At 50.3% G+C, this 42,293-nt stretch carries 42 protein-coding genes; 17 read left to right on the top strand and 25 right to left on the bottom strand.

Going from position 1 to position 42,293, the window contains the following annotated elements:
- Window positions 1–111: 111 nt before the first annotated feature.
- The 6 genes from rplT to JZI27_RS19895 all read right to left on the bottom strand — a co-directional run bounded on the left by rplT (window position 112) and on the right by JZI27_RS19895 (window position 5,791).
- Window positions 112–471, bottom strand: a complete 360-nt coding sequence (gene rplT / locus JZI27_RS19920; protein ID WP_049737672.1) for a 50S ribosomal protein L20 — start codon at window positions 469–471, stop codon at window positions 112–114.
- Between the two features lie 90 nt (window positions 472–561).
- The gene (gene rpmI / locus JZI27_RS19915; RefSeq protein ID WP_251244932.1) at window positions 562–759 is read right to left on the bottom strand and encodes a 50S ribosomal protein L35; all 198 of its coding nucleotides are present in this window, start codon (window positions 757–759) and stop codon (window positions 562–564) included.
- 30 nt (window positions 760–789) lie between these two features.
- A complete protein-coding gene (gene infC, locus JZI27_RS19910) occupies window positions 790–1,293 on the bottom strand; it encodes a translation initiation factor IF-3 (RefSeq protein WP_122909898.1) in 504 nt (167 codons plus the stop codon).
- Between the two features lie 263 nt (window positions 1,294–1,556).
- Complete coding sequence (gene moaA / locus JZI27_RS19905) at window positions 1,557–2,576, bottom strand: GTP 3',8-cyclase MoaA (protein ID WP_122909804.1); 1,020 nt, start codon at window positions 2,574–2,576, stop codon at window positions 1,557–1,559.
- Window positions 2,577–2,605: 29 nt separating this feature from the next.
- Window positions 2,606–4,516: a molybdopterin biosynthesis protein gene (locus JZI27_RS19900; protein ID WP_280208902.1), complete on the bottom strand. Its 1,911-nt coding sequence runs from the start codon at window positions 4,514–4,516 to the stop codon at window positions 2,606–2,608.
- Window positions 4,517–4,558: 42 nt separating this feature from the next.
- A complete protein-coding gene (locus tag JZI27_RS19895; RefSeq protein ID WP_280208900.1) occupies window positions 4,559–5,791 on the bottom strand; it encodes a molybdopterin molybdotransferase MoeA in 1,233 nt (410 codons plus the stop codon).
- Window positions 5,792–5,893: 102 nt separating this feature from the next.
- Between JZI27_RS19895 and JZI27_RS19890 the strand changes: the two genes are divergently transcribed.
- Window positions 5,894–6,169 (top strand): ubiquitin-like small modifier protein 1, encoded by a 276-nt coding sequence (locus JZI27_RS19890; protein WP_122909801.1) that lies wholly within the window; start codon window positions 5,894–5,896, stop codon window positions 6,167–6,169.
- Between the two features lies 1 nt (window position 6,170).
- Window positions 6,171–6,467 carry a MoaD-like domain-containing protein gene (locus JZI27_RS19885; RefSeq protein ID WP_122909800.1) on the top strand — a complete coding sequence of 99 codons (297 nt, stop codon included), beginning with the start codon at window positions 6,171–6,173 and terminating at the stop codon, window positions 6,465–6,467.
- A 50-nt stretch (window positions 6,468–6,517) separates the two neighbouring features.
- Here the strand turns inward: JZI27_RS19885 and JZI27_RS19880 are convergent, their stop codons facing one another.
- On the bottom strand, window positions 6,518–8,326 hold the full coding sequence (locus JZI27_RS19880; protein WP_122909799.1) for an aldehyde ferredoxin oxidoreductase family protein: 1,809 nt from the start codon (window positions 8,324–8,326) through the stop codon (window positions 6,518–6,520).
- 242 nt (window positions 8,327–8,568) lie between these two features.
- Between JZI27_RS19880 and JZI27_RS19875 the strand changes: the two genes are divergently transcribed.
- From JZI27_RS19875 to JZI27_RS19855, 5 genes are all read left to right on the top strand, one after another.
- A complete protein-coding gene (locus JZI27_RS19875) occupies window positions 8,569–9,495 on the top strand; it encodes a helix-turn-helix transcriptional regulator (protein WP_122909798.1) in 927 nt (308 codons plus the stop codon).
- Window positions 9,496–9,526: 31 nt separating this feature from the next.
- Window positions 9,527–10,441 carry an ABC transporter substrate-binding protein gene (locus JZI27_RS19870; RefSeq protein WP_280208896.1) on the top strand — a complete coding sequence of 305 codons (915 nt, stop codon included), beginning with the start codon at window positions 9,527–9,529 and terminating at the stop codon, window positions 10,439–10,441.
- A gap of 12 nt (window positions 10,442–10,453) precedes the next feature.
- Entirely contained in the window at window positions 10,454–11,113 is a 660-nt protein-coding gene (locus JZI27_RS19865; RefSeq protein WP_122909796.1) for an ABC transporter permease, read from the top strand.
- Window positions 11,114–11,117: 4 nt separating this feature from the next.
- The gene (locus JZI27_RS19860; protein WP_280208895.1) at window positions 11,118–11,858 is read left to right on the top strand and encodes an ABC transporter ATP-binding protein; all 741 of its coding nucleotides are present in this window, start codon (window positions 11,118–11,120) and stop codon (window positions 11,856–11,858) included.
- A gap of 388 nt (window positions 11,859–12,246) precedes the next feature.
- Window positions 12,247–13,284, top strand: a complete 1,038-nt coding sequence (locus JZI27_RS19855) for a ThiF family adenylyltransferase (RefSeq protein ID WP_280208893.1) — start codon at window positions 12,247–12,249, stop codon at window positions 13,282–13,284.
- A gap of 82 nt (window positions 13,285–13,366) precedes the next feature.
- On the opposite strand, the gene JZI27_RS19850 is transcribed toward JZI27_RS19855, so the two are convergent.
- Window positions 13,367–14,626, bottom strand: coding sequence for an MDR family MFS transporter (locus tag JZI27_RS19850; RefSeq protein ID WP_280208891.1), 1,260 nt, complete (start codon window positions 14,624–14,626; stop codon window positions 13,367–13,369).
- Window positions 14,627–14,767: 141 nt separating this feature from the next.
- On the opposite strand from JZI27_RS19850, the gene JZI27_RS19845 reads away from it, so the two are divergent.
- Window positions 14,768–16,588: an ABC transporter substrate-binding protein gene (locus tag JZI27_RS19845; protein WP_280208889.1), complete on the top strand. Its 1,821-nt coding sequence runs from the start codon at window positions 14,768–14,770 to the stop codon at window positions 16,586–16,588.
- Window positions 16,589–16,646: 58 nt separating this feature from the next.
- On the opposite strand, the gene thrS is transcribed toward JZI27_RS19845, so the two are convergent.
- The 5 genes from thrS to JZI27_RS19820 all read right to left on the bottom strand — a co-directional run bounded on the left by thrS (window position 16,647) and on the right by JZI27_RS19820 (window position 22,542).
- On the bottom strand, window positions 16,647–18,560 hold the full coding sequence (gene thrS, locus JZI27_RS19840; RefSeq protein ID WP_280208887.1) for a threonine--tRNA ligase: 1,914 nt from the start codon (window positions 18,558–18,560) through the stop codon (window positions 16,647–16,649).
- Window positions 18,561–18,872: 312 nt separating this feature from the next.
- Window positions 18,873–19,793: a putative sporulation protein YtxC gene (gene ytxC, locus JZI27_RS19835; protein WP_122909790.1), complete on the bottom strand. Its 921-nt coding sequence runs from the start codon at window positions 19,791–19,793 to the stop codon at window positions 18,873–18,875.
- A gap of 306 nt (window positions 19,794–20,099) precedes the next feature.
- Window positions 20,100–21,206 carry a cyclic dehypoxanthinyl futalosine synthase gene (gene mqnC, locus JZI27_RS19830; protein WP_280208885.1) on the bottom strand — a complete coding sequence of 369 codons (1,107 nt, stop codon included), beginning with the start codon at window positions 21,204–21,206 and terminating at the stop codon, window positions 20,100–20,102.
- Window positions 21,207–21,358: 152 nt separating this feature from the next.
- Window positions 21,359–21,577, bottom strand: a complete 219-nt coding sequence (locus JZI27_RS19825) for a hypothetical protein (protein WP_122909788.1) — start codon at window positions 21,575–21,577, stop codon at window positions 21,359–21,361.
- Window positions 21,578–21,657: 80 nt separating this feature from the next.
- A complete protein-coding gene (locus JZI27_RS19820) occupies window positions 21,658–22,542 on the bottom strand; it encodes a spore coat protein (protein ID WP_280208883.1) in 885 nt (294 codons plus the stop codon).
- Between the two features lie 251 nt (window positions 22,543–22,793).
- On the opposite strand from JZI27_RS19820, the gene JZI27_RS19815 reads away from it, so the two are divergent.
- The 3 genes from JZI27_RS19815 to gerQ all read left to right on the top strand — a co-directional run bounded on the left by JZI27_RS19815 (window position 22,794) and on the right by gerQ (window position 24,389).
- Complete coding sequence (locus JZI27_RS19815) at window positions 22,794–23,366, top strand: YqaA family protein (protein WP_280208882.1); 573 nt, start codon at window positions 22,794–22,796, stop codon at window positions 23,364–23,366.
- 134 nt (window positions 23,367–23,500) lie between these two features.
- Window positions 23,501–23,923, top strand: a complete 423-nt coding sequence (locus JZI27_RS19810) for a cell wall hydrolase (RefSeq protein WP_251244941.1) — start codon at window positions 23,501–23,503, stop codon at window positions 23,921–23,923.
- Window positions 23,924–23,951: 28 nt separating this feature from the next.
- Window positions 23,952–24,389: a spore coat protein GerQ gene (gene gerQ / locus JZI27_RS19805; RefSeq protein ID WP_122909784.1), complete on the top strand. Its 438-nt coding sequence runs from the start codon at window positions 23,952–23,954 to the stop codon at window positions 24,387–24,389.
- Window positions 24,390–24,451: 62 nt separating this feature from the next.
- Here the strand turns inward: gerQ and JZI27_RS19800 are convergent, their stop codons facing one another.
- The 6 genes from JZI27_RS19800 to JZI27_RS19775 form a co-directional block, all read right to left on the bottom strand.
- The gene (locus JZI27_RS19800) at window positions 24,452–25,591 is read right to left on the bottom strand and encodes a DUF2087 domain-containing protein (protein WP_280208881.1); all 1,140 of its coding nucleotides are present in this window, start codon (window positions 25,589–25,591) and stop codon (window positions 24,452–24,454) included.
- A 123-nt stretch (window positions 25,592–25,714) separates the two neighbouring features.
- Window positions 25,715–26,173: a PilZ domain-containing protein gene (locus JZI27_RS19795; protein WP_280208879.1), complete on the bottom strand. Its 459-nt coding sequence runs from the start codon at window positions 26,171–26,173 to the stop codon at window positions 25,715–25,717.
- A gap of 53 nt (window positions 26,174–26,226) precedes the next feature.
- Window positions 26,227–26,397, bottom strand: a complete 171-nt coding sequence (locus tag JZI27_RS19790; RefSeq protein ID WP_183185121.1) for a hypothetical protein — start codon at window positions 26,395–26,397, stop codon at window positions 26,227–26,229.
- A gap of 91 nt (window positions 26,398–26,488) precedes the next feature.
- Entirely contained in the window at window positions 26,489–27,745 is a 1,257-nt protein-coding gene (locus JZI27_RS19785; RefSeq protein ID WP_245996947.1) for a GNAT family N-acetyltransferase, read from the bottom strand.
- 86 nt (window positions 27,746–27,831) lie between these two features.
- Complete coding sequence (locus JZI27_RS19780) at window positions 27,832–29,274, bottom strand: MDR family MFS transporter (protein ID WP_280208878.1); 1,443 nt, start codon at window positions 29,272–29,274, stop codon at window positions 27,832–27,834.
- A gap of 87 nt (window positions 29,275–29,361) precedes the next feature.
- Window positions 29,362–29,982, bottom strand: coding sequence for an NUDIX hydrolase (locus JZI27_RS19775; protein ID WP_122909780.1), 621 nt, complete (start codon window positions 29,980–29,982; stop codon window positions 29,362–29,364).
- Between the two features lie 96 nt (window positions 29,983–30,078).
- Between JZI27_RS19775 and JZI27_RS19770 the strand changes: the two genes are divergently transcribed.
- Window positions 30,079–30,525 (top strand): YciI family protein, encoded by a 447-nt coding sequence (locus JZI27_RS19770; RefSeq protein ID WP_280208876.1) that lies wholly within the window; start codon window positions 30,079–30,081, stop codon window positions 30,523–30,525.
- Here the strand turns inward: JZI27_RS19770 and JZI27_RS19765 are convergent.
- On the bottom strand, window positions 30,471–31,544 hold the full coding sequence (locus JZI27_RS19765) for a branched-chain amino acid aminotransferase (protein WP_122909779.1): 1,074 nt from the start codon (window positions 31,542–31,544) through the stop codon (window positions 30,471–30,473). The two genes, JZI27_RS19770 and JZI27_RS19765, sit on opposite strands and share 55 nt — an antisense overlap.
- Window positions 31,545–31,628: 84 nt before the next feature.
- On the bottom strand, window positions 31,629–32,408 hold the full coding sequence (locus JZI27_RS19760; protein WP_280208873.1) for an alpha/beta hydrolase: 780 nt from the start codon (window positions 32,406–32,408) through the stop codon (window positions 31,629–31,631).
- 142 nt (window positions 32,409–32,550) lie between these two features.
- On the opposite strand from JZI27_RS19760, the gene JZI27_RS19755 reads away from it, so the two are divergent.
- Window positions 32,551–33,000, top strand: a complete 450-nt coding sequence (locus JZI27_RS19755) for a hypothetical protein (protein WP_280208872.1) — start codon at window positions 32,551–32,553, stop codon at window positions 32,998–33,000.
- A 25-nt stretch (window positions 33,001–33,025) separates the two neighbouring features.
- The gene (locus JZI27_RS19750; protein WP_280208870.1) at window positions 33,026–33,907 is read left to right on the top strand and encodes a phosphotransferase family protein; all 882 of its coding nucleotides are present in this window, start codon (window positions 33,026–33,028) and stop codon (window positions 33,905–33,907) included.
- 22 nt (window positions 33,908–33,929) lie between these two features.
- Here JZI27_RS19750 and JZI27_RS19745 read toward each other — a convergent pair whose 3' ends face one another.
- A complete protein-coding gene (locus JZI27_RS19745) occupies window positions 33,930–34,994 on the bottom strand; it encodes a DmpA family aminopeptidase (RefSeq protein ID WP_280208868.1) in 1,065 nt (354 codons plus the stop codon).
- Between the two features lie 42 nt (window positions 34,995–35,036).
- Window positions 35,037–35,963, bottom strand: coding sequence for a dipeptidase (locus JZI27_RS19740; RefSeq protein ID WP_280208867.1), 927 nt, complete (start codon window positions 35,961–35,963; stop codon window positions 35,037–35,039).
- A 136-nt stretch (window positions 35,964–36,099) separates the two neighbouring features.
- Here JZI27_RS19740 and JZI27_RS19735 point away from each other — a divergent pair, with 136 nt between their 5' ends.
- On the top strand, window positions 36,100–36,990 hold the full coding sequence (locus tag JZI27_RS19735; protein ID WP_280208864.1) for a LysR family transcriptional regulator: 891 nt from the start codon (window positions 36,100–36,102) through the stop codon (window positions 36,988–36,990).
- Window positions 36,991–37,111: 121 nt separating this feature from the next.
- On the opposite strand, the gene JZI27_RS19730 is transcribed toward JZI27_RS19735, so the two are convergent.
- Window positions 37,112–38,068, bottom strand: coding sequence for a Gfo/Idh/MocA family protein (locus JZI27_RS19730; RefSeq protein ID WP_280208862.1), 957 nt, complete (start codon window positions 38,066–38,068; stop codon window positions 37,112–37,114).
- 254 nt (window positions 38,069–38,322) lie between these two features.
- Here JZI27_RS19730 and JZI27_RS19725 point away from each other — a divergent pair, with 254 nt between their 5' ends.
- Both JZI27_RS19725 and JZI27_RS19720 read left to right on the top strand, forming a co-directional pair.
- Window positions 38,323–39,681 carry an aspartate aminotransferase family protein gene (locus tag JZI27_RS19725; RefSeq protein WP_280208860.1) on the top strand — a complete coding sequence of 453 codons (1,359 nt, stop codon included), beginning with the start codon at window positions 38,323–38,325 and terminating at the stop codon, window positions 39,679–39,681.
- An 82-nt stretch (window positions 39,682–39,763) separates the two neighbouring features.
- On the top strand, window positions 39,764–40,630 hold the full coding sequence (locus JZI27_RS19720) for a MurR/RpiR family transcriptional regulator (protein WP_122909770.1): 867 nt from the start codon (window positions 39,764–39,766) through the stop codon (window positions 40,628–40,630).
- Window positions 40,631–40,802: 172 nt separating this feature from the next.
- Here the strand turns inward: JZI27_RS19720 and JZI27_RS19715 are convergent, their stop codons facing one another.
- Window positions 40,803–42,071 (bottom strand): cation:dicarboxylate symporter family transporter, encoded by a 1,269-nt coding sequence (locus JZI27_RS19715; RefSeq protein WP_280208857.1) that lies wholly within the window; start codon window positions 42,069–42,071, stop codon window positions 40,803–40,805.
- Between the last annotated feature and the right edge of the window lie 222 nt (window positions 42,072–42,293).

Below are 42,293 nucleotides of genomic sequence, written 5' to 3'. Positions count from 1 at the left end.
TGCACTTATACTATCTTCCGCTAATCTTTTTAGCGCTTTAGCGCACTTAAACTTTCCGATAGTATAAAAAAACCGATCTTTCCCTAAAGGGAAGATCGGTTTCTTGTTTCCTTACGCGTTCAGTTTGCCTTTAGCGACAGTTGCCAGCTCGTTGAAAGCAGCTTTGTCGTTAACAGCCAGGTCAGCCAGCATTTTGCGGTTTACTTCGATGCCAGCGACTTTCAAACCGTGCATGAGGCGGCTGTAGGACAGGCCATTCATGCGAGCTTGCGCGTTGATACGTGTAATCCACAGTTTGCGGAAGTCACGTTTCTTTTGACGACGGTCGCGGTATGCATACATCAGGGATTTCATTACCTGAGCATTCGCGGATTTAAACAGGCGATGTTTGGAACCGAAGTAACCTTTCGCCAGCTTCAAGATTTTCTTATGACGACGGCGTGTAACAATGCCACCTTTTACTCTTGGCATACTAACTCCTCCTGGTCTTTCCAGCATGGCGGCCGACTTCTAGGCGCTTAGGGAGCTCATGCTGTGTGATGGTGTGTAATCGTATGAAACCTACAGGTATGTGAGCATTTGCTCAATACGTTTTTGATCGCCTTTGGATACCAACGCAGCTTTACGCAGGTGGCGTTTTGCTTTTGTTGTCTTGTTTGCAAACAAGTGGCTACCATATGCGCGGTCACGCTTCAGCTGGCCGGTACCGGTCTTTTTGAAACGCTTTGCTGCGCCTTTATGAGTTTTCATTTTAGGCATCTGAAAAATCCTCCTGTCTAAACTACTAGCTTACTTTTCCGCTTTCGGAGCCAAAATCATGATCATGCTACGTCCCTCGATCTTCGGTTTGCGCTCTGGCGCTGCGAGATCTTCACACTGGGCCGCTACACGCTCCATTACACCAAGCCCGATTTCGGAGTGGGTGATTTCACGTCCGCGGAAACGGATCGAACACTTCACCTTGTGATGATCCTCCAAGAACTTGCGGACGTTGCGAAGCTTCGTTTGAAAATCGTGTTCCTCGATGTTGGAAGAAAAACGCACTTCTTTGAGCTCGATAATCTTCTGGTTTTTGCGTGCTTCCTTTTCCTTCTTCGCCTGCTCGTATTTGAACTTTCCGTAGTCCATGATACGGCATACAGGCGGCTTGGCTGTAGGAGCAACATTTACCAGATCCAATTCGGCTTCTTGGGCAATGCGCAACGCTTCCCTAAAGGGTACGACTCCCAATTGACTCCCGTCGGCTCCGATCAAACGAACCTCACGGGCACGGATCGCTTCGTTAACTAACATTTGATCCTTGCTAATACTTGCCACCCCCGTCAATTTCGAGAAAGGAACAAAAATGTGCGAACGCATTTTGCGCCCGCACATATCTCACCTTGCAAATAAACAGATCCAAAGATCTTTGCATAAGAGTTACCTGTCAACAGTCGTTATAGACGTCGACCCAGGTGAGAAGCTGGGCGCCTCTGCTTGTTCTCGAAGTATGAAGTGTTAATTATACGACCTTTATAATACAGGTTGAAATTTACTTTGTCAAGGCTTGCTCTTTGCTATCCGCCGATGTGAGACATCTCTACCTTGTCGCGTGGCTCAAGGCCAGGCGTTTGCAGAAGTCGCACCTCGGAATAGCGGTCGTCACGCTGCCCCCAGTAGGCATGAATCAACTGACGGATCTGCTCGTCGCTTTGGCCCTCGCGCAATGGTTCGCGCAGGTCAAAACCAGTCGAGGCGAACAGGCAATTGTACATCTTGCCTTCCGCAGAGAGGCGTGCCCGTGTACAGGTGGAGCAGAATGCCTGCGTGACGGACGAAATCAATCCGATCTCGCCATCCCCGTCGACGTAGCGATAGCGCGAGGCGACTTCTCCATAGTAGTTCGGATTGATCGGTTCAAGCGGCATCTCTTGACTGATCATGTCTACAATTTCTTGCGACGGCACCACCTGATCGAGCTTCCAGCCATTCGTGTTGCCCACATCCATAAACTCGATGAAGCGCAGAATATGTCCTTGTTCACGGAAGAAACGTGCCATCGGAAGGATATCATCCACGTTGACGTCACGCTGGACGACCATGTTGATTTTGATGCCAAGCCCGGCCTGCTCGGCTGCCTCAATGCCATTCAGCACATCGGCTACCTTATAGCCACGGCCATTGATTTTACCAAATCGCTCATCGTCCAGGCTGTCCAGACTGACCGTCACCCGATCCAAGCCAGCAGCCTTTAATGCTTCGGCGTGCTTCGCCAAGAGCGACCCGTTCGTCGTCATCGCGATATCCTGTACCCCATCCACCTGGCGAAGCATGCGGATCAACTCAGGCAAATCGCGTCGCATCAACGGTTCCCCGCCCGTAATCCGAATCTTCCCTACTCCGAGCGCGGTAAAAATGCCCGTCAGTCTGGTAATCTCCTCAAAGGTCAGCAGCTTGTTTTGGGGTAAAAAGGGGTAATCAGGTCCAAATATTTCAGCAGGCATGCAGTACTGACAGCGAAAATTACATTTATCTGTGACAGATATGCGGATATCTCGGAGAGGACGTTTGTGTAAATCAAGCATTTGTTCTGACATCGATGACCACTCTCCTTTTCCTATGATCATTATGATAAAGAGGAATAGAGGATTTTTCCGGAATCACGGCAGCTGTAACCGCCCAATGCCTCCACTTCCTGAGCAAACGCCTCCGAGCGAATGCAGGCGAGCAATTCCTCTCCCTCTACACTGCGGTAAAAAGAGCCACTAAGCAACAAGTCGTATCGCTCTTCTGCGACAGGGATAAAATCAAGTTCCATCGCGGATGCTGCCGAATAGATTCCCAGACCGGTATCTGCTGTTCCTCCGGCCACTGCAGCAGCAACGCTCAAATGAGAGACCGCCTCGCGAGAATAGCCGTAGATTTGATCTCTGTCAAGCCCTTCTTGTCCGAGCAGGTAGTCGAACAGCAGTCTTGTACCTGCTCCTCTCTGACGATTCATATAGGTAATCCCCGGCTGAAGCAGATCGTGTACGGAATGGATTCCCCGCGGATTTCCTGGCTTTACCATCCATCCTTGCTGGCGATAGACCAGCTGGATGAGCACGACATCCTGATCGCGGAGGTACTTTTCAATATAGGGCAAATTGTATGTCCCTGTAGCCTCGTCAAACAAATGGACCCCTGCTGCGTGCGCCTCTCCTTTTTGAATGGCTAGGATCCCGCCCATGCTCCCGACATGAGAAGAGACGAGAAAGCGATCCGGATTGGTCTTTCGCAACAAGGAGTGCAGCACGTCCATCGACAGGTCGTGGCTGCCTGTTGCTACAATCGTATTTTCAATCTGCTCCAATGGGCGGTACAGCTCGATGTCCACATTCTCTCCCTGTTCGTAGCCCAGATGTCCAGGGGGGATTCGCAGCAAGCCGTCTGCTCTTACCATCGACATGGTGACACCAGCTGAGCGGGTCAAGGGGTTCGCAATAAATTGACCGTCGATGCAGCCTATCGTCACGCGGATAAAATCTTCAGCGCCCATCACGGACACGATGCGGCGTCCCATCGTTGCCTTGACGCGCGGACGCTCAGGCTCCAGCAGTCCGTAATAGTGATGGACCAGCGTGCGAGCAAACCACTCCAGATTCAGATAAGCCGATACAGGATAGCCCGGCAGCCCGATGATCGGCTTGCCTTCCACCATTCCAACCACCACTGGTTTGCCTGGTCGGGTGGCTACACCATGCGTCAACACTTCCCCCAGCTCTTCCACCACATGAACCGTGAAATCCTCGCGTCCGGCTGACGAGCCTGCATTCAAGAGTACCATATCTGCATCCTGCACCGCTGCTTTTACAGCATCTCGAATGAGCGCGTAGTCGTCCTTGACGATCCCGTGGTAGATCGGCTCAGCGCCCCATTCCTGCAAATAAGCGGAGAAAACCGTACCGTTAAATTCGATGATCTCTCCTTCCGCTACCTGATCAGAAGGTTCGATCAGCTCCGTTCCGGTCGGGATAATCACCACGCGCGGTTTGCGCAGTACAGGTACCGTGACATTGCCGCCTGCCAAAAGCGCACCCAGATCAACTGGTCGCAGCTTGTGCCGATCGGCAATGATCACCTCGCCTACGACAACATCCTCTCCGATGGGGCGAATGTGCTGCCAAGGAGCGACGGATTCCAAAATCTCAATCGTGTCATCATCGATTTGATGGATGTGTTCGATCATGATCACCGCATCATAGCCTTCCGGAATCGGATCTCCGGTATCGACCTCGACATACGCTTCTCCCCGTTTGAGACAGACAGGGTGCTGCTCATCAGCACCATAGGTCATCTCCGCCTTGACGGCTACACCGTCCATCGCGGCGGCGTGAAAATTGGGCATCGATACCTTCGCGTAGATCGGTTCGGCTGTCACCCTTCCCAATGCTTCCCGGGTCGGGATGATCTCCACTTGCGGCGAGAAGCGAACACTTTCTACGATTCTCTGCTGCGCTTCCTGCAGTGGCGTGTCTTCCAAGTAGATTTTGCGCATCGTTCTCCTCCTGCTTACACTTCTACATTCCAATGTACCAGACTAGTGAAATAGATGTACACGGACAAATTCGCCTTCCATGATTCCTTCCTTGTTCGCAGCTATCTCTACCATACCGTCGCTCTTTACCAAAGTCGAGATCAAGCCTGATTTGCCAAAAACGGGCTGTGCCCACCACTCCTCGCCCCGTTTTTCCAGCTTGACGCGCACGTAATCAGAGCGCCCTACTGCTGAAGGGATATTGCGAGAAATTCGAGCCATGATTCGCTTGTCCAAATGACTGGGTAGAACTCCCTCCAGCTGGGCAATCAACGGAGCAGTGAAGAGGTGGAAAATGATCAAAGCAGATGCCGGATGCCCTGGCAGACCCATGATCGGCTTCTCCCCTGCCTTGGCCAATATCGTCGGCTTGCCAGGCTTGATCGAAACACCGTGCACCAGCACTCCAGGATCGCCCAAAGACTGCATCACCCGTTCCGTATAATCGCGTGTACCTACTGAGCTGCCTCCAGACAATAGCAGCAGATCTGCCTGCTGGAACAGCTCCTGTGCTCTCGAAAAAAAGGCGTCGAAATCATCCTGGACGATGCCTCCTTCTATCACCTCTGCTCCACACGCACGTGCCGCTGCTCCTATCGTCATGCTGTTGATATCGCGGATCTCGCCAGGAGCCAGCTCTTGCTTGTCGGAAGGCACAATCTCATCTCCCGTAGACAAGATGGCGACGATTGGGCGGGGATACACGGACACGCTTGTTTTCCCGATCGCTGCCAGCACTCCCAGATCCTGCGGACGAAGACGCTGACCCGCAGCCATAACCAGCTCCCCTGTCTGTACATCGTCTCCTGCCCGAATCATATTTTCACCTGGTGCAACCTGCCGAAAGACATTGAGCAAATCGCCAACTTCCTCGACATGCTCGATCATCACTACGCTATCCGCCCCATCCGGGATCATGCCGCCGGTCGGTATGGCTTGAGCCTGTCCTTCACGCAGAAGAAGCCCAGCTATCTTTCCCATCTCAATTTTCCCTTGTATATCCAAAAAAGCAGGCAACGAATCAGAAGCTCCGTACGTGTCTTTCGCCCGTACTGCGTAACCATCCACCGTTGAACGCGAAAAGTGCGGAACCTGCTCGGCAGAAATCACGTCTTCTGCCAGGACCAAGCCAAGCGCTTCTCCCAGTGGAAGAGTGACCGGCTGACGTACTGGTGCGAATTGCCTAGCAATCACTTCCAACGTCTCGGCGACTGTTTTTACATTGAAGAATTTCATCATCGTCCTCCATTATCTGCAAGCGTGTGCGCGTATGCTCAAAGCTCTAACTTTTTCAACATTCTGATAGTATAATAAAAAGAAAAAGGAGATTTTTCCAATATGAAAGTAAAAGTTTTTGCCAACTTTCGAGAGATCTGTCAGGGAAAATCGGTGGAAGTCCCCTTGGATAACGGTGATCGCGTCATCGACATCATGGAGACTCTGATCCAGATGTATCCTGCACTGGAAGACGAGGTCTTCACACCGGAGCGAACATTCAAACCTTTTGTACATGTATTTATCAACGGTCAAAATATCATCCACGCCCATGGCCTGGAGACTCGTGTCAAGGAAGACGATCAATTTGCGCTGTTCCCGCCGGTAGCAGGAGGCTGATATGGTCGAACATACGATGGAGCTGCGCGGGATTCGAATCGCTCACCTGATGACGTATCTCATCGAATGCGGAGGTCACGTCGTCGGACAAGTAGGAGATGCTCCTGACAAGGATGCTCTCCCCCTGCTGGTCAGATCAGATCAATGGAGTGCGCAAATCATGCGGGAGGAAACGGTCACCATCACCTCCCGCTTTCACGTCAACGCTGTCTTTATCCATTTTACTTCTGAGGAAGAAGCCGTGCTGTCACGGCTCTTGGAGCGCTTCCGACTCAAGGTAATCCGCGTAGGAGGGTGATATAGTAAGGAAAAAGGCGGAGAATAACTTCCACCTTTTTCCATTTTTGATTATACGATGTTCAATTCCTTCAGCTTGCCTTCTGGAACAACGCCGTCTACCCAGCCGCGCACCTGGTAGTACTCATTCAGCATGAGATCCAGCTGGCTCACATGGCCTGCACTGTTACCAGTAGCTGGCTCTTCCGTAAAGCGCTTCGGCAAATGGTCATCCTCGCGCTTGTTGAAGCCTGCCAGATTGTTGTAGTGGCGCTCCAGGTTGTAGATGCGCTCGCCGATCTTCATGACATCGTCAGCAGTGACCGGAACCCCTGTCATCGCCGAATACTGTTCAGCGTAGTTCTCTGCGTTTTCCGAGAAGGAAGAGAACTTGCAGATGTTCATGGAGTCAGAGAAGGCCAGCATATCCTGGAAGATCATCAAAAGCTCGCCTTTTCCTTCTGGCTTCAGACGATCTGTCGGCATCGGAATGCCTGCGATCTCGCTTGCAACCGTATAACCGCGCAGGTGGCAAGCACCGCGGTTGCTCGTCGCATAGCCTAGACCGATGCCTTGGATTCCGCGTGGATCGTAGGCCGGAATCGCCTGGCCTTTGACGCACATCGCCAGATTCTGATCGCCGAAGTGCTTCGCCGCACGTACGGTACCTTCGGCCAGTACGTCTCCGATGCCTTTGCGGAAGACCATCATCTCAGTCAGCTCGATCATGCGGTCAGCGTCGCCCCAGTCGACTTTTTCCTCTGTCAACCCACGCTCATAAGCCTCCATCATGCAGGAGAGGGTGTTGCCGAGCTCGATCGTATCCATGCCGTGCTCATTGCAGAGGTTGATCAGGTAGGAGATCGGTGCAGCATCGCTGACTCCGCAGTTGGCGCCAAGTGCCCAGCCAGACTCGTACTCGAAGCTCTCCACCCGCGTCTTGTATTTGCCTTCCTTAACCTCTACTTCTTTTTTGCAGGCGACCGGACAGGCGTGGCAGGTGTTGTCCGCGACCAAGAGTGTTGCATTCACGGTCTCCCCGCTGTGTCCCTCTGCACCTTCCCAATGCGTGAACTTGGAGTTCATCGACGGCAGGGCTCCAACTTCATTGATGATATTCGTCAAAACGTTGGTTCCGTATACAGACAGGCCGCCTTTTTTGGGAGCGGTCAAACCGCCTTCCATGATCGCCTTGAGCGCCTTCTGGTTGGCTTTTTTGTACTCCTCGTCCTGTGCTGGCTGCGGCATGTTTCCTTTCTGTGCCGCCTTGATCACGATCGCCTTCAGCTTTTTGTAGCCCGCTACTGCTCCCGTACCGCCACGGCCGGCAGAACGGTCATGCTCGTTCATAAAGCCCGCATAACGCACCAGGTTTTCTCCCGCTTGTCCGATACAGATCACACTCAGGTCTTCTTTGCCATAGCGGTCTTGCATCGCTTTGACGGTCCCTCTCGTTCCCAGACCCCACACGTCACTGGCATCACGCAGCTCTCCCTGGCCATTCTCGATGTACAGATAGACAGGCTTGTCGCTTGCGCCCCTGAAGATGACGTTGTCAATTCCAGCCCATTTGAGGCGTGCGGCAGACCATCCGCCCATGTGGGAATCCGTCACGGTACCCGTCAACGGCGATTTGGTCACCATGCAGAGTCGTCCGCTCATCGACGAGCGCGAACCTGTGACCGGCCCTGTCATCAGACAGAGCATGTTGTCCTCTGAGAACGGTTCGACTTGCGGTCCGTTGTCGTAGACGTATTTGACACCCAGCCCTCGCCCACCGATAAACTTGCGCGCCAGCTCTTCGTTGATCTCCCGATAATCCACAGCGCCTTTAGACAAATCAACCAGTATTTCGCGATTCTTGAAACCACCCATTTTCACGGCTAGATTCCTCCATTTCTTCATCTACATTAAAAACGCTGACAATGCTTACCAAGTTCGACTTTTTTCTGGGTTTTCCTTCCTATATATCCTGAAAAAACGTGAATATACCTAATTTTACGATAATTTTGTTGCGTCTTGACAAATGGTAAAGTATGTTAATATTAAGCCCAAATCACGTTAAACCAACTTAACCAAACTAGACCGAATTCAACCAAACTATAAAATGGGGAGGTGGCTTTTTGGAAGATGAGTACTTAACACCAGACGAGGTGGCTGTCGAGCTCAAGCTGACTCGCTATACAGTCTATGAAATGATCAAGCGAGGAGAGCTGCCCGCCTCCAAGATAGGACGAGCCTTGCGTATTTTGCGAAGTGACTTGGGCGTGTTCATGCATCGCAACAAATCAAGAGATGAGCTGTATCTTCCTGCTCAGCCTGAGCTTGTCCGGCCCGCCGAGCAGACCTACGAGATCCTTTTTGCTGGGAGTCACGATCTGACGATTGATCTGCTCACCCGTATGCTGGCGAGGCGCGGAACAACCCTGTTGCCGGCATTCTCAGGCAGTCTGGACGGGCTGATTGAGTTGTACAAGGGACGCGTCGAGATGGCTGGCTGTCACTTGCTCGATACCGCCACAGGCGAATACAACCTGCCCCATGTTCGGTGTCTGCTGTCTTTTGACCAGGTGAAGGTCATCAATCTCGTCAACCGCTGGCAGGGCTTGATGGTTCCGAAGGGGAATCCGCGGATGATCACCAGCTGGGAGGAATTGCTGAGCGGGCACCATCGCATCGCAAACAGACAGCGTGGCTCGGGTACTCGGCTGTTATTGGACTACAAAATGCGTCAAATGGAGATCACTCCAGATCGACTGCCTGGCTATGAACAGGAATGCACGACCCATTACGCGACAGCATCCCAGGTCTTGCAGGGAAAAGCTGACGTCGCATTGGGGATTGAAAGCGTTGCCAGAGGACTTGGTCTTGATTTTTTCCCGATTCAGGAGGAGCGTTACGATTTGGTCATTCCGACTCGACTGTTGAGGCAGGAACGCTTTCAAAGCCTCCTGGCCGTATTGCGAGATCCGTCATTCAGACAAGCCGTCGTCGCACAAGGCGGGTACAACGTTTCGCTGACCGGCAAAGAGCTTGCCAGCATTCCTTAGATATTTCGATCTTATTTTGGGAGATGAGAAGATGAAAGTTGCACGCACCGTTTCTTCCTTTTTCTTATTGTCACTAGTCCTGTTGCTCGCTGCCTGTAGCTCCACGCCATCGCTTTCGACCGCCACCCAGCAGGTAGCCACCCAGCAGGTACCCGCGCCTGAAGCAAGTCCCCCAGCGTCACAGCCGGCTCCCGCTCCTGCACCATCGGCTGAAAACAAAGAAATTGTTCTTGCTACCACGACCAGTACACAGGATTCAGGATTGCTCGACGCCCTCTTGCCGGAATTTCAAAAACAGTCGGGCATTACCGTCAAAGTCATTGCTGTCGGGACGGGACAAGCTATCAAGCTAGGAGAAGAAGGCAACGCAGATGTCCTCCTCGTCCATTCTCGAAAGGCCGAGGAGGAATTCGTGACCAAGGGCTTCGGCATCAACGCCTACGATGTCATGTACAACCAGTTCTATATCGTGGGTCCAGCTGATGACCCCGCCGGAATCAAAGACGTGCAAAGCGCCAAGGACGCCATGAGCAGGATCGCAGAAAAACAGGCATCTTTTGTCTCGCGCGGCGATGACTCCGGCACAGATAAAAAAGAGAAGAGCATCTGGAGCGAAGCACAGATCAAACCAGAGGGCAGCTGGTACATCTCCTCCGGTCAAGGCATGGGCGAAACCCTGCAGATGGCGGATGAAAAGCGAGCCTATACCTTGACAGATGAAGCCACCTTCCTCTCCCGGAAGCTAAACCTCGAGGTACTGGTTCAAGGAGACAAATCACTCTTGAATCCGTACGGGATCATCCAGGTAAAGTCGTCCACCAAGCCAGAAGAAGGCATGCAGCTGATACAATTTTTCACGGGTGAAATCGGACAGAAGCTGATTGGCGAATTTGGCAAGGAAACGTATGGCAAAGGGCTGTTCGTTCCGGATGCCAAGAAGCGCTAGGAGCTTTTTCTCATGATGACCCAGGATGTCTGGGAGGTCATTTGGCTCTCCCTGCAAGTCACGACTGTATCGGTTCTGATCGGGATGCTGCTCGGCATTCCGACCGGCACCTTTCTAGGACTATACACGTTTCGCGGCAAGAGACTGGTCGTCGCCCTTATCTACACCTGTATGGGACTGCCTCCCGTGCTGGTCGGTGTCGTCGTCTATATGCTCCTCTCCCGCTACGGACCGCTTGGCGCCTTGGGACTGCTGTTCACTCCGGAAGCGATGATCATCGCACAAATCGTACTGGTGACACCGATTCTCGCGGGGCTGACCATGTCCGCTGTGCAAGCGAAGGAACGCGCCTATTGGGAGACGGCGAAAAGTCTCGGAGCCAGTCCTGTCCAAATGATGCTGACAATCGTCAAGGAGGCTCGGGGGGGGATCTGGTCGGGTGTGGCAGCCGCTTACGGCAGAGCCATCTCGGAAGTCGGAGCGGTGATGCTGGTCGGTGGCAATATCGAACATCATACCCGGGTCATGACGACGGCGATTATTCTGGAGACGCGCACCGGCAACTTTACCGCTGGTCTGCAATTGGGACTCGTGCTCCTGGCCATCAGCTTCCTCTTTAACAGCTTTCTGATGGCCGGTGTTTTGAACCAGATGAGAAACGGGAGGAGGTAAGGGAATGAACCGTATAGAAGTGCGCAATCTGCAGGTCAGCTACGGAAATAAAACAGTATTGGCTGTGGAGCATGCTTCGTTTGAGCGAGGGAGATTTTACGGAATCGTCGGCCCTAGCGGTGCTGGAAAAAGCACGCTGCTTCGCGTCATCAATCTGTTGGAAAAGCCCGCCTCTGGCTCTCTTCAGCTGTTTGGCGATGAGACAGATTTGACTTCCCTCTCCTACTCGAAAGGTTTGCCTCTCCAGCGGAAAATGGGGTTTGTGGCGCAAAAGCCGTCAATGTTTCACGCTTCTGTCTACGAGAATGTCTCACTAGGGCTGCGCTATCGCAAACGTGAAAAAGCGGAAATTCAAATGCTGGTACAAGAAGCCCTCGATCTGGTCGAGCTGTCACACCTCGCCGACCAACGCGCAAATACGCTGTCTGGCGGCGAGGCCCAACGGATTGCTCTCGCCCGTGCTCTCGTCATCAAGCCCAAGCTGCTCTTGCTCGATGAACCAACAGCCAGTCTCGACCCGTACAATATCTCCATCTTTGAGCGAGTGATCCAGACGTTTCACCGGCAGACGAACACGACGGTACTCATGATTACGCACAATCTGCCTCAAGCCAGACGGCTGGCGCAGACCTGTCTGTTTGTAAATAAAGGACGAATCGTAGAGTGGGCCGATACGGATGCGTTTTTTAACCGCCCCGCTTGCATCGAGCTGCAGGATTTTGTCTCGGGACGCATGATCTGCTGATCTGAGGAAGGAATAGACGATGGATACGGCTGGTATTCCACTCAAATCCTAAGTCGGTGGACATCATGGGAAACCCAGTGAATCGTAGACTCTTCAACGTGCAAAACCCGTCTCTTCAAAAGGGACGGGTCTGTTATTTCTAGGATAACGCAGGCCATCATATAGTCATGTCCATTATGCTATGATCTAATCAGGAATTGAAAAAAGGCTGAAAAGGTGGAGGGTTATAATAGAAATAGATAAAATGCAATTTCTGCCCATTCTCCCCATAGCCCTTTTTCTATCTGCTACCATGATTTATTTTGATGTTTTGGGTCGGATATTTGGTGGAATGAACGGTGTGTTGTAGGGCCAGATTATTCTGCTGACCTGAGGAAAGGAGTAGACGATGGATACAACTGCACGGTATTCACGCCAGATCCTGTTCTCCCCTATCGGAGCAAAGGGACAAGAGCAGCTGAAGCAAAAGAAGGTGGTAATTGTCGGGATGGGCGCACTCGGAACCGTTCTCGCCAACCACATGGTACGGGCAGGAGTGGGTCAGGTTCGATTTATTGACCGTGATTTTGTCGAAGCCAGCAATCTGCAACGTCAAATGCTCTACGACGAGCAGGATGCCAAGGAGCATCTGCCAAAAGCAATTGCTGCTGAGGCCAAGCTGCGAGCGATCAATTCCGGCGTCCGTATAAACGGAATTATTGCGGACCTGCATGCCGGCAATGCTGAAACGCTGCTTCAGGATGCCGATGTAATCCTCGACGGGACGGACAATTTTCAGGTGCGTTACCTGATCAACGATGTCGCGGTCAAGCACCGGATCCCCTGGGTGTACGGCGGTGCTGTCAGCTCTCGCGGGATGTTCGCAGTGATTCGCCCCGGGATCACCCCTTGCTTTCGCTGTCTGTTTCCACACGCTCCTGTCGGCAGAGGTGAAACCTGCGATACCGTGGGCGTGATCGGTCCGATCATCCATATTATCGCCTCCTATCAGGCGACGGAAGCCTTAAAGATATTGATCGAAGCACCCGGTACAATCAACTCCACTCTGGAGCAGTTTGATCTATGGGACAACGACAGGATGGCGATGGACATTTCTCAGGGCAAAAATCCCGCATGTCCAGCCTGCGCACAGCGAAGGTTTGACTATTTGGAGCTGCATGGAGCGGGAGGAGAAACAGAGGAATTCGTCTCCCTGTGCGGCAGAGACATGATCCAGATCAGTCCCCTTCACCACCGCGCTGTCGATCTTGGATTGCTTGCCGAGCGCTTCGCCCCGCTCGGAAGCGTAGAGCAGAATCGCTTCTTGCTGCGCTTTCACGTCGACAATCACACCTTGGTTTTCTTCGCGGACGGTCGTGTCCTCGTGCAAGGGACTTCGGAAATAGCAGTCGCGAGGTCGCTGTACGCGAAATATGTCGGGCATTGAGGGAGACTTCATGACAGGCAAACAGAAAAAGAGGCTGATCCTTTCGTCCGAAGACGTCGGAATCAGCCTATTCTTTTCCCTTTTACTGTCCTGCTATTGCAGAAGGAAGCGAGTCATGCTTCGCCTGTTCTGCCTGTTGTCGCTTCTCCCACATGCGTTGACCCTGATGGAAGAATGGGAAGGCAATGAAGGTGAGCAGCATGAGGATGCCAAAAATAAGCGGTCCTTGTCCAAAGCCTAATGTACCGAGCAGGATTCCTCCGAGCCAAGCGCACAAGCTCTGCCCGATAAATGCAAATCCCCCTGCACCGTAATAAGCTCCTCTCAAATGATCGGGAGCAATTTCCCCAATCAGCACATCGCCAATGACGAAGCACAGAATTTCTCCTATTGTAAACAGCACCATGGACAAGGCAAGCAGGTATAAGCTCTCAAAGATGCCAAAGCCAAAAAGACCGATCCCAAACAACAAGCAACCCGCTTTTAAAGATGTCAACGCAGAAAAACGCTTCATCAGCTTTCCTAATGGATACTGGAACACCAGCACAGACAAGGTGTTGACTACGAAAAGAAACGAATACGCCTCCACCCGGTCGTGACCAATGTATTGGGACAGTGTCGTATCCAAGTGGGAATAGGCCCCTGCCACGAAAACATTGCCCAGCAGAAAATACAGAAATACTTTATCCGTAAAAACGATTTGCACCATTTGCTTCATTGGAACATTCGTCGTTTTTTCCGGAATACCGTGCGTAAAGATGAGCATGAAAATGATCAATAGCACGGTATACAAAACGAAAATGCTCGCACTCACCATAAACGGCAAAAACGATGACGATCCGCCAACACCAAGCTTTAGCCCTACGAGCGGTCCTATGGCTCCGCCGATGTTAATCGCGAAGTAGCGTGCGTTAAAAGCGTCTGAACGCCGCTCAGCCGGTGTGACATCTGCAAGCAATGCACATGACGTCGGTTCGAATACGCTTCGGCAAAGACCGTTGCAAGCACTGAGCACGAAGAACATCCAGGTAGCGTCCGCTATCGCAAAGCCTGCAAAAACGAGACTCCAAACCCCCATCGAAACGATCATCACCGGGTATCTGCCGAAGCGATCTGACAGTGCCCCCCCGAAAAAGCTGCTGATTGTTCCTGCCAGCAGGCTCACCGCTAAAATGGCGCCGATCGTGGCAGGGTCTATTCCCTTTACCTTCCCCAAGTAAATACCCAAAAACGGGATGGTCATGAAAAAGCCTGTGCGGGATAAAAAGGTACCCACGATGATTCCCCAGGCAACCGGATGGAAGGAGCCGCGCTTCCCTGTTATTTTTCGATCCGTTCGCATTTGTGTCATCCTCTTCTTTCTCTCCACATCCCATGTGCAGGTTTGGTCTTGATGCTTTCATTATCCTCTATCCAAAAAGGGACAAAAAGTGTATGATTCCACCAAAACCGTTCACCTTTTACGAAGAAATGGGGAATTGACGTGCAAATTGTGCTGCATTATTTGGAGCTCTCTCTCTTCTTCCGGGACCAATCTTCTTCTGTTCAGACTCCCCTCCCCGTAACGGTCGAGAAGCTGTCAGGCGTGTGGCATTGCACGCCGCGCTACGTCAAACTGATCGTCCGCAAGCTCTGTGATCTGAATTGGATTGACTGGCAGGCCGGAAAAGGGCGTGGGCACTCATCCGTTTTGACGATGCAAAAGGATGCAGATGAACTGCTCCAGGAAGTGGCCAGAAGCAAAGTCGAGCAAGGGGAAGTAAAGGAAGCGATGAATTTGATGAGCCGTTTTGGCACGGCTGTGGTCAAAAAGCGATTTATGGAATGGTTATCCCAAGGAATGGGCTTTTCTACAAAAACGGTGTCTGATCGGCTTCAGGATACGCTACGATTGCCTGTTTACCGGGCCATCTACACACTGGACCCCGCAAACGTATATTACGCTTTCGATTGTCACATGACGAGCCAGATATTCAACACACTTGTGGAATACGATCATGCGAGCAAAACGATCGTCCCATGCATGGCTCATTCCTGGGAAGTCAGTCAGGATGCCCGCGAATGGATCTTTCACTTGAAAAAAGGGATTTTGTTTCACCATGAGCGAGAGTTGACGGCTCATGACGTCGTATACTCGCTCAATCGGTTTCGATTGAATCCAAAGCGCTATCCAGCCAGCTGGATGTTTCAGGATGTCGAGCAACTAGAAGCCATCGACCCTAAAACTGTCCGCATTCATTTGCAAAAGCCGAATTATTTCTTTTTGCGTTTTTTGTGTGCGGTCTATGCCAGTATCGTTCCTGAAGAAATTGCGCAGAAGGAAGGAACGGATTTTTCCAAGCAACCGATTGGAACAGGGTCCTTTCGCTTGGTGCAACGCGATGACGGGATCTGTATTCTCGAGGCCTTCTCCTCCCATTTCCGCGGCAGACCGCTTCTGGACCGGGTCGAAGTGTTGATCCTGCCAGAAATGGATGAGGGCTGCCTGAAGGAACCAGACTGGACCTCCGTCAGAACATCACATGGCGATACTTCCATCCATTCCGCGGAACTTGCAGACGATTGGTGCGGAAGTGAAACCGTCGAATCGTGCTCCACTTTGCTCGTCTTCAACCAGTGGAAATCCGGGCCGCAGAACCATCGTGGTTTCCGGGAAGCTCTTCATCACATTCTGGATCGCAGACAAATGATTGAAGATTTGCAAGACAACCTGATGCTGCCATATCCAGCGAAGGGCTCTCGCACCCCGCTTTCGGAATCCGAACCCGTGACGGAAGACGGTTTACCCGATATCGATGCCCTCCTTGCTTCCAGCGGGTACCAAGGAGAGCCCTTTCACTTGACGACAAACACCCAATGCCAGCCAGAGGCTGAGTGGATCCAGCGACGCTGTCAGTCGTTTGGGATCCATGTGGTCATTCAAGTCGATAACGCCATTCACGCCCCGATCCATTCCGCCTATGACGCTCGATTGTTTGGATTTGTCAGCAATATGGATGACGAGAGCCTGCTGGAGGCGTATCAGCAAGAAAACTACTTGCTGCCTGCCTTTGATGATAAGATGAAGACAACCGTGAACGAGCTGGTGCAGTCCATCATGCGCGATCCGAATGAAAGGGAGCAAAAACGAAAGCTTGCTGATTTGGAAGAACACATCAGAGAAACGCATTCCATCCTGTTTCTGGTCTGCAAGAAAAGCAGCGCTTCTTATCATAAATCCGTTCGTGGTGTAACGATCAACTCCTATGGCTGGATCGACTTCCACAAGATTTGGTTTCAGCCGCAAGCATTGCGCAGCACCTAGTACAAAAAGGGCCATCCCTTCTTACGAAGGAACAGCCCTGTTTTCTATACGTCGAGATTTACTTCATATCGTTGATTTCAGTACGAATTTTTTCGATAAAGGCTTCAACTGACATCGCGCCTTCATCACCTACACCGCGACGGCGTACAGACAATGTGCCTTCCGCCATTTCTTTTTCCCCGATTACCAAGCTGTACGGGATTTTTTGCACCTGTGCTTCACGGATTTTGTAGCCGATTTTTTCGTTGCGTGCATCCAGCTCAACGCGGATACCAGCTTGCAGCATTTTTTCCTTCGCTTGTTCTGCGTACGACACATGAACTTCGTTGATGGTCATGATGCGAGCTTGAATCGGTGTCAGCCAGGTTGGGAATGCGCCTGCATAGTGCTCGATCAGGATACCGATAAAGCGCTCCATCGATCCGTACATGGCACGGTGCAGAACGACTGGGCGATGCTTTTCGTTGTCCTGGCCAATGTAGGACAGATCGAATTTCTCAGGCATCTGGAAGTCGAGCTGGATGGTACCGCATTGGTGGCGGCGTTTGAGCGCATCTGTGATCTGGAAGTCAATCTTCGGACCGTAGAATGCTCCATCGCCTTCTTTCACTTCATACGGCATGCCGGCATCTTCCAGCACTTTTTTCAGGGAGCTTTCTGCTGCTTCCCACAGCTCGTCGGAGCCCATCGAATCCTCTGGACGAGTGGAGAGGGCTACGCTGTATTCGAAACCGAACACTTTGTATATAGAATCGATCAGCTTGATCATGCTTTTGATTTCGCTTTCGATCTGGTCAGGGCGCACGAATACGTGGGCGTCATCCTGGCAGAAGGTGCGAACCCGCAGCATTCCGTTCAATGCACCAGAAAACTCGTGGCGGTGAACCTGACCGAACTCTGAGTAGCGAATTGGCAGATCGCGGTAGGAATGCATGGTGTTTTTATAGATCATCATATGACCTGGGCAGTTCATTGGCTTGAGCGCGTAGGTCGTATCATCTACCTCAGAGAAGTACATGTTCTCATGGTAGTGATCCCAGTGACCGGAATTCTGCCAGAGGCGTTGGTTCATGATGAACGGCGTGCGTACCTCTGTGTATTGTGCCAGCTGCTGCAGACGGCGGGAGAATTGCTCCAGCTCATTGCGTACAGTAAAGCCGTTTGGCAGGTAGAAAGGCATGCCTGGCGCTTCCTCGGAGAACATGAACAGCTCCAGCTCTTTCCCCAGCTTGCGGTGGTCGCGTTTTTTCGCTTCCTCGATGAAATGGAGGTACTCATCCAGCTCTGCTTTTTTCGGCCAAGCTGTTCCATATACGCGCTGGAGTACCTGGTTATCCGAATTTCCGCGCCAGTAAGCACCTGCTACGCTCATCAGCTTGAACGCTTTGATAAAGCCAGTGGATGGCAAGTGAGGACCACGACAAAGGTCGAAGAATTCACCTTGCTCATACAGGGTAATGGTCGAGTCTTCCGGCAGATCACGGATCAGCTCCAGCTTCAGGTGATCATTCAGTCCTTGGAAGATTTCAGTCGCTTCGTCACGGCTTACTACCTTGCGACGGATCGGCAGGTCTTCCTTCACGATTTTCTCCATCTCTGCTTCGATCTTGCTCAGATCTTCTGGAGAGAGGGAAACCGGGATGTCCATATCGTAGTAAAAACCATCCTCGATCACCGGACCGATACCGAATTTCACTTCTTTGCCGTAAATGCGTTTGACAGCTTGAGCCAACAAGTGAGCTGTACTGTGACGATATACTTCCAATCCGTCTGCAGAATCAAGAGTGACGATCTCGATAGCCGCATCTTCATCCAGAGCGGTATACAGGTCTACTACTTTGCCGTCTTTTTTTCCGGCTACTGCTTTCTTTTTCAGGCTTGCACTGATGGAGCCTGCGATTTCTTCGATTGTAATTCCAGCGTCATACTGACGGACTGCACCGTCTGGAAAAGTAACATTGATCTGAGCCACGATTCATTCTTCCTTCCTCATTGAAAATAAAAAAACACCCATCCCAAAAAGGGACGAGTGTTGACTCGCGGTACCACCCTACTTCGAGCTTGTTCGAGATATGGCAAACAAACTCCTTCGTTCCAATAACGGCTTTTCACCGGCTTGCCGTTAATAGAAGACCAAGCTTCGTTCCCGGCAGCTACTTGAAGGGGGTAGATCAATACGCGTTCGCAGCGAGCTTCCAGCCAATGTCTCGCCTCTCTAGAGCGCCCTGCATACCGTCCATGTCCTTCTCATCGTATTTGCATTCATGTGAACTTATAGTTGTTATTATAGTTTAGACGGATTATGCACGTCAAGTACGCGTCTCCCCGCCAAACAAAGCTGGCACGAGTGACAGGTGCTCAGGCGGTTATCAAAAATGCTGCGAATGGTCTGGGTCAGCCCAGGTTTGTCCGACGCCATATGAAGGACGATCCGCTGCGGAGCCAGTGTAACGAGCGCACTCACCAGATAATCCTCATCGCGGCAATTTTGTTCCTCCATGTTGAGCACCGAATCCAGTTGATCCATCCATAGTCGATTTCCTTTTTCGTCATAAAGATGGAAGGGTTTGTCCACACTAGGAACGATGTGTACCACTTCCTGCTTGATATCCTGTACGGCAATAAAATAGCGCAGCAGTTCTACGAATTCCTCGTACTGCTTTTCTTCAAGGTATTCATCAATTCCCGTCTCGACTAGTTCAAACAGTTCATTCCAGTGATCTTGAAGACGGAAGCGGACAAATCCGAGCATATTTATCGATCTCTCCGTTTCCAGATAGTCAAACGCCTTCCGATACACTTTGGCTTTTCGCGTCGTCGGGGTAAACCAATTGCCGTCATCCTTGTCCGACTCCTGGCAAAGGCGCATGATATAGGGAAGCATCTCATCCCAAGCCATTTCCAGCTGTTCAGCTTGCAAGAGATCTGTCGCCATTTCTTCGATGACTTCCGGTTCTTTAATCTGCATGACCCACTCCGCCATCGTCAATGCGACAAAGGCTCTGGCCCAGTCGATGGTTTGCGCGTCGTATTCCTGCTCGCACCAGCTCTGGAAGTGGAACAGATGTAGACCATCCTGCTCCTGTTCCTTGTATGTGATGCGCACAGGTGCAGTATTTACCCGTTCGGTCATCTCTTTGACAATATCCCGATACGTGTCACTAATCGCAGGGATATTTTCCAGCCATACACGGAATGTCTGCATAACCATCCCCCCAACCGCAATTGTAGTTACAGTATATGTCCCGTGAGGAGCGATATACTTTTAAACGGTTGGAAACAGGTTCAAGGTTGCAGTATGGTCTGCCATATTAGGGATGCAATTTATGGAAGGGATACAAACACTGCGCTTGGGAAGAACGCAAAAGCTCAAGCTTTGTGCTCCAGCTTGCCCGGCTAGTGACTGATGGCCAGATCCACCTAAACGATAGCAAAAATGAAAAGCCTCTGCAGGATACCGGGAGCTTCCGGTTCTTTGCAAAGGCTTTTATCATGAATCCTGCTCAATTTGCTAGTTCTGCATGACGAAATCTTTCTCCGCCATTTCCCCATCCTTGAATACGCGCAAAATGTCGTATTGCGTGTTGCGCTGAGCCGGAATTTTACCTGCCCCGCGGATCAAGTCCAGGATTTGGTTGGTGTTGACCTTGTAGGTACAAGCAGCGGCGGATACGACGTTTTCTTCCATCATGGTCTGTCCGAAATCATTGGCTCCATAAGACAAGGACAGTTGGCCATATTCAGGTCCCATCGTCACCCAGGAGGCTTGCAGATTCTCTACATTATCCAGCATCAATCGGGCAATCGCCAGCGATTTCAGATACTCCTCAGGCGTGTTGTTGACCGCCTTCATGTTGGTGTTGTCCGGTTGGAAGGTCCAGACGATGAAGGCTTTGAAACCGCCTGTCTCATCCTGTGCATCACGAATGCGCATCAAGGAAAGGACGCGCTCCTCCATCTCTTCTCCAAAGCCGATCACCATTGTTGCTGTACCAGGCAGACCTGCGCGATGCGCTGCTTTTTGCGTGTCGATCCATTCTGTCCAGGAACCTTTCAATCTGGAAATCTTGCGGCGTGTGCGGTCGTCCAAAATCTCACCGCCAGCACCTGGCAAGGAGTCGAGACCCGCTGCTTTCAGCTCTCTGAGCACATCCTCCACAGTCATCTTGGAGACTTCCGCGATTTTCAGAACCTCCGCTACAGACAGCGAGTGCATGGTAATTTGCGGAAAGCGCATTTTGATGTCTCGCAGCAGATCTGTGTAGTACTCCAGTTTCAGATCAGGGTTGGTACCGCCTTGCATCAGGATTTCGGTACCGCCTACATCAACGGTCTCCTGAATTTTTTGGAAAATGGTTTCTTTCGGAAGAACATAGCCTTCTGCTGAGCCTGGCGCACGATAAAATGCACAAAAACGGCAGTACGTGTCACAGACGTTGGTATAGTTGACGTTGCGGCTGATGACAAAAGTAGCGATAGGATCTGGATGCCATTTTTGCATGATCAGGTTGGCATAATGGCCCATTTTTTCGATCTGATCGCTCTCAAACAAAGCCAATCCATCTTCAAGACCCAGGCGTTCTCCTGCGAGGGCCCGTTCCAATATGTTGTCGATCATCAGGATCACTCCTTGATTACTACGTTCATTGTCCACAGCACATCATATCATATCTCATGGTACCCGGCTATAGCTGAGGGGTAGTCGGAAACACCTGCAAACAAAAACAACCCTGCCACAGGCAAGGTTGTGCGATGTATCCACGCAATCTCTTATTCAAATCCGATCTGTTCATACACTTCAGCATCCCAATAAATAACAGACTGTGCGAGTGGCAAATTGGTTTCGCGCGCTCCATTAGGTTGACCGTTGAAATAAATAATCTCAGTCACGGAAACACGTTCTCCCCGAACGTCAATTTCCCCGGACAGTTGCAGACTTTTTCCATCTGGCGAATAGAAGATCACTTTCCCCGATCCTAGTGTTTTCATGGTTCCTCCCAAGAACGTTTGTCTTTCTCTTTATAGTAGTGGATATTCTTTCCTAACGTCAATGGGATACACGTGACTTATTAACCAAGATCCAGATCAGACGATACAGATTTCTTACGACCCCGAGGCTGTTTCGTCTCTGCTTGATGGGTCAAAGTTCCCAACGGATCCGTGCCTTCTGTATGTAACCCATCTGCGATCATACTCGTATTTTCAAGTGAAGGATTTAATTGCTCGCGATAGGCTGGAGAAGAAAAGAGATGACTAGCATTCACAGGCGTTGGCTCTGAGACGGGTTGCTGAGCCGGATAATTCTGTGTTCCTCTCGCCAATTGCTCGGAAATACTGCCTGTCTCCATCGGACGAGATGGTGCTGGTGTGGATGGTGGAACGGAGTCAGGGACAGTCGGTGTTAAGGGTTGGTAGGCTCGCATCAGCTGCGCATTGGTGCCCTCAGAAAGAACAGCAAGCGGATAATACCCCTTGCGCTCCATGTACTTCCATACTTCATAAGCCTGGTGCGAACAATTTACTGCTCCTTGCAGCAGCATGTCGCGAATCTGAGGATGGCTCGCCTCCAAAGCAGCACTCATTTTCGTTTTGGCACTAGTCTTATGAATCCCTAGCAGTGCAGCAGCTACATCCGAATCGTCTACTTGAGCGGCGTGTGCATAGGCGTGCTGGGAAATGGAAGCATGCGGTTGAGGCACACCATAGCTGGCTGTTTGCTGACGACGAGGACGGTACGGCAAGCTTTCACCTGCACCCAGCCCTTGCACGGTATGAACCATGCTGTTGTACGCTTGCTGCATGAAGCTCATCTGATGGTTAAGGAGCTGCCTCAGCTCATCGTCGGCTACGTGGGCAGCGTATAGCTGCATGGTATGGATCGCGTTCAAAGCTCCGTTCAATACCTCGTGAAGTTCGATGATCTCATGGGCACCGTAAGGATGTGTGTACTTCACCTGTATTTCCTCCTTCATTCCTGGCTCTCGCCTATATCGCGCTGGGATCTAACCTGCGAGCGAATGGCGGGGATGGACATGCTGATGGACAATCTCTATCAGTATGTCCGAAAGCTTTCTGTCCTAGAAGTAAGACGAAAGGTGAAATCAGTACCTTGACTGTGCTATCATTAGTAGAGATATTTGGACGGTCTTTGTTAGGGACGTAAATCATAGTACTATAACAGAGGAACCCCCTTAAGGAGATGCCCATGTTTGAACAGTTGACACAATTTTTTATGGATTATGGAATTTGGGGATTATTTATTGTCTCCTTCTTAGACTCGTTCATTCTCCCGATCCCGCCTTTCTTCATTCAGATCGGCTTGAGCCTGATTGAACCGGAATCAGCCCTGCGTATTGCCACACTTGCATTCATTGGCTCTGTGCTGGGTGCGCCAGTTGGATACATATTGGGAAAATGGCTGGGAAAGCCGATCCTCCAAAAAATCCTGCCGGAAAAATGGACGGCCTTGGCGACCGAGCAATTTGCCAAAAACGGGGATGCCGCTGTACTCATCGGTTCATTTACCCCTATCCCCTTCAAAATGTTTACCGTGCTTAGCGGCGTATTCAACTACTCCATCGTCAAGCTGATGCTGTTTGCCATTTTAGGCCGAGGATTGAAGTTTTATCTGATCGGTACCTTGTTCTACCTCTATGGGCGCCATGCAAAAGTCCTCCTCGACGAATACCTGGAGATCACCCTTCTTGGCATCGCTGTCGTGGTCGCGATCATCTGGTTTATCTGGAATAGACGAAGAAAAAAACGCAACCAAACATAGAGTACTTTTAGCGTCCGCTGGCCTATGGCTTTCGGACGCTTCATTTTTCCAAATAGAAAATTTATCAGGAGCAATCACCTATCCGGCAATGGCCCATATATTGGTATTGTGATTTTTTATGGGGAGGTGAAGCAATGGCTGTAATTAAAGCGAACAGTAGTGACACCGATTTGCTGGCACGTTTGATGCGCGCGGAGGCTGAAGGAGAAGGGGAGCTGGGCATGCTCATGGTAGGAAACGTGGGCGTGAACCGGATTTTAGGTAATTGTCTGGACTTTAAAAACATCCGAAACATACGAGACATGGTGTATCAATCTCCAGGTGGATTTGAAGCCCCACAGAAGTCGTATTTTTATCAGCGTACTCGTGAGAAGGATAGACGGCTAGCCAAGCGCAGCATCAATGGCGAACGACAGCATCCAGCTTCCAATGCACTGTGGTTTTACCGCCCGGAAGGAAACTGTCCGCCAACCTGGTGGAATCAGACGAATTCTGGTCGTTACAAGGCGCACTGCTTCTTCATACCCACACGAGAAGATTGTCCGAGAGTGTACTAGAGAATAGACATAAAGGAGCGAGTTCATCATGAGTCAACAAATGCCGTACAATCCTTATTCCTCCTACGGCTTCGACATGTATCCCTCTGCCCAGTATCCATACGGCTTTCAGCAGCAACCACAACAGCAGCAGCCGCAAATGGTTCCCATGCAGCCTAGCGGAACCATGATCCCCGGTATTCCCTTCGCACCAGGTCAACAATTTGTTGAGGAATCCTATATTGAAAATATCTTGCGCCTGAATCGCGGCAAAGTACTGACGGTGTACCAAACGTTTGAAAACAACAGCCAATGGAATGCAAAAATTTTCCGCGGTGTACTGGAAAACGCAGGCCGCGACCATATCATTCTGAGTGATCCACAAACAGGCAAGCGTTATCTGCTGCTCATGGTCAACACAGATTACATTACCGCGGATGAAGAGTTGAACTACATTCCCCCACAACTCCCCGGTGGCATTCGCTAGCTATACAAGATAGAGGCTCCCCCATCGTCTGATTGACAAACGCAAAGGGCGCCTCTTCCTTATTACTTCCTCTTTTTCTCCTGATTGTATCCGCGCTCTCCATATGGTTGCACTTGTTCCAGCCATTTGTTTTCCAATTTCTCCAATGCATCAGCCAAATCAAAGTACGGCTCGTCTTTTGGCTCCAACACCTCCAGCACTTCAAAGCGGAAGGCATCCACGCCGTATTCCTTCAGCTCTTTTTGCAGCAGAGGATTCGGGTGGTTTCCTTGCTGCATCATGAATTTCTTCCCGTTCATCGTCTTCAAGTTTCGGGTGCTTTCAACCAGCACTTTTCCGTTTTGGACGTTCTTGACCTGGTAGACACCAGCTTGCGTCTTCGTTTCCTTGTATAGCATTTTCAATTCTTGTTTACGATTCATGAGAGTATCCTCCTTTCCTTGTGGCTGTGGTTTTGCCAGCCAGTAACGGCTTCCATCTGCCTCCCGCTCCAAGAGCGAAAAGTCGATCAAATATCGACGCAGTGTCACATGGTCTTCATAGACGTCTTTCAGTACTTCATTCACTTCTTTTTCGGTGTAAAAACGATTGGGCTCAAAGCGCTTTACGATTTCCTGCAGCACGATCCGCTTATGAGATTGCTTACGCGGAAGCTTTTCCAGTCTCCCCTGCACACTCCCTTGTGGAAAGTGCTTCACGATGATCTGTTCAGCCTCGTCCACCTTAAGAGGGGACTGTTCGTTCACCCGAGCGCGAGCAGGTGAAGCCGTACGAGCCCCTAGTCGCTGATCCTTTTCTTTTAGCAAATCCATCATGACCAGAAAAACTCTCGCCTGCCGTTCTTTTTCCTTCAGGACAAAACGGTGGTTGCGAATGGTCGAGGTACTGCCAATGCCGGTCTCTCGCTGCACCTGTGCATCGCTCAACCCCTGATAAAACAGGCGAAGCAATGCAACCTGGTGATCGGATAAGCCCGTCAGTTTTTTGTCCAGATGACTGAGGTAATCAAACACAGAGCCGTGCTCCTGCTCAATATGAAAACGCATATAGCGCTTCGCATCGTAGAACAAACCCTCCACCGGGTAAATAAGCCCTTGCTCGACCTCTTGGCCGCAGAGTAGACATTGAAGCTGATCTTCGTGTTCGACAAATCCCTGCTTTTGTTCTTCCGTAGATGCATTCCAAAATTCTTCCATTACCATTTACAAACACAACCTTTATTTGTTTGTTTTTGTATAGATAATGTATCATTTCGTTTAATTCTATTCAAGCACAAAAAAACCTGCGCTTGTAAAAAACGCAGGGTAGTCCATTTCCGAGGTCTCTTATTCAGTCTGGGCTGCAGCCAATTCCATGAGAAATTGACGGCGATCCCCTTTCCAGAAACGTCCTTCATTAGAAACTCTCTTGTTCCGATATCGAAGCGCCAGTTGATTGACTAAGCGATTGATTTCCAAATGTTGTGACTCATCCATGGTAAAGCGAACAGCATATTCGAAGAAATCCTCTTCCCACGGAACGGTGCGAACCACATGACCGTACATTTTCAGGGGTTGTGAACAAATCTCTGTTTCGAATTGAAGGACGAGTTGATCACTGGCAGGCATTTTCAAATGGGAAAGAAAACGCAAGCCACCGGCACCCAGGTCTTCAATCAGTACCTTGGTGCTGCCTATCTCCATCATCTTCCTTTTGATCAGGACAATGGTCATATCTGCACAGAGCGGATGCTCCAGCACGAGTCGGAAATATTCCCGCTGATGTCCTACCTTCACGCCATTCACATGGATCACCTCACTTCAACAGAACAAAGCGCCCTTTATTAGGCGCGTCTCTATTACTTCTTCTTGGGGTAATGCATATCCTTTTTGTTTTTCTTGAAATTTTCCCACAAATATTGGGAATCAAATTCATACGTATCCTTCTCTTGTAAACGGAAGAGGAGCTTGACCAAAAACCAGACCAGCAGCAAAAATCCAAAAAAGATCACTAAGGTTAGATAGATCATAAAGAACCTTCCCCCTTTTTACTATCGTATGGGGGAAGGTTATGAAAGATACATAAAAGCGCTATCATTGTGTCAATTTTGTGAGCATTGATTAAAATGCTGTTGTGCAACGAGGCTTTTGACGGACTTGAAACAGACTCTCCAGCATTGTCAGTGAATCTTCGTGATCGATTTCGGCCAATCCGTACATATACAGCTTTTGAAAGCTGACTGCTCCCATCATAAGGGAAGAGAATTCCGAGATGTCCATCGATACCTCTACCTCAGCTTGTCCCTCGTCCACCACCTGTGGCAGCCCCTCTGTAAATCGAATTAGCCAAGAGCCATCCTGCTCGGGAAGAAAAGTGTCGCGAATCGTCATGCGCACCAGTGCATTCTCGCGTCCAAAGCGGTGCTGGGACAGCTGCTTGAAGAACAGTGGTACGTCTATAATTCGATGCATCAACCCGACTCCCGCTACGCTGCTCTCATGATACACGCTCGGCAGCAGGTTGGCCGTGCCATTACTAGGATCGGACAGCAGAAAGTGAAAATCGTCGTCCTGGATCGTCAGTATGATGCGATGAACCTGATCCCCCTGACTGTTCAAAAAGGAAGTGAGCTGGGCGAGTGCTTCCCTCGTTTCATAATGGAATTCCTTGACGATCAGATTATTGTGCATCCGATTGTTTACGTGAACATTTTGGAACGAAAAAGCAAGATAGCCGTTAATGCGACCATTATTCCTGCAGCCCACCACAATCTGCTCCGGCTGTCCCAGGAAAGCCGTCATCTCCCGGTCCGTCTTCGTGATCATCCCGTGTGTCTGTCTGACGATTCTGTGGTAGCAAGCCAGAATCTCTTCCTTGTCCTCCATGCCCAGATAGTCGATTTGCTCCTTGCCGGTAAAGCGCAGACTGGAAGGCTTGATCGAATACTGATTCATTTTGGTGCTCGTGCCAAAGCCCATTTGCTTGTAAAAATCGACTCGGAACGGATACAAGGACACCAGGCTGATTCCCCGATCACGATAGGTATTCAGAAAGTGCAGAAGCATTTCCTTGGCTACCTTCTCTTTTTTGTGCAGCAGATCGACCGCAACCAAACCGATTCCACCTGTCAACAACTTCGTTCCATGTACATTCATATAGTAATCGTGCCATCTCATGATCCCGACCAGCTTTTCATCCCGAAAGCATCCATGAAAGCTCACATAAGGATCGTTCTGAAGCGTATCCTTCACTCGTTCGGCAAAGCGCTGCCTGCTCTCTGGAGCCAGAAAATTGCTGCCTGGATATGCCATCGCAGCAATTCTGACTACCTCATCGAGCTCTTCCAACGTTACCGGTCGAATTCCTTCATTCATCATGACACTCCTGCCCCCTGGTAAAAGATGTATGATCGATTCACAAAAAATGGTAGCGGATACGAGGGCGATTCGGCAAGCACAATTCTTTATTTTTTGGCACGGACACTTTTTTTCTCAGCCTGATTCAATACGATGGAAAGACACAGGCTGCACAGCGCAAGGGCCACAGCTCCTGTGAAGACGACATGAACACCAGAAGCCAGAATCTCCCGTACCTGTACCAACTGGTCCGAGGAGACCAATCCGGATTCAAAGGACGAGCCCAGATTGCTATGCCCACTCGCTACCGTAACCAGATTAAACATCATGCCAAACACGGCTGCTCCAAACGTCTGACTAAAGGTTCCCGTAAACGTGTTCAGCGCAACGGCTGTGCCTCGTTGATCGACGGGTACAGCAGCCTGGATTTTTACCATGACCAGTGGCGTAATCAGACCCATCCCCAGCCCGATCAGTCCAACCGACACGTAGATCAGATACCCAGGTGAATCTGGTGCCAAAAGCATGAGCAAAAATGAAGCGATCGTCAAAATCGATGTTCCCGCAATAATCAATTGCTCTGCCCGAAGTCGACCGAGCAAATTGCCTGAAAGAACCGCTCCGAGCGTCCAGCTTACCGACATGGGGGTCAAGACAAAGCCGGCTACCGTCGCACTTTCTCCCAGCACGCCTTGGGTCCAGATCGGCAAATACACGACAAGGCCAATCACAATGCCATTGATCAGAAGCGTCAACAAATTGATCATCGAGACACTCCGATTGGTGAACAGCGTGAGCGGAATCATAGGCTCTGGCGACCTTTTTTCCACGAAGTAAAACACCAGGAACGATAACAAGCTAAAGGCAATCAAGGAAATAATGGTCGGATTCAGCCAGCTTTGCTCCTGGCTTCCCGTCAGCAGCGCATACAAGAGAGCAATCGTACTGACCGAAAAAATCAGCGCTCCAGCGTAATCAATATGACGCTTGGTTGCCGCCTTGCTTTGTTCTTTGTAAAACAACACCAGCATGAAGAAAGAAATCAATCCAAACGGCAGGTTAAGGAAAAAAATATAACGCCAGGACAAGGTATCGACCAGGAAACCGCCCACCAAAGGACCAGCCACTCCGGAAAGCCCCCAGACTGCACTGATCCAGCCTTGTGACTTGGCTCGTGCCGACTGGTCTGTATACAAATCCCCGATAATGGTCATCGTGATCGGCATGACAGCCCCCGCACCCAGTCCCTGGATGGCCCGGTAGATGATGAGCTGCGTCATGGACATGGCCACACCGCAAAGCGTAGAGCCGATCAGAAAAATCCCGATTCCGATCAGAAAAATCTTTTTTCGTCCAAATAGGTCTGCCAGCTTTCCATAGATCGGCGCGGACACGGCCGTCACCAGCATGTAGATGGCATAAACCCAGCTCACCTGCTCAAAGCCGGACAAATCACTCGTAATCCGGGGGACTGCCGTACTTACAATGGTCCCTTCCATCGCGGCAAGAAAAGTGGCCAGCATCAATGCCATCATGATTTTTGCTCTCATAAAAATCTCCTCTCGTTTCAGGCAAAAACGGCATTCCCATCAAACAAAAAAATCTCCTCTGTCAGGGACAGGTGAGATTTTCATCAGTTAGACGTGTCGTTTTAACGCATCAAACACCTGTTGATAATAATGGGCTTCATGTGGGACAAAATCTGCTTCGCGCAGTTGAAGCTCGCAATCTCTCGCACCTTCGCCCGCTTTCAGCAAAAATCCGCTCGCACTCACGTGAGGGATTTCTTTTTTAAACAGCTTCCCCACCTCGTCGAGCTTTACCCAGAGCAGGCCGACGACCTCTTCCTCTTGAAGAGTATAAGCAGATAGAGGCTGATCACACTCGAACAGAAACACATGGCAAATCTCTTTGTCCATGATCCCCGGAGCGGATGTTACATCCCTGATGGTGCCTAGCGAGGTTAGTGCCGAAAAAGCGACAGAAAGTCCGAGCTCCTCCTCCAGTTCACGCACCCCATCCTCCGGAGTCTCTCCAGCCAACAGATGCCCTGCTGAAGTAATGTCCAGCAGATTGGGACATGTATCCTTCTGCGGATGGCGCTTTTGAAACAGCAGATCGATCTGTTCGCCGTCTTTGCGATAGATCCAGCAATGAAATGTTTGGTGCCACAACCCCAAGCGATGAACCTCGCTTCTCGCTTCACTCCCGAGGTGAACTCCCGCTTCGTCGTAAATATCCAGCCGTTCTTCCGCCATATTTCTCCCTCTTGTCGCTCGTTTCTTTGTCTACTACGTTAACAGTCGAGCGCAAAAAAAGCTACTCCTGTCCGGTGAAAAAAATCGTTTTAGGCCGTGAACGGAAGGTTATATAGCGAACCGGCAGACTTCGTTCATGAAGGAGGGAACAACAACACTTCCCTTAATGGCAAACAAGAAGCTAAAGGACTTCATCCAAGTTCAAATGGGCTTCGCCTTTCGTATCCAAACCCAGGGGAAAAACCGGTCGTTACGGATGGCCCTTTTACGGAAACGAAGGAATTGATTGCCGGGTTCATTCTGATTGATGTGAAGTCGAGGGAAGAAGCCATCGAGTGGGCCATGCGGATGCCGGACCCGCAAGGCTATGGGGAAGGCCAGATTGAATTGCGTCAAGTATATGAGCCGGAGCTGACCAAGGTACGAAAAAGTAAAACACAGCCCCTTTTTCTCAAAAAGGAGGCTGTGTCTTTGTCAAACGTACTGGTTTATTCCGTGACCTTGACGGACCATCCCAGCTTGTCTTCCAATACACCGTATTGAATTCCGGTCATGGTATCGTACAGCTTTTGAGTCATTTCACCTGTCTGTGACTGATTGATCACCATTTTGTGGCCATTCCAGCTCATTTCGCCTACTGGAGAAATGACGGCTGCTGTTCCGGTGCCAAACGCTTCTTCCAGTACGCCGTCGTTGTACGCCTGGAACAAATCTTCCATCGCAATGCGTTTTTCCACGACAGGAATGCCCCAGCTTTTCAGCAGTTGGATGGTCGAATCGCGTGTGATCCCCTCGAGAATGCTTCCGTTCAAGACAGGTGTCCACACTTCACCATTCACTTTGAAAAACACGTTCATGCTGCCTACTTCTTCAATATATTTCGTTTCAATCGCGTCGAGCCACAGTACCTGCTCGTACCCTTTTTCATGCGCTTCGGTCTGTGCTTTCAAGCTGCCCGCATAGTTTCCCGCTACCTTGGCGTTTCCGGTACCGCCGCGCACGGCACGAACGTAGCTGTTTTCCACATAGATTTTGACCGGCTTCATCCCGGCTGCATAGTAAGCTCCTACAGGGGAGAGCAGAATCAGCAGCTTGTACGTATGTGAAGCACGTACACCAAAGCATGGCTCTGTCGCGATCACGAATGGACGAATGTACAAAGAGGTTCCTTCCTCAGTCGGGATCCACTCTTTTTCCACACTGACCAGTTTTTTCAGCGCTTCAATCATAAACGCTTCGTCGACTGCCGGCATATCCAGGCGAGCCAGCGAGCGATTGAGGCGCTTGAAGTTTTGATCAGGTCTGAACAGACGTACTTCACCGGCTTTGTTGCGATAAGCCTTCAAACCCTCGAACACAGCCTGTCCGTAGTGAAAAACCATTGCAGCCGGATCAATCGTAAGAGGAGAGTACGGTACAATTTGCGGATCGTGCCAGCCTTTTCCTTCTGTGTAGTCCATCACAAACATATGGTCTGTAAAATGCACGCCAAACCCGAGCTTGTCGCTAGCAGGCTTCTCTTTTTTCTGTTCTGTCAGAGCAATTGTTAACTGACACTCCATCTTCCACATCTCCCTTATCCTTTATGATCCTATTTTTCAAATTCGATGTATGGTTACTAAGATATCAACTATTTTGAAAGATTGCTAGCCCAAACGAGCAGATATCCATGTTACCAGTTTCTCCTGAAGCTGCGGCATATGCCGTGAGAAGCTGTGGTCGGCTCCGTCCAGGATATGGAGGTCCTTGGGGCCCTGGTAGGCTTCAAAATAAGCCTGTGAATCTTTTGCAGGCACTGCCGTATCCGCAGAACCGTGAACCAGAAGCACGGCGTCCCTATAGTTTTCACTGGCAAGCAATGGAGCGTGCTGGCGTGCCTGTATGTCTCTGACAAAATCAGGCTGCAAGGCAAATCCCTTTCCGTAGAAATGGGAAATGGTCTGTCCTGACGCAGCTGCTGCCCACAACTCAGGTCCCAGTATGATTTCTCGGAAATTGCTTTCCGGAAAAATAACAGGAGCGAGTGCAATCCGCCCGGCGATTGGCAAATGACCATCGTCATGCAAAAGGACGATGCAGCCACCCAGACTGTGCCCCAGCAAAAACAGTGGCGACTTCCTGAAGGCTGGCTGTTCCTTTGTCCATCGAATCACTTGGCACAGATCTGACTGCCAGCTGGTTATCGTCGTATCGATTTCGAACGAGCCCTCGCTCTCTCCAGAGCCAGTGAAATCAAACCGAACCACTGCATAGCCCCCAGTCTCGAGTGCGTTAGCAATATGCAGCAGTAATTGATTGCCTCCCACCTTTTCACCCGTAAAACCATGACACAAAATGATCACTGGCGGATTCTCGATGCCTGCTGGTGTATGCAGCATAGCTGACAGGCGCTTCCCCCGGCTTTCAATCCAGTAATGTTCTTTCAAACTACCCTCTCCTCTTCTCATCACGTGTCTTTATCCATACCCTCCACTCTGTCAGCGAGTTCGCACATTGGTTTTTCCCTATTCACTCCATTATACTGGATGAAAATAGTACGAACAGATTGATTGAAGGAGGATTCCAAGCATGTCCAATGCCAGCGTAAAGCTCTCCCAGCGCGAAGCCATGCTGCTCGAAGCGGCACGCGCACACGGATTTGTCGATGAAGAGATCATTCACAAGCTTCGAAAAGGAAATCCGGAGCCTTTTTTGGAGATCGAAGAAGGGAAATACGACTTCACGCCATTGTTCTCCCTCTATGAAGAAGACTTTGAACGACTGGAAGAAGCGATTCGTGAAGGCTATACGATTAAATATACGACATTTAACGGGATCAAATTTTTGCTGAACAAGCGATATGGACTTGAGACGCCGCGCGATTACGAGAGTGGAGAGGATTACCTCGATTCTCTGAAACTGACGGATCAAATGCTGGAATGGCTGCGTGCCACGATCTCCAGCAACTGGCGTATCGTAGAGCTGGAGCGAAAGGCCAAGTCAGAGGAAGCTGTGATTCGAATCGAATGGAACGGCTAATACAATCGGGTCTGGAGGTTCGGAAATGGCAACGGAACAGGACTATGTACAGCGGATTAGAGAGGTATATCCACAGCTCACCATCACGTCTGCGGTCATAAACCAAACAGGTCAAAACAATGACGTCTTAATCGTCAATGACGAATGGGTCTTCCGGTTTCCCAAATATACAGATGGCATCCATCAGCTGGAAAGGGAAACAGCCCTTCTACATGCGATCAAGCCGCATTTGTCGCTGCCAATTCCTGAACCGCGATTCCAGCAGTTTCAGAACAAGAAAGTAGGGCATGTGTTTAGCGGTTATCCGCTGCTTGCAGGCGAGCCTTTCACACGGGAGATTTTTCACGATGTACGAAGGGATCACGATGTGCGGAATCTTTCCGAACAGCTCGGTACATTTCTCTGGCAGCTGCATCACATCCCGGTCTCTGATTTCCTTCGAGGACAATTTCTCGAGGCCCCGGATATGCACGCCATCATTTCCCAGCTGTATCAGGACGTCCAAGTAAAGCTGTTCGTCTATATGCGAAGAGAGGCGAGACAGAAGGTAAGCCATTGCTTTGAAGCTTATCTGTCTGACGCCTCTCATTTTCAGTTCCAGGCTTGTCTCGTCCACGGTGATTTTGGAACGACGAATATCCTCTATGACAAGAATCTCCACAAGATTGCGGCAGTCATTGATTTTGGAAATTCCAGGCTGGGAGATCCCGCCTACGATTTTGCCGGACTGATTTCTTCCTATGGCGAAGATTTCCTCGAACACTTTTCACCTGTTTATCCGGATTGTGAGCAGGTAATGGAACGATCGCGCTTTTATTGCAGTACGTTCGCCTTGCAGGAAGCGCTGTTTGGATTGCAGCACGCGGATAGGCAGGCGTTTTCTGCTGGAATCGCACCTTATCGCTGATTCATCGGCAGATCGATTTCCCTCAGCTCTGAGCTGGAAACTCCAGGGCGTGAATCGTGTTACCTTTTCGCCCAGTAGTGGTCACAGCCTGAGACAGTGAATTGTAGATAGCCTCTTCCGTAGCCTCTGCACAGGCCGCAAACAGCTCGTTCATCACAGGATGATCCTCGCGCAGCTGCGTCCGAGTCTCGGTCCATCCGGTGGATTGATGAGAAATCTTGTGCGCTGTAGAAAAGGCGATCACGATATCGCCGCTGCCATGGCCGAAATGGCTTCCTGTCCGCCCCAGACCGATTCCCGTCCGCTTGGCCAGTCGCAGGAGCTGCCGATCACTTACAGGAGCATCGGTAGCCAGAACGATGATGATAGAACCATCAGCAGGCTCCTGCAGCGCTTGGGCCCCGCTTTTCAAATAGTCGATGCGCAGGTCTTCCTTTCGGCCGAAATTACTCAAGACGATAACGCCGACGGTATAGCTTTTGTCCTCCTCCACTTGGACCACACGGGAGGAGGAGCCAATGCCACCCTTGTAGCCAAAGGCGACCATTCCCTTGCCTGCACCTACTGCTCCTTCCTCCACTTGCTCGTCCGACGCTTTGCGAATCGCTTCGATCGCATCTTCTGGCGTGACTACACACTGTCGGATGGAGTTCAGATGACTGTCATTGCACTCTCCCACCACGATGTTGATCGTTCCTGTCGTATCGCCGATCTCTTCATGCCCAGCCAGCATATACTGCAGAGTGCCTTGCGTGACTGCCGGAACCGAAAAGGTGTTGGTCAGCATGATCGGGGATTCCAGTACCCCAAGCTCGTTTACCTGGACCAGTCCTGTAGTCTTGCCAAAGCCGTTCAGGACATAGCTGGCCGCTGTCACCTTTTCACGAAACAGACTGCCACCATGAGGCAGAATCGCCGTAACACCCGTACAAGCATACTCCCCCTGACCACTATCAAGTGGGCGGTCAATCGTGACATGCCCTACGCGCACACCTGCCACGTCCGTGATGTCGTTTTTAGAGCCTGTAGGCAGCTTCCCCACAGCCAAGCCATAAGCTCGAATCTTCCGATTATTCAAATCAGCCATTGCAGCAGCTTCCTTCCTTTCTCCGTTTCCGAACTTGTCGCTTTATACAGGGCGATTACGCAGGAAGTTCTCTCCGGCAAACCCGCGTACTTGTTCTTCCGAGTAATGCTTCAGCAGTTCATTGATCAGATTGTACGTCACGCCTGCATGCTCCAGTCCCTCTACCTTGGTGGTGATGCCGTCGAAGTCAGAACCGAGTCCGAGATGACGAACACCGCCCAATGAACAGAAATGATCCACGTGTCTGATCAAGTCAGGAATACCTACCTGGCCTTGTTCGTTAATGAACATCGTGACATAGGTTACGTGCAGGGTGCCGCCTTTTTCAAATAGGGCCTTGGCCTGTTCGTCCCGCAGGTTGCGCTGGTGATCACACAAAGCTCTTGCATTGGAATGGCTCGCAAACGGATATTTTGCGTATTCCATCACATCCCAGAAGCTGCCTTCGCACAAGTGGGAAACATCCGTCAAAATCTTATGTTCGTTATGAAAATTCACGATCTCTTTGCCAAACAAAGTAAGACCGCCGTTTCTCGTCTCGTCAGCGCCATCTGCAGCCAGATTGGCATAATTCCAGGTAAGGCCTACTGCACGTACGCCCAATTGATAAAAAAGATGGAGCTTTTTCAAATCATTGCCGATCGGCTCTACGCCTTCCAGCGTCAGTATGGCACCGATTTCTCCATCCTTCAGGTTGTCAATATCGCTCCATTCCTTGATTTGCTTCATCTCTGGATTTTTTGCCAGCACTTCTGTCTGGAAATAATAGATTTGATCGAGCGCGCAATGGAAGCGCTGCTCTGAACTCAGGTTGGTCGGCGTGTAGATCGCGAAGCCCTGTACTTTTATACCACACTGCAACAGGCGCAGTTTGTTGGTATCCAGCTCTTCATCGTTCTCGTAGGACTTCTTTCCGTCTGCATACCAAAGCTTCAAGAGTGCATCGCAATGTAAGTCAATAATTTTCATATGGCGCCATCCTTATGATCAGATTTTTTGGATACATTGCTACTTATTAAGTTGTAAGGTAATGTATTTTTATATAGAAAGCAAATAAAAGATTACCATATCCATAATTAAAAATTCACATAATGGAGTTTTTCATATGAACATGGAACAAATCGAAGCTTTTATCTTTGTCTCGCTGACCGGAAGCTTCAGCAAAACAGCAGAGTTGCTATACCTGTCCCAGCCTACGGTGAGCATGCGGATCAAGGCTCTGGAGAGCTCTTTGGACTGCAAGCTGTTCCAGCGCTCCGGCCATATGATCTGCCTGACCAAGGAAGGCGAGATTTTTCTACCTTACGCCAAAAGCATCCTGCACTCGTTGCAAGAGGGGCAGCAAGCCATCCAGCGCTCCTATGGCGATATCGAAGGGGAGCTGACCATCGCGACCGTGTTCGTCGCAGCCTTCTACATCCTTCCTGACCTCGTGGAGCAGTTTCAACAGTTGTATCCCAAGATCAAGCTGACGATTCTGACGGGCCATTCCCATCAGGTGCTCGACATGGTGCTGAACCATGAGGTATCCTTTGGCATCGCCAGGGCAGTCACGCATCCTCAAATCAATCAGATTCAACTCATGTCGGATCAAATGGTGCTGGCGATTTACCCGGAGCATCCTTTTTCCTCACGCCAGCAGGTCTCTATCGAAGAAGTAGCAAGGGAGAGGTTGATTTTGTTCAATCGCGGCTCTCTCGACTGGAAGCTGATCGACAGCGCCTTTACGCATTACCAGCTGAAGAACAGAGTCGTGATGGAGGTAGACAATATCGAGGTTGTGAAACGGATGGTCAGACAGAAGCTGGGCATTGCCTTCGTCCCTCGCTTTTCTATTCAGAAGGATTTGGCGAATGGCGAGCTGCATGAAGTGGAGGTTCTCAACCTTCCCCAGATCAACCGGAATTTTGAGTTGATTTATTTGAAGGATACGCCATTCCACGGAATTATGCGCACATTTGTAGACTTTTTGATGCAAAGCAAATTGTTGCAGTAGCTGTTGCAGATGAATAGGACCAATCGTACGGATAGCACGACACCTGCCCGCTTCCATCGGGTGGCTCGCTGCTATTTTTTTTGCGCAAAAAAGAGAGTGTCTGCACACTCTCCCCCCATGATTACTCCTCGCCTAGCAAATCTTCCAACACCTTTTGCACTTTCACACCGGTCTCAAAGGTAACCAATCGCGCTTCTTCACCGCTGATTGCCTTTGCCATTTCATCGAGTAGCTGAATCAGACGCTCTTGCAGCTGGAGCGTGACTGGCTCCAGTGCTTCTCCTTCAAGTCCAGCATACAGATTGGTCCAGTTTACGAGGCTCAGCGTGCCTTTCGTGCCGTAAATGCGATAATCCAGATGCTCCTGATGCGCAATGCCTGCCAGGCCATTGACCGTGACCGGAGTGCCGTCTGCAAGCTCCAGGTACGCGGCGACACCGACTTCGCAAGCCTGCGGATCATCCGGGTAATCCACATGGGAGCGAACAACCTGCAGGTCACCAAACAACGAATACGTTAAATGGACGAAATGAGGCAGAACCTCTCGGATGAATCCACCTTGTTCACGACCGGCAAGCCACGGTGTTTGCTGCCAAGGGCGCGGCCACTGGTGGAAGTGTGTCAGGATATCGATGCGGCGTAGGTCTCCCACCGTCTCCAACCGCGTGATCATCTCAGGCAGGACGCTTTGGTAGTACATCGGGAAATGCATGGCATGAACAACACCCGCCTCTTCGGCTGCTTCGAGCATCTCTTCCGCTTCCTTCAAGGAATTGGCCAAAGGCTTCTCGCAAAGCAAGTGCTTTTTACGAGCCAAAACTTCCAGAGCTATTGAATGATGGAATTTCGGTGGCACAGCCAGATAGATCAGATCCACGTCCTCTTGATCCAATAATTCCTGGTAATTCGTGTACCAGGCAGCATTTCCAGACCGTGCTGCCGCTTCCTGCGCACGCTTCTCCGATACGTCGCTGATTGCGATGATCTGATAATCCGGATGCTTTTGCACGGCGTCGATCATACGCTCCCCCATCACACCAGCGCCAATCATCCCTACTCTATAACGCTTCTCACTCATCCCGTTTTCCTCCGCTTTCTGTTCTCAAAATCAATGATCCTTTCCCACCTACTGGCAAGTCTGTATACCATCTTCCTCAATTTCGGGATGAACCTGCACTTTCCTTCTTCGCATCTGCTCGCAAGCATGCTAAGCTCGTCGCCCATTCCCCAAATGTACTGACCTGGTGCCTACTGTTTTCCATTTCATGAAGTGTTTGTTGCAAAATTGAAAGGTTAGTGCAATAATAATTTCATAAACAAGGAGGTAGTGAAATGAAAATTTCATCACTGCAACATACCTTTCAAGTGAATCGTCCAAACTCAGCTTCATTCTTTGAACAGGCCAAACATTCCATGACTGGTGGCGTGAACGGGAATTTGAGATACTTCGCACCGTTTCCGATCATTTTTGAAAAAGCCAAAAACGCTACCTTGATTGATGTAGATGGCCATCCCTATGTCGATTATCTGCTGTCCTACGGTGCATTGATGCTCGGTCATGCGCATCCAGATATTCTCACAGCCGTTGAGCGCGTCTGGAGCGAGCAAGGAACCAGCAGCTTCGGAGCTACTCATCCCCTGGAGCTGGAAATGGCGGAAGAATTGATCACGCTATTCCCCAGCTTTGATCAGATCCGCTTTACCAATTCGGGCTTGGAAGCCACCTTGTTCGCCCTGCGACTGGCGATGGCAGCTACGGGCAGAACCCATGTAGCCAAGTTCGAAGGGCATTACCACGGTGCTCATGATCACGTCCTGCAAAGCGTCAATCCGGAGGCACATGCAGCTGGAGCCTCGGAAGAACCGATGGCGGTGCCTGATTCGCTTGGGAGTCCGGACTACTATCGTCAGCACAGCGTGATCCTGCCTTTTAATGACTGGGACGCTTGTGAACGCATCTTGACTGATCGGGCTCAGGAGATTGCTGCTGTCATTATGGAGCCAATGCTCTCCGGTTATATTGCAGCCGACCCGCAATTTATGAAAAACCTGCGCGAGTTGACCACGCAATTGGGAATCATTCTGATCTTTGATGAAGTAAAAACAGGATTCCGCATTGAAGTGGGTGGAGCGCAAACCTATTATGGCGTGGAGCCAGATCTGACTGCGCTAGGAAAAGTAGTGGGCGGCGGATTCCCGATCGGCATCGTCGGTGGAAAGCAGTCCGTCATGGAGCTGGCTTCCCCGCTTCGCTCGAACAAGAAAACAGAAGTCGTCTTTCACAGCGGTACGTTTAATGGCAATCCTTTGTCCATCGCTGCTGGGCTGGCAACGATTCGCTACCTGAAGCAGCCAGGGCGCTTTGACCAAATCGTTCAGCATACCCATGAGCTGCGCAGCGGCATTGACGCATTGGCTAAACAGTACGAATTGCCTCTGCAAACCATTGGCATTGGAACAATCTTCAACGTCCTCACGACTGAGAAGACTGTGCAGCACTATCGCGATCTTGGCGCCAACCACAATCAACTGCGCTTGGCCCTCGATTACCTGTTGATGGAAAACGGCGTCTATTCCAAGCCGTTAAATCGTTTCTCGCTGTCGGCCGGGCACGGACCTGATGAAATCAAGGCGACGCTCGACGCCTTTGAAAAGTGCATGGCAGCACTCAAAAAGGACCCGCTGGTATAGGCGAGATCATTGTCACCTCACGCTTTCCTGTCGTATACTTAACGCAACATGGGTGCTGGAATGTAATATGAGGTGATCACGTTTGAGTCAAGGCCCTACCGTCCTGCAAAAAATATCCCAGCTCTATCCACAGATGAGCCCTTCACAGCAAGCGATTGCGGATCTCATCCTGCGCGACCCGGAGTCTGCGGCCTTTTACAATGTAGCGAAAATGGCAAAAGAAGCGGCAGTGAGCGAATCTACGATCACTCGCTTCGCCACGTTCGTCGGCTATTCCGGCTTTCCGGGGCTTTCCCGGGAGCTTCAGGAACTGGTTCGTTCGCGTCTGACCACAGGAGAGCGGTTCCAGCTGTCGCGCAGTACGACAAAAGCGGAACAGCACACCGTTTTGCAGCATGTCGAAGAGGATGTTCACAACCTGACACTGATGATGGAACGGATCGATTTGCATGCTGTGGAACGTGTCGTCCAGATGCTGCTGTCGACCCAACGCATCGGAATTGTCAGCTCGCGCGGCTCGCTTTCTCTCGGAATGTTTTTTGATTTTTACCTGAATCTCTTGAACAAAGAAACGTATCTGTTCAGCGGAGAGCCGCGAACTGTAGACCGCATCCATCGGCTGCAGCCTGATGACGTCATGGTGGGAATCGGCTTTGCTCGCTATACCCGTTTTAGTGTAGATTGCCTGGCTGCCGGCAAACAAAGAGGAGCAAAGATCGTCGTGATAACCGACTACCCCTCCTCCCCTTTATGTCAGTTCGCTGACGAAGTGTTGTTTACGCCTACTGGGATTGCTTCTCACCTGGATTCTTTCGTGGCGCCCTTCTCTCTGCTTACGGCCATCCTGCGCTCGATGTCGCTGCAGGATGCTGGCAAGGCTACCCGCTTGTTGGATGAGATGGAGGATTCCTGGAAGGGGCTTGGAATTTACTACGATCCGAAGAAATGATTGGTTCCCATTGCTAAAAGGATGTCCTTTACGTAGTCAAAACTACTTGAGGGGCATCCTTTTTCTGGGTGTTTGAAAGAAAGGTGGCAAACGAAAAAAGCGCACCTGAACGATCGTACGTTCAGATGCGCCTCAGACTTGTCCGACTTATCTTTGCTGAAAAACAAGAGGATTACGCTGCTTTTGAAGAAATCTCTCCCAAGTACTTTTTCGCTTTTTCGGAATCAAATTGACCTTCCCAGCGAGAAATAACTACTGCTGCCAAAGAGTTCCCTACTACGTTCACTACGGTACGCGCCATGTCCATCAAACGGTCTACACCGGCGATGAAGGCAAGGCCATCGAGTGGAATTCCTACTGAACCGAGAGTTGCCAGCAGGACGACGAACGACACGCCAGGAACCCCGGCAATCCCTTTGGAAGTCACCATCAGGACCAGCATGAGGGTAATCTGCGCACTGATCGGCATGTCAATGCCATACATTTGCGCAATAAACAGGGCTGCCAGTGCTTGATAGAGAGTGGAGCCATCCAGATTAAAGGAGTACCCAGTCGGGATGACGAACGAAGCAATCGCTTTGGGACATCCCAGTCGTTCCATTTTTTCCATAATTCTCGGCAATACAGTCTCTGAGCTGGACGTGGAGTATGCCAACAGCAGCTCGTCCTTCAAAATGCGAAGAATCTGGGTGATTCGAATACCGCTCATACGTGCGATAATCCCCAGAACCACGAAAATGAAGAAAATCATCGCAACGTGGACCAAGATAACCAGCTTGCCAAGTGGTACCAAGGATTCAAGACCAAATTTGGAAACCGTCACACCAATCAGCGCAAAGACACCGAATGGAGCGAATTTCATGATGGTGTTCACTACCCAGAACATGGCATCTGCTACGCCCTGGAAGAAGTTTAACACCGGTTTTCCTCTCTCTCCTACCGCCGCTACACCAAGACCAAACAAGACAGAGAAAAAGATAATCGCCAGCATGTCACCACGAACAATCGCATCAAACACGTTTTTAGGTACGATGTTCACGAAGGTTTCCACAAATCCGTGGCTTTGTGTGGTCTCAGCAGTTTCCACGTAAGAGTGGATATCCGTCTTTTGCAGATTCGTCATGTCTACGCCTACCCCGGGCTGGAACAGGTTTGCCGCAAGCAAGCCGACCACAATAGCAATAGTGGTAACGATTTCAAAGTAAAGGATGGTCTTTCCACCAATTTTCCCCAACTTCTTAAAATCACCGACGCCCGCCACACCTACAATCAGCGTAGAGATTACAATCGGCACCACAATCATTTTGATAAGACGAAGGAAAATATCGCCAATTGGTTGCAAGTAGGTAGACACGGCTGGGTTGCCATAGAACAGAGCACCCACGAGAATACCCAGAATGAGACCGATTAAAATTTGAATCGCTAGTCCAAAACGTTTCATCCTGACACCCCACTATACATGATGTAATGAACCCACATAAGCTTGTTGGCTATAGTGACGAATAACAGAGATTTTTATAATAGCATGATTTTTTTTCAAGCTTTATTTTTTCTATTTTTCTATAAAAATGTACTTTATTTAATTTAATTGAATCAATTTCATAATTGCTCATCTTAAAAATATACAGACTGCCCCAATCTATTCTTTATCCTTTTTTAAAAA

Origin of the sequence: Brevibacillus sp. AY1 (assembly GCF_029870785.1) — a bacterium.
GTDB lineage: Bacteria > Bacillota > Bacilli > Brevibacillales > Brevibacillaceae > Brevibacillus > Brevibacillus invocatus.
This window is presented reverse-complemented; position numbering and strand designations above follow the sequence as displayed.

What these genes read in the sequence shown, in the direction of transcription:
- rplT (WP_049737672.1), bottom strand. Translation starts at nt 471, where the DNA reads ATGCCAAGAGTAAAAGGTGGCATTGTTACACGCCGTCGTCATAAGAAA.
- rpmI (WP_251244932.1), bottom strand. Translation starts at nt 759, where the DNA reads ATGCCTAAAATGAAAACTCATAAAGGCGCAGCAAAGCGTTTCAAAAAG.
- infC (WP_122909898.1), bottom strand. Translation starts at nt 1,293, where the DNA reads ATGTTAGTTAACGAAGCGATCCGTGCCCGTGAGGTTCGTTTGATCGGA.
- moaA (WP_122909804.1), bottom strand. Translation starts at nt 2,576, where the DNA reads ATGTCAGAACAAATGCTTGATTTACACAAACGTCCTCTCCGAGATATC.
- JZI27_RS19900 (WP_280208902.1), bottom strand. Translation starts at nt 4,516, where the DNA reads ATGCGCAAAATCTACTTGGAAGACACGCCACTGCAGGAAGCGCAGCAG.
- JZI27_RS19895 (WP_280208900.1), bottom strand. Translation starts at nt 5,791, where the DNA reads ATGAAATTCTTCAATGTAAAAACAGTCGCCGAGACGTTGGAAGTGATT.
- JZI27_RS19890 (WP_122909801.1), top strand. Translation starts at nt 5,894, where the DNA reads ATGAAAGTAAAAGTTTTTGCCAACTTTCGAGAGATCTGTCAGGGAAAA.
- JZI27_RS19885 (WP_122909800.1), top strand. Translation starts at nt 6,171, where the DNA reads ATGGTCGAACATACGATGGAGCTGCGCGGGATTCGAATCGCTCACCTG.
- JZI27_RS19870 (WP_280208896.1), top strand. Translation starts at nt 9,527, where the DNA reads ATGAAAGTTGCACGCACCGTTTCTTCCTTTTTCTTATTGTCACTAGTC.
- JZI27_RS19865 (WP_122909796.1), top strand. Translation starts at nt 10,454, where the DNA reads ATGATGACCCAGGATGTCTGGGAGGTCATTTGGCTCTCCCTGCAAGTC.
- JZI27_RS19860 (WP_280208895.1), top strand. Translation starts at nt 11,118, where the DNA reads ATGAACCGTATAGAAGTGCGCAATCTGCAGGTCAGCTACGGAAATAAA.
- JZI27_RS19855 (WP_280208893.1), top strand. Translation starts at nt 12,247, where the DNA reads ATGGATACAACTGCACGGTATTCACGCCAGATCCTGTTCTCCCCTATC.
- JZI27_RS19850 (WP_280208891.1), bottom strand. Translation starts at nt 14,626, where the DNA reads ATGCGAACGGATCGAAAAATAACAGGGAAGCGCGGCTCCTTCCATCCG.
- ytxC (WP_122909790.1), bottom strand. Translation starts at nt 19,793, where the DNA reads ATGCAGACATTCCGTGTATGGCTGGAAAATATCCCTGCGATTAGTGAC.
- mqnC (WP_280208885.1), bottom strand. Translation starts at nt 21,206, where the DNA reads ATGATCGACAACATATTGGAACGGGCCCTCGCAGGAGAACGCCTGGGT.
- JZI27_RS19825 (WP_122909788.1), bottom strand. Translation starts at nt 21,577, where the DNA reads ATGAAAACACTAGGATCGGGGAAAGTGATCTTCTATTCGCCAGATGGA.
- JZI27_RS19815 (WP_280208882.1), top strand. Translation starts at nt 22,794, where the DNA reads ATGTTTGAACAGTTGACACAATTTTTTATGGATTATGGAATTTGGGGA.
- JZI27_RS19810 (WP_251244941.1), top strand. Translation starts at nt 23,501, where the DNA reads ATGGCTGTAATTAAAGCGAACAGTAGTGACACCGATTTGCTGGCACGT.
- gerQ (WP_122909784.1), top strand. Translation starts at nt 23,952, where the DNA reads ATGAGTCAACAAATGCCGTACAATCCTTATTCCTCCTACGGCTTCGAC.
- JZI27_RS19800 (WP_280208881.1), bottom strand. Translation starts at nt 25,591, where the DNA reads ATGGTAATGGAAGAATTTTGGAATGCATCTACGGAAGAACAAAAGCAG.
- JZI27_RS19790 (WP_183185121.1), bottom strand. Translation starts at nt 26,397, where the DNA reads ATGATCTATCTAACCTTAGTGATCTTTTTTGGATTTTTGCTGCTGGTC.
- JZI27_RS19785 (WP_245996947.1), bottom strand. Translation starts at nt 27,745, where the DNA reads ATGATGAATGAAGGAATTCGACCGGTAACGTTGGAAGAGCTCGATGAG.
- JZI27_RS19780 (WP_280208878.1), bottom strand. Translation starts at nt 29,274, where the DNA reads ATGAGAGCAAAAATCATGATGGCATTGATGCTGGCCACTTTTCTTGCC.
- JZI27_RS19775 (WP_122909780.1), bottom strand. Translation starts at nt 29,982, where the DNA reads ATGGCGGAAGAACGGCTGGATATTTACGACGAAGCGGGAGTTCACCTC.
- JZI27_RS19765 (WP_122909779.1), bottom strand. Translation starts at nt 31,544, where the DNA reads ATGGAGTGTCAGTTAACAATTGCTCTGACAGAACAGAAAAAAGAGAAG.
- JZI27_RS19755 (WP_280208872.1), top strand. Translation starts at nt 32,551, where the DNA reads ATGTCCAATGCCAGCGTAAAGCTCTCCCAGCGCGAAGCCATGCTGCTC.
- JZI27_RS19750 (WP_280208870.1), top strand. Translation starts at nt 33,026, where the DNA reads ATGGCAACGGAACAGGACTATGTACAGCGGATTAGAGAGGTATATCCA.
- JZI27_RS19745 (WP_280208868.1), bottom strand. Translation starts at nt 34,994, where the DNA reads ATGGCTGATTTGAATAATCGGAAGATTCGAGCTTATGGCTTGGCTGTG.
- JZI27_RS19740 (WP_280208867.1), bottom strand. Translation starts at nt 35,963, where the DNA reads ATGAAAATTATTGACTTACATTGCGATGCACTCTTGAAGCTTTGGTAT.
- JZI27_RS19735 (WP_280208864.1), top strand. Translation starts at nt 36,100, where the DNA reads ATGAACATGGAACAAATCGAAGCTTTTATCTTTGTCTCGCTGACCGGA.
- JZI27_RS19730 (WP_280208862.1), bottom strand. Translation starts at nt 38,068, where the DNA reads ATGAGTGAGAAGCGTTATAGAGTAGGGATGATTGGCGCTGGTGTGATG.
- JZI27_RS19725 (WP_280208860.1), top strand. Translation starts at nt 38,323, where the DNA reads ATGAAAATTTCATCACTGCAACATACCTTTCAAGTGAATCGTCCAAAC.
- JZI27_RS19715 (WP_280208857.1), bottom strand. Translation starts at nt 42,071, where the DNA reads ATGAAACGTTTTGGACTAGCGATTCAAATTTTAATCGGTCTCATTCTG.